This window comes from Patescibacteria group bacterium (assembly GCA_028707495.1).
Classification (GTDB): domain Bacteria; phylum Patescibacteriota; class Patescibacteriia; order UBA2591; family JAQWAS01; genus JAQWAS01.
Genome location: JAQWAS010000001.1, coordinates 57,672 through 115,342, shown reverse-complemented (window position 1 = coordinate 115,342; position 57,671 = coordinate 57,672). Strand labels below are relative to the sequence as shown.

57 protein-coding genes (2 of these 57 cut by a window edge) are annotated in these 57,671 nt (G+C 32.4%); 10 read left to right on the top strand and 47 right to left on the bottom strand.

All coding sequences use genetic code 11. The annotated features are described in order from the left end of the window. The 16 genes from PHS07_00575 to PHS07_00500 form a co-directional block, all read right to left on the bottom strand. On the bottom strand, nucleotides 1-152 hold the beginning of the coding sequence (locus PHS07_00575) for an HDIG domain-containing protein (GenBank protein MDD4606822.1). The gene continues 403 nt to the left of window position 1, outside the view; 152 of the gene's 555 nt are visible here — the first part of the coding sequence; the start codon lies at nucleotides 150-152; the stop codon falls past the left edge of the window. Nucleotides 153-233: 81 nt separating this feature from the next. Next, nucleotides 234-698, bottom strand: coding sequence for a hypothetical protein (locus tag PHS07_00570; GenBank protein ID MDD4606821.1), 465 nt, complete (start codon nucleotides 696-698; stop codon nucleotides 234-236). A 264-nt stretch (nucleotides 699-962) separates the two neighbouring features. After that, the gene (gene lysS, locus PHS07_00565; protein MDD4606820.1) at nucleotides 963-2,468 is read right to left on the bottom strand and encodes a lysine--tRNA ligase; all 1,506 of its coding nucleotides are present in this window, start codon (nucleotides 2,466-2,468) and stop codon (nucleotides 963-965) included. A 9-nt stretch (nucleotides 2,469-2,477) separates the two neighbouring features. Further along, nucleotides 2,478-2,957 (bottom strand): transcription elongation factor GreA, encoded by a 480-nt coding sequence (greA, locus tag PHS07_00560; protein ID MDD4606819.1) that lies wholly within the window; start codon nucleotides 2,955-2,957, stop codon nucleotides 2,478-2,480. 62 nt (nucleotides 2,958-3,019) lie between these two features. Beyond that, nucleotides 3,020-4,930, bottom strand: coding sequence for a penicillin-binding protein 2 (gene mrdA / locus PHS07_00555; GenBank protein ID MDD4606818.1), 1,911 nt, complete (start codon nucleotides 4,928-4,930; stop codon nucleotides 3,020-3,022). Continuing rightward, the gene (locus PHS07_00550; GenBank protein ID MDD4606817.1) at nucleotides 4,893-5,447 is read right to left on the bottom strand and encodes a hypothetical protein; all 555 of its coding nucleotides are present in this window, start codon (nucleotides 5,445-5,447) and stop codon (nucleotides 4,893-4,895) included. The genes mrdA and PHS07_00550 overlap by 38 nt, the downstream gene beginning before the upstream one ends. Further along, nucleotides 5,437-6,288 (bottom strand): rod shape-determining protein MreC, encoded by an 852-nt coding sequence (locus PHS07_00545; GenBank protein MDD4606816.1) that lies wholly within the window; start codon nucleotides 6,286-6,288, stop codon nucleotides 5,437-5,439. Before PHS07_00545 ends, PHS07_00550 begins: the two co-directional genes overlap by 11 nt. 27 nt (nucleotides 6,289-6,315) lie before the next feature. Continuing rightward, on the bottom strand, nucleotides 6,316-7,383 hold the full coding sequence (locus PHS07_00540; GenBank protein MDD4606815.1) for a rod shape-determining protein: 1,068 nt from the start codon (nucleotides 7,381-7,383) through the stop codon (nucleotides 6,316-6,318). Nucleotide 7,384: 1 nt separating this feature from the next. Continuing rightward, a complete protein-coding gene (locus tag PHS07_00535; protein ID MDD4606814.1) occupies nucleotides 7,385-8,614 on the bottom strand; it encodes a His/Gly/Thr/Pro-type tRNA ligase C-terminal domain-containing protein in 1,230 nt (409 codons plus the stop codon). A gap of 4 nt (nucleotides 8,615-8,618) precedes the next feature. Continuing rightward, nucleotides 8,619-8,936: a hypothetical protein gene (locus PHS07_00530; GenBank protein MDD4606813.1), complete on the bottom strand. Its 318-nt coding sequence runs from the start codon at nucleotides 8,934-8,936 to the stop codon at nucleotides 8,619-8,621. A gap of 8 nt (nucleotides 8,937-8,944) precedes the next feature. After that, a complete protein-coding gene (gene rseP, locus PHS07_00525) occupies nucleotides 8,945-10,072 on the bottom strand; it encodes an RIP metalloprotease RseP (protein MDD4606812.1) in 1,128 nt (375 codons plus the stop codon). Nucleotides 10,073-10,102: 30 nt separating this feature from the next. Then, nucleotides 10,103-10,657 carry a ribosome recycling factor gene (frr, locus tag PHS07_00520; protein MDD4606811.1) on the bottom strand — a complete coding sequence of 185 codons (555 nt, stop codon included), beginning with the start codon at nucleotides 10,655-10,657 and terminating at the stop codon, nucleotides 10,103-10,105. 45 nt (nucleotides 10,658-10,702) lie between these two features. Further along, nucleotides 10,703-11,818, bottom strand: a complete 1,116-nt coding sequence (locus PHS07_00515) for a hypothetical protein (GenBank protein ID MDD4606810.1) — start codon at nucleotides 11,816-11,818, stop codon at nucleotides 10,703-10,705. 4 nt (nucleotides 11,819-11,822) lie between these two features. Then, nucleotides 11,823-12,833 (bottom strand): DNA polymerase III subunit delta', encoded by a 1,011-nt coding sequence (gene holB / locus PHS07_00510; GenBank protein ID MDD4606809.1) that lies wholly within the window; start codon nucleotides 12,831-12,833, stop codon nucleotides 11,823-11,825. A 115-nt stretch (nucleotides 12,834-12,948) separates the two neighbouring features. Then, nucleotides 12,949-14,733, bottom strand: coding sequence for a translational GTPase TypA (typA, locus tag PHS07_00505; protein ID MDD4606808.1), 1,785 nt, complete (start codon nucleotides 14,731-14,733; stop codon nucleotides 12,949-12,951). Between the two features lie 153 nt (nucleotides 14,734-14,886). Next, on the bottom strand, nucleotides 14,887-15,711 hold the full coding sequence (locus PHS07_00500; protein ID MDD4606807.1) for a hypothetical protein: 825 nt from the start codon (nucleotides 15,709-15,711) through the stop codon (nucleotides 14,887-14,889). A 136-nt stretch (nucleotides 15,712-15,847) separates the two neighbouring features. Here PHS07_00500 and PHS07_00495 point away from each other — a divergent pair, with 136 nt between their 5' ends. After that, nucleotides 15,848-16,795 (top strand): integrase core domain-containing protein, encoded by a 948-nt coding sequence (locus tag PHS07_00495; GenBank protein MDD4606806.1) that lies wholly within the window; start codon nucleotides 15,848-15,850, stop codon nucleotides 16,793-16,795. Between the two features lie 39 nt (nucleotides 16,796-16,834). Here PHS07_00495 and PHS07_00490 read toward each other — a convergent pair whose 3' ends face one another. From PHS07_00490 to PHS07_00340, 31 genes are all read right to left on the bottom strand, one after another. Beyond that, nucleotides 16,835-17,230 carry a hypothetical protein gene (locus PHS07_00490; protein MDD4606805.1) on the bottom strand — a complete coding sequence of 132 codons (396 nt, stop codon included), beginning with the start codon at nucleotides 17,228-17,230 and terminating at the stop codon, nucleotides 16,835-16,837. An 83-nt stretch (nucleotides 17,231-17,313) separates the two neighbouring features. Beyond that, nucleotides 17,314-18,438, bottom strand: coding sequence for a glycosyltransferase family 1 protein (locus PHS07_00485; protein MDD4606804.1), 1,125 nt, complete (start codon nucleotides 18,436-18,438; stop codon nucleotides 17,314-17,316). A gap of 105 nt (nucleotides 18,439-18,543) precedes the next feature. After that, nucleotides 18,544-20,097, bottom strand: a complete 1,554-nt coding sequence (locus PHS07_00480; protein MDD4606803.1) for a hypothetical protein — start codon at nucleotides 20,095-20,097, stop codon at nucleotides 18,544-18,546. 2 nt (nucleotides 20,098-20,099) lie between these two features. After that, complete coding sequence (locus PHS07_00475; GenBank protein ID MDD4606802.1) at nucleotides 20,100-21,107, bottom strand: rod shape-determining protein; 1,008 nt, start codon at nucleotides 21,105-21,107, stop codon at nucleotides 20,100-20,102. Between the two features lie 35 nt (nucleotides 21,108-21,142). Continuing rightward, nucleotides 21,143-23,095 carry a DUF4012 domain-containing protein gene (locus tag PHS07_00470; protein MDD4606801.1) on the bottom strand — a complete coding sequence of 651 codons (1,953 nt, stop codon included), beginning with the start codon at nucleotides 23,093-23,095 and terminating at the stop codon, nucleotides 21,143-21,145. A gap of 6 nt (nucleotides 23,096-23,101) precedes the next feature. Beyond that, nucleotides 23,102-23,911: a glycosyltransferase family 2 protein gene (locus PHS07_00465; protein ID MDD4606800.1), complete on the bottom strand. Its 810-nt coding sequence runs from the start codon at nucleotides 23,909-23,911 to the stop codon at nucleotides 23,102-23,104. Further along, the gene (locus PHS07_00460) at nucleotides 23,904-24,917 is read right to left on the bottom strand and encodes a glycosyltransferase family 2 protein (GenBank protein ID MDD4606799.1); all 1,014 of its coding nucleotides are present in this window, start codon (nucleotides 24,915-24,917) and stop codon (nucleotides 23,904-23,906) included. The genes PHS07_00465 and PHS07_00460 overlap by 8 nt, the downstream gene beginning before the upstream one ends. A 68-nt stretch (nucleotides 24,918-24,985) precedes the next feature. Continuing rightward, a complete protein-coding gene (locus PHS07_00455) occupies nucleotides 24,986-25,807 on the bottom strand; it encodes an SPASM domain-containing protein (protein MDD4606798.1) in 822 nt (273 codons plus the stop codon). Then, nucleotides 25,804-27,291 (bottom strand): O-antigen ligase family protein, encoded by a 1,488-nt coding sequence (locus PHS07_00450; protein MDD4606797.1) that lies wholly within the window; start codon nucleotides 27,289-27,291, stop codon nucleotides 25,804-25,806. Before PHS07_00450 ends, PHS07_00455 begins: the two co-directional genes overlap by 4 nt. Then, entirely contained in the window at nucleotides 27,288-28,154 is an 867-nt protein-coding gene (locus PHS07_00445) for a glycosyltransferase family 2 protein (protein MDD4606796.1), read from the bottom strand. Before PHS07_00445 ends, PHS07_00450 begins: the two co-directional genes overlap by 4 nt. A 72-nt stretch (nucleotides 28,155-28,226) precedes the next feature. Continuing rightward, nucleotides 28,227-28,478 carry a hypothetical protein gene (locus PHS07_00440; protein MDD4606795.1) on the bottom strand — a complete coding sequence of 84 codons (252 nt, stop codon included), beginning with the start codon at nucleotides 28,476-28,478 and terminating at the stop codon, nucleotides 28,227-28,229. A gap of 119 nt (nucleotides 28,479-28,597) precedes the next feature. Then, nucleotides 28,598-28,798, bottom strand: a complete 201-nt coding sequence (locus PHS07_00435; protein MDD4606794.1) for a phosphopantetheine-binding protein — start codon at nucleotides 28,796-28,798, stop codon at nucleotides 28,598-28,600. A gap of 25 nt (nucleotides 28,799-28,823) precedes the next feature. Beyond that, nucleotides 28,824-29,069 (bottom strand): hypothetical protein, encoded by a 246-nt coding sequence (locus PHS07_00430; GenBank protein MDD4606793.1) that lies wholly within the window; start codon nucleotides 29,067-29,069, stop codon nucleotides 28,824-28,826. A gap of 59 nt (nucleotides 29,070-29,128) precedes the next feature. Then, nucleotides 29,129-29,851 carry a glycosyltransferase family A protein gene (locus tag PHS07_00425; protein ID MDD4606792.1) on the bottom strand — a complete coding sequence of 241 codons (723 nt, stop codon included), beginning with the start codon at nucleotides 29,849-29,851 and terminating at the stop codon, nucleotides 29,129-29,131. 1 nt (nucleotide 29,852) lies between these two features. After that, the gene (locus PHS07_00420) at nucleotides 29,853-30,989 is read right to left on the bottom strand and encodes a glycosyltransferase family 4 protein (protein MDD4606791.1); all 1,137 of its coding nucleotides are present in this window, start codon (nucleotides 30,987-30,989) and stop codon (nucleotides 29,853-29,855) included. 5 nt (nucleotides 30,990-30,994) lie between these two features. Further along, the gene (locus PHS07_00415; protein ID MDD4606790.1) at nucleotides 30,995-32,428 is read right to left on the bottom strand and encodes a flippase; all 1,434 of its coding nucleotides are present in this window, start codon (nucleotides 32,426-32,428) and stop codon (nucleotides 30,995-30,997) included. Nucleotides 32,429-32,592: 164 nt separating this feature from the next. Further along, the gene (locus tag PHS07_00410) at nucleotides 32,593-32,985 is read right to left on the bottom strand and encodes a CAP domain-containing protein (GenBank protein ID MDD4606789.1); all 393 of its coding nucleotides are present in this window, start codon (nucleotides 32,983-32,985) and stop codon (nucleotides 32,593-32,595) included. Between the two features lie 8 nt (nucleotides 32,986-32,993). Next, complete coding sequence (locus PHS07_00405; protein MDD4606788.1) at nucleotides 32,994-33,380, bottom strand: CAP domain-containing protein; 387 nt, start codon at nucleotides 33,378-33,380, stop codon at nucleotides 32,994-32,996. A gap of 350 nt (nucleotides 33,381-33,730) precedes the next feature. Beyond that, a complete protein-coding gene (rpsI, locus tag PHS07_00400) occupies nucleotides 33,731-34,183 on the bottom strand; it encodes a 30S ribosomal protein S9 (GenBank protein ID MDD4606787.1) in 453 nt (150 codons plus the stop codon). Between the two features lie 4 nt (nucleotides 34,184-34,187). Then, on the bottom strand, nucleotides 34,188-34,529 hold the full coding sequence (gene rplM / locus PHS07_00395; GenBank protein MDD4606786.1) for a 50S ribosomal protein L13: 342 nt from the start codon (nucleotides 34,527-34,529) through the stop codon (nucleotides 34,188-34,190). 56 nt (nucleotides 34,530-34,585) lie between these two features. After that, complete coding sequence (rplQ, locus tag PHS07_00390; GenBank protein ID MDD4606785.1) at nucleotides 34,586-34,936, bottom strand: 50S ribosomal protein L17; 351 nt, start codon at nucleotides 34,934-34,936, stop codon at nucleotides 34,586-34,588. A gap of 37 nt (nucleotides 34,937-34,973) precedes the next feature. After that, nucleotides 34,974-35,807: a DNA-directed RNA polymerase subunit alpha gene (locus PHS07_00385; GenBank protein MDD4606784.1), complete on the bottom strand. Its 834-nt coding sequence runs from the start codon at nucleotides 35,805-35,807 to the stop codon at nucleotides 34,974-34,976. A 27-nt stretch (nucleotides 35,808-35,834) separates the two neighbouring features. Further along, entirely contained in the window at nucleotides 35,835-36,467 is a 633-nt protein-coding gene (gene rpsD / locus PHS07_00380) for a 30S ribosomal protein S4 (GenBank protein ID MDD4606783.1), read from the bottom strand. A 27-nt stretch (nucleotides 36,468-36,494) separates the two neighbouring features. Then, on the bottom strand, nucleotides 36,495-36,935 hold the full coding sequence (rpsK, locus tag PHS07_00375; protein ID MDD4606782.1) for a 30S ribosomal protein S11: 441 nt from the start codon (nucleotides 36,933-36,935) through the stop codon (nucleotides 36,495-36,497). A 216-nt stretch (nucleotides 36,936-37,151) separates the two neighbouring features. Next, complete coding sequence (gene rpsM / locus PHS07_00370) at nucleotides 37,152-37,541, bottom strand: 30S ribosomal protein S13 (GenBank protein MDD4606781.1); 390 nt, start codon at nucleotides 37,539-37,541, stop codon at nucleotides 37,152-37,154. A 55-nt stretch (nucleotides 37,542-37,596) separates the two neighbouring features. Continuing rightward, on the bottom strand, nucleotides 37,597-37,962 hold the full coding sequence (locus tag PHS07_00365) for a four helix bundle protein (protein ID MDD4606780.1): 366 nt from the start codon (nucleotides 37,960-37,962) through the stop codon (nucleotides 37,597-37,599). A 76-nt stretch (nucleotides 37,963-38,038) separates the two neighbouring features. Beyond that, the gene (gene rpmJ, locus PHS07_00360; protein MDD4606779.1) at nucleotides 38,039-38,152 is read right to left on the bottom strand and encodes a 50S ribosomal protein L36; all 114 of its coding nucleotides are present in this window, start codon (nucleotides 38,150-38,152) and stop codon (nucleotides 38,039-38,041) included. A gap of 10 nt (nucleotides 38,153-38,162) precedes the next feature. Further along, the gene (infA, locus tag PHS07_00355) at nucleotides 38,163-38,396 is read right to left on the bottom strand and encodes a translation initiation factor IF-1 (protein ID MDD4606778.1); all 234 of its coding nucleotides are present in this window, start codon (nucleotides 38,394-38,396) and stop codon (nucleotides 38,163-38,165) included. A 193-nt stretch (nucleotides 38,397-38,589) separates the two neighbouring features. After that, nucleotides 38,590-46,038 (bottom strand): right-handed parallel beta-helix repeat-containing protein, encoded by a 7,449-nt coding sequence (locus tag PHS07_00350; GenBank protein MDD4606777.1) that lies wholly within the window; start codon nucleotides 46,036-46,038, stop codon nucleotides 38,590-38,592. A gap of 126 nt (nucleotides 46,039-46,164) precedes the next feature. Beyond that, entirely contained in the window at nucleotides 46,165-47,133 is a 969-nt protein-coding gene (gene murB / locus PHS07_00345; protein MDD4606776.1) for a UDP-N-acetylmuramate dehydrogenase, read from the bottom strand. Between the two features lie 2 nt (nucleotides 47,134-47,135). Continuing rightward, on the bottom strand, nucleotides 47,136-48,647 hold the full coding sequence (locus tag PHS07_00340) for a glycosyltransferase family 2 protein (GenBank protein MDD4606775.1): 1,512 nt from the start codon (nucleotides 48,645-48,647) through the stop codon (nucleotides 47,136-47,138). Between the two features lie 584 nt (nucleotides 48,648-49,231). Here PHS07_00340 and PHS07_00335 point away from each other — a divergent pair. The 9 genes in view from PHS07_00335 to PHS07_00295 are tightly spaced (at most 49 nt apart) and all read left to right on the top strand, a layout consistent with a single transcriptional unit that may run on beyond the window. After that, a complete protein-coding gene (locus PHS07_00335) occupies nucleotides 49,232-49,549 on the top strand; it encodes a hypothetical protein (protein ID MDD4606774.1) in 318 nt (105 codons plus the stop codon). Nucleotides 49,550-49,577: 28 nt separating this feature from the next. After that, entirely contained in the window at nucleotides 49,578-51,569 is a 1,992-nt protein-coding gene (locus tag PHS07_00330; GenBank protein MDD4606773.1) for a V-type ATP synthase subunit I, read from the top strand. A gap of 49 nt (nucleotides 51,570-51,618) precedes the next feature. Further along, the gene (locus tag PHS07_00325) at nucleotides 51,619-52,098 is read left to right on the top strand and encodes a V-type ATP synthase subunit K (GenBank protein ID MDD4606772.1); all 480 of its coding nucleotides are present in this window, start codon (nucleotides 51,619-51,621) and stop codon (nucleotides 52,096-52,098) included. A gap of 26 nt (nucleotides 52,099-52,124) precedes the next feature. Next, entirely contained in the window at nucleotides 52,125-52,691 is a 567-nt protein-coding gene (locus PHS07_00320) for a V-type ATP synthase subunit E (GenBank protein ID MDD4606771.1), read from the top strand. Between the two features lie 7 nt (nucleotides 52,692-52,698). Continuing rightward, nucleotides 52,699-53,694: a V-type ATPase subunit gene (locus PHS07_00315; GenBank protein ID MDD4606770.1), complete on the top strand. Its 996-nt coding sequence runs from the start codon at nucleotides 52,699-52,701 to the stop codon at nucleotides 53,692-53,694. Between the two features lie 7 nt (nucleotides 53,695-53,701). Continuing rightward, entirely contained in the window at nucleotides 53,702-54,028 is a 327-nt protein-coding gene (locus tag PHS07_00310; protein MDD4606769.1) for a V-type ATP synthase subunit F, read from the top strand. Between the two features lie 17 nt (nucleotides 54,029-54,045). Next, nucleotides 54,046-55,800, top strand: a complete 1,755-nt coding sequence (locus PHS07_00305; protein ID MDD4606768.1) for a V-type ATP synthase subunit A — start codon at nucleotides 54,046-54,048, stop codon at nucleotides 55,798-55,800. Nucleotides 55,801-55,811: 11 nt separating this feature from the next. Then, nucleotides 55,812-57,194: a V-type ATP synthase subunit B gene (locus PHS07_00300; protein MDD4606767.1), complete on the top strand. Its 1,383-nt coding sequence runs from the start codon at nucleotides 55,812-55,814 to the stop codon at nucleotides 57,192-57,194. Nucleotides 57,195-57,227: 33 nt separating this feature from the next. Further along, nucleotides 57,228-57,671, top strand: the 5' portion of a protein-coding gene (locus PHS07_00295) for a V-type ATP synthase subunit D (protein MDD4606766.1). 168 nt of this gene lie beyond the right edge of the window; the window shows 444 of its 612 coding nt (coding positions 1-444); it begins with the start codon at nucleotides 57,228-57,230; the stop codon falls past the right edge of the window.

The window sequence follows — 57,671 nt, the reverse complement described above, 5'->3', positions numbered from 1 at the left end:
TGTAATAAACCAGCTAATGCCCAACTGTCAGAATTTTCATTAAAATATTTAGCTAAATCAAACATCACCGCTTCCACGGCTAAAGAATGTTTAATCAAATTTTGATTAGTTAAATTTTGTTGTAAAAACTGTAAAGCTTCTTGTCTGTTCATATATTTTATTATAGCACATATTCTAAAATTTTTCAAAATGAAAAAGGCCCGGAAGCCGGGCCTTGATATTTAGTGAATTTATTATTCTTCTGAGGGAATAAGGTTTTTATAAAGCTTTTTTCTCGCTGGAACTATTTTTGCAAATTTATCAGCGAACTCATCTGCCGTTGGAGGAGTAAACTCGGGCCCACCGATTGGATCGTGTTCCGATCCTCTTAATATGTCTTTTGTGTCGATTCTTGTTGACTTTTTTGCCATTTCGTCTCCTTGGATTATTATCGTATTTTCGACAATAATTGGTGATGAACCAGCGTATTGTAAATCAACATCAGAAATACAAAGTTGATCAAGGTTATTTACACCAGTTCGTTCTAAAACCTTTTTCAGAGATTCAGGACTTAATCTCAAGTTATAGCGAATACGCTCTTTAATATTCTCTATATCGTCTGGCATTAAACCACATATCTTGCAGTCTAAAATCAACGCAAAGGGATATTTTTGCTTCCCGTCGCCAGAAGTACAGATAAAGTTGATAATCGTTAACACTCTTCCTCCTTAAAATTAAATTGTAATGTTCAATGCTATATCCTAACTCTTGGTTTAATTTTTGTCAAGCTTAAAATGAAAAAGGCCTGGACTGGGCTTTATACAAAACGTCATCCCCAACTTGATTGGGGATCCAGTGTTGATTAGTATAAACTTTGATTTAAATAAATTTTTGTTTATAAAAACAGCACATATTTTAAGATAAAGATAATCGTTCTTAACCCTAGATTCCTGGTCAAGCCAGGAATGACGACTAAAAAAGTTTTATTCTTTTTCAGGTCGCATTGTTGGAAATAAGACAATATCACGCACTGATGGTTGATCAGTTAAATACATAAACAATCTATCAATACCCATACCAAATCCTCCGGTTGGCGGCATACCATGTTCTAAAGCTCGAATAAAATCTTGATCCATCATTTGGGCTTCTTTATCGCCAAGATCGCGCATTTTAACTTGTTGTTCAAAACGTTGTTGTTGATCAATTGGGTCATTCAATTCAGAATAGCCATTACCCACCTCTGCGCCCAAAACTAGAATTTGAAATCTTTGAGTGCGTTGTGGATATTCAGGATCCCTTTTAGCTAAAGGTGAAACTGCCACCGGATGATGATATAAAAAAGTCGGTTGAACTATTTCAGGACGAATATGATGTTTATAAACAGTATCGATTACTCGACCAAGCTGATTTATGTCTTGACCTTGTAATTTTTTAAATTCATCAAAAACCTTTTTATCTTTGGTTTTTAAAAAATTAAATAATTTTTCAGTTGCATCTGGTTTTTCTAAATCAACACCGGTTTTCTTTTTAAAAATCTCAATATAATTAATTTTTTGCCAAGGAGCTTTAAAGTCAATTTGTGTGCCTTGATAATTAAATTTTAATTTACTAAAAGTTTGTTTAATTACTTGAGCGTACATTTTTTGCGTTAATTGCATTAAATCCTGCCAATCGGCATAAGCCCAATAAAATTCCATTAAAGTAAACTCTTGCAAGTGTTGTTGACTCATGCCCTCGTTGCGAAAAACTTTACCAATTTCAAAAACTTTTTCATAGCCACCCACCATTAAGCGCTTTAAATGCAATTCTAATGAAATGCGTAAATATAAATCAATATCTAAAGTATTATGATGGGTAATAAAGGGTTCGGCCTCAGCGCCACCAGGCACAGCCTCTAAAGTTGGCGTTTCAACTTCTAAAAATTTTTGGTCAATTAAAAATTGACGGATATTCTGAATAAATTGACTTTTTTTAATAAACAATTCGCGCACATCTTGATTGATAATTAAATCAACATAACGCTGACGATAACGCAATTCTTGATCTTTTAAGCCATGCCATTTTTCAGGCAACGGTCGTAAGGCTTTTGACAAAAGTTGCCACTTTTTAACCATTAAAGTTGGTTCACCTTGATGAGTAGTAAATAAAGTGCCAGTAACTTGAATAAAATCAGCTATGTCGATAAGTTTAACAAAATTTTTATATTTTTCTGTTCCAATATCTTTTTTAGAAAAAGCTAATTGAAACTGACCACCTAAATCTTCTAAATTTACAAAAGTTAAATTACCATGCTCGCGCTTAGTTTTAATTCGACCAACTAAATTAATTGATTTATTTTTTTTAAACCAAATCTTAAAATTAATTTTAAGCTGATCGATAGAACAAGTTTTTTTTGCCCGAGCCGGATAAAGATCAGCTTGAAATTGTTTCAAATCATCTAATTTTTCTCTTCGAATTTGGTATTCGTTTTTTTCTAATTCTTGAGACATAAAACGTAGTTATTTGATTTTTAAAATTTTAAAACTAACTTCACCGTTGGGAGCTTTAAAAGTACCACTATCTCCGGCCATTCTATCCATCAAAGCTTGTCCCAATGGCGATTGATTAGAAATTTTATTATTAATTGGATCGGCCTCATTTAAACCAACCAAGGTGTAGTCTTTTATACTATCATTAACTTTAGCTGAGACCGTTGATCCTACTCTAACTGTTTTTGAGCCAATATGACTTGAAGCCACTTTAGCCTTACTAATAATATTCTCTAATTCAATAATTCTACCCTCGTTAAAAGCTTGTTCGTCCTTAGCCTGACTATATTCGGCGTTTTCTGATAAATCGCCAAGTTCTTTTGCCTCACTGATGTGTTGAGCAATTTCTTGACGCTTGTTGGTTTTACGATCTTCTAATTCTTCTCTAAATTTTTCTAAAATCTCTTTGGAAACATATAAAGTTTCACTGGAAAATTGTTGATTCGTCATATTGATTAATTATAATTAATTTTTAATAAAACATAAAGTAAAGAATACAATAAATTTAAATTTTAATCAAGCGGTTTATCCACTACTGGTTGGCGATCGAAATAATATTTTAAGAATTCCCTAGCGATGGGTGAAGCATACAAACTGCCATCACCGGCATTTTCAATTAAAACCGTAATAACAATTTCCGGATCATCATAAGGCGCATATCCGGTAAACCACGAATGTGGTAATTTGTCACCACCCACCTGAGCTGTACCGGTTTTACCTGCTGCGCTAATTCCCCAAGCCGAAAAACTGCTGGCGCTACCGTATAAAGTTGTCTCGTGTAGGCCCTGTTGAACTATTTCTAAATTTTTAAAATCAACTAAATTTTGACTTAAAATTATTGGTTGGTGCTGTTGAATTAAATGTGGTTGATAAAGCGTCCCATCGTTAGCAATCGCTGCGGTATAATTAGCTACTTGCAATGGCGTAACCAACACATCACCCTGTCCAATACTCAAATGATAAGTGTCGCCAATATACCACACTTCATTTTTAACTTCTTCCTTCCACTCTTGAGTTGGTAAAAATCCACTTTTTTCATTAGCCAAATCTATGCCCGTAACTTGGGTCAAACCAAATTTTTTTAAATAATAATTTATCTTTTCCAAACCTAAACCTTGAAAATCTTGGTAACCGCCACCAATATAATAAAAAAAGGTATTAACCGATTCAGCGATGGCTTTAGTCACATTTGTTAAGCCATGCCCGCCAGCTTTCCAATCTGGGAAAAACCATTCACTTATCCAAAAACCACCTACGCTTAAAAAACTGGTATTTCGATTAATAATTCCCTCTTCTAAAGCTCCTAAAGCGATTAAAGGTTTAATAACTGAACCAGGTGGATATTCTCCTTGGATAAATCTTTTAAATAATGGCTGATCGGGATTGTTAAAAACCTGTTCAAATTCTGACTGTGAAAAACCGGTCACAAATTTATTATTATCAAAGGTTGGAAAAGAATTTAAGGCTAAAACACTGCCATCACGAGGATCCATAGCTATAACCGCACCCCGAACTAAATTATTTTTATCTAAAATTCCTTGCGTAATTTCAGTTAATCTAAGTTGTAAATCTAAATCCAAGGTTAAATATATATCTTGACCTGATTGAGGCGCACGACTATCAATAACACGTGCAACTTTACCGATAGAATTCACTTCAACCTTTTCGACACCATTTTGACCTTTTAAAAATGGTTCGTAAAAATATTCTAAACCGGTTTTACCAATTAAATCTTGTGAAGTATAATTTTCTTTTTCAAGCTTTTGAATCTCTTCGCTAGAAATTATACCAATATAGCCCAAAACGTGCGCCAAGGCTTGCGGATAAAGATATTCACGCGATTCTTGAGTTACAATGTTAAAACCCGGCAAATTGTTTTCCTGGGTTTTAAAAAGTAAAGCCGTTTGATAATCCAAAGTTTGATCAAAAACAATTGGTTGGTACGAATATTTTGAAACTGTTGCCAATCTATCTTCAATCTTAGATTGAATAATGTGCGTTTGATTGCTAACTTGTTGAATTAAATTATTACGCTCGGTTATGTCTAATGGTAAATCAGCTGGCACAATTTGTAAAAAAAACCTAGGAACATTTTTAACTAAGGGTTGATTATTGCGATCATAAAAAATTCCTCGTGGGCTTAAAATTGTGTGTAGACGAATCCGATTGCCTTCGGCCAGATTTAAATAATAATCGTTTTTTACTATTTGCAAAAAAAATAATCTACTTGCCAAAACAATTATACCCAGAAAAAAAACAATAAAAATCCAAGTAATATTTTTAGAATTAAAACTAAGTTTTAAAAATTTTGCTCGGCTGGCACTGGTAAAATCACCCTCAATTTCATGCTCCTTTAGTTTGCCGACTGAATATTCTTTAAAATTTTTATCCAATTGTGGTATAAAAGGGTTTACTTCCTTCATGTAATTGATCAATTTTATTTTTAAAAATAAAATAAATTAAAATTAAAAAAATACTATTTATTAATATGTGTTGCAAAATTTCTTTTAATATTTGCCAGCTAAAAACAAAACTAGATGTTGTTGACCAAAATAAATTTAATACATAAAAACCTAGCCATAAATATATATAATAAAAAACTATATCAATACATAAAAGCAAAAATAAACTAACCACCTGATTAGCAATAATAATTTTCTGAATTAAAAAAATATTAACTAACCAAATTATACCAAAGTATATCAGTAGAAAACCATCATTCAAAGGTAAAATCAAATCTAATATTAGACCAACTAATAAAAAATAAAACCAAGTGTGTTTAATTTTAATAAAAATTAAAAAAATTAAACCAACTAAAATCAAATTTAAATTTTTAAAATACGGAACTTGATTTAAAAAATTAAGCTGAAATAAAATAATTAATCCAGCTAAAATAAAATAAAAAATAAATTTAAACGATTTTGAAGCTTTATTCTGCATGTGGAATTAAAACTGTTACTAAATTAATATGATCAAAATTAATTAACGGTTCAATTAGAGCAGTTTTAAATATTTTTTGTAAATTAGTTTCTTCAATTTCTTTAACTCGACCTAGAATTAAATCACCTGGCATTCCTGGCTCAAGACCAGAAGTTATAACTAAGTCTCCTTGGTAAATTTCTTGATCTTGTGGAATTAAATCCATTTTTAAATTTTGATTATACATACCCTCAACTAAGCCCGTTGTTTGCTGTTGACTAAGAATTTTAGCGGCTATTTTGCTTTGATTAGCTAAAACTGGCAAAACCCAAGATTGATTTTTTTCAACTTTAAAAATTTTACCAACCAAAAATCCTTCAACCGTATTTTGATTAGTCTGGCGTGGCACGATAACAGCATAATCTTTTTTTAAATTATCCTGCCAACCTCGATCAATAATCCATAAATTTTCTTGGTCAGTATTGTTTAAATAACTCGGACTAGTTTTACTAATTAAATTAGCTAATTTATAATCATAATTTTTTTGATTAAAAAAATCTAAATTTTGACGTAAAATTTGGTTTTCTTCTTTTAATTTTAATAAAGCCACTTGATCTAGCGCTAAATCTTTAATTTCCAATTCTAATTTATTTTGTATTTCAGCAAAGCTTTCGCGATATTGCCACCAACCAATTGAATCGTTAACACGTTGGCTTAGGCCATAAAAAGCTCGACTGAAAGGCTGAGTAATTTTAAATACTATATTTTTAAAACCTGATAAAATTCCAAAAAATAATAAAAAAATAAGCAGAAGTATAACAAACCCCGCCAGTTTAAATTTTGATTGGTTAAACCTTGACATAAGTCAAAATAATTTAAACTTAAAAATTTAAATTTTGTTTTCTTTTGCTTCTTCCTTGGCAGATGGAATCAAAACCTCTTTTAAGGTTTCTAAATTTTCTAAAATAGCTCCCGTGCCACGCACAACTGCCGTTAAAGGATCGTCAATTAAATTTACTTGAATATTAATTTGTTGACTAATATATTGGTCAATGTTTCTTAATAAAGCACCGCCACCACTCAAGAAAAGTCCCCGTTCATAAATATCTGACACTAATTCTGGTGGTGTTACCTCTAAAACGTATTTTATATTATCAACTATAATTCTTAGTGATCGATTAATGGCTTCTAGTACCTGTCCCTCATTTAAAACTATCTCTCGTGGTAAGCCAGTATTTAAATCACGACCCCTAACTTTTAATTCTTTTAACTCTTTTTCTACCACCGCCGAACCAATTTTAATCTTTAATCTTTCAGCCGTTTCTTCGCCTAATAAAATATTTAATTCGTCTTGGGCATACTGAACAATATCTTTGTTCAATTCTTGACCAGCGACATCAATACTTTTTTGACTAACAATACTTCCCAAAGAAATCACCGCAATTTTAGTTGTGCCACCCCCTAAGTCAACAATCATATAGCCGGTCGGCTGTTCAATTGGTAAATGAGCGCCAACCGCTGCTGCCAAAGGCTCTTCGACCAAATAAACACGTTGAGCTCCGGCCTGCAAAATAGCATCTTCAACTGCCTTTTTTTCAACCTCCGTCACGTCTAATGGTAAACCCGTTACAATGCGTGGGTGAGGTAAAAATAAATTTTTAGTTTGATGAACTTTATCAATAAAATAATGAATCATTTTTTCAGTAGCCTCAAAATCAGAAATTACTCCACGTTCTAACGGTCGAGTCGCTAAAATATGTTCTGGCGTCTTCCCTAACATTTTTTTAGCTTCATCGCCAATTGCTAAAATTTGATCTGATTTAGTATTAATTGCCACGACTGATGGCTCATTAATTACAATTCCTTTATCTCTGACATAAACTAAAGTATTAACTGTTCCCATATCAATCCCCATGTCGTGTGCTCGAATAAAATGACCCAATAACTTTTTAAACATATTATTTATTAATAATTTTAATTATATCTTGAGCTTTAATTAATTTAATATCCTGACTGGTTCGCTGTTTAATTTCAACCTTATCTCCCGTCTTATCGCTTACGACCAATCGCCACGGTAAACCGATTAAATCAGCATCTTTAAGTTTTGTACCTGGTGAAACCTCGCGATCATCATATAATACTTCAATATGCCGTTTTTGTAAAGTTTCATAAATTTTATCGGTTAATTTCTGTTGACTAGCTAAATTTAATAAATGAACTTGATAAGGTGTAATTTCTTGTGGCCAAATTATTCCATTAGTGTCATGATGAATTTCTACCACGGCTCCCATAATTCTCGATGGTCCCATACCATAACAACCCATTAAAACTGGTTGAAGCTGGCCATTTTCGTCAGTATAATTTAAATCAAAAGCTTGAGAAAATTTAGTACCTAATTTAAAAATATTTCCCACCTCAATGGCTGTTTTTTCTTCTAATTCTAGGTTGCCACATTCCGGACATTTTTTACCTTCAGATTTAATTAGTTCTTTATTTAAAGCGTTGTGACATTTATTACAAAGATAGATTATATCTTCTCCAGTTTTAGCCAAAGATTGAAATTCGTGCGAATATTTTGAAAAAACACCACCAGACGCATAAGTTAAATAAGTCATCTCGCCCAAACCAACTCGTTTAAAAATTTTAAAATAAGCTTGTTTAACTTTTTCGTAATATTCATCTAAATTCTTTTCATCTAGATGAAAAGAGTATAAGTCTTTCATACTAAATTCTCGACCGCGCAATAAACCCGATTTAGCGCGTGGTTCATTACGATATTTGTCTTGAATTTGATAAACATAAACTGGTAAATCTTTATATGACTGAACAAAATTTTTAACTAAAGGTGTAACCACTTCCTCATGAGTTGCACCTAAAACATAATCCTTATCACCAATACCTTTTAATTTAAACAAAGCATCAAAATTGTCATAGCGTTGAGTTTGTTGCCAAATTTCTTTTGGGGTTAAAGCGGGCATTAAAATTTCTTGTCCACCAATAGCGTCCATTTCATCTCTAATAATATTTTTAATTTTATTTAAAACTTTCAAACCTAAAGGTAAATATGAATAAACCCCAGCCATGGTTTTATCAATAAAGCCAGCTCTAATTAAAAGCTGGGAATTAACACTGATTTCATCTCGAGGTATGGTTTTAGTTGTTTTGGTAAATAATTTTGATTGTAACATAATTTTAAGCTTTCAAATTTAAAAATATTTTTAAACGCTCACCTTCTTGTTTTACCGTCTCATCATCATATTCCCCACTATGTGCCGTCTGCCTTCCGTAACTTACACTTTTTTGATCTAAGTGTAAATTTAAAATTAATTCGCCCTGGGGATTATTTTCAATATAAATATGAAATCTTGGATAATGATAATTACCCAACGGACGCACATAACTCAATTTATTATTCATTCTATCATGAATTAGATGATAACTACAAGAGCGCATTAAGTCCATGATCTCTTTGGAAGATGCGTCAATTTTAAAGGGTAGGTTGATCTTCATAAATTTTATTAAAATATATATTTAACTATATCGCGATAAGTTATCAAAACCATCAAAAGAATTAATAAAATAAAACCGATACTATGGATTAAATTTTCTATCCTTTGATCAACCGGCTTGCCACGTAATTTTTCAATAACTAAAAATAAGACTCGTCCCCCATCTAAGGCTGGAAAGGGCAAAAAATTAATAATTGCCAAATTTAACGACAAGATGGCTACAAAATTTAAAACATACATCCAACCTAAATCTACCAGTTGACCAGTCCAAACCGCTACTCCAATTGGCCCGGCCACACCCTCTGGCACACCAGCACCTAAAATTAAATTTTTAATTATCGTAAACAAGGCTACAACAATATACCACAACAAACTGATAGTTGTGGTTATACCTAATAAAATAGCTCTATACCATGGATATGAGACAATGCCAGTTTCCGATAAACTTACTCCAATTTTAGCTGAGGTCTGATCGTCGTTTTTAATTGGTACGATGTCTTGATTAATTTTATCTTGACCTCTTTGTAAAGTTAAATTAATATTTTGAGACTGATGTTGATCAACGTATTGCTGAATTTCTGAAATATTTTTAAATTCTTGATCATCAATCGCAATTAAAATATCTCCCATTTTAATCCCCCGTTCATCAGCTGGCGAATCAGCCAAAACTTCAATAATTTGAATGTGTCTATTTTTTATTCTAGCGCTGTTGGGCAAGTCACCATCTAAAGACTGGGGTAAACCAACCGAAAAACCAACCGAAAAAATTATAAAAGCTAAAATTACGTTCATTAAAACGCCAGCTGATAAAATTAAAGTTCGACGCCAAATTTTTTGATAACTAAAACTGTCTTTATCTTGATTTGATTCACCATTTTCACCCTTAATTTTAACAAAACCGCCAAGCAGAATCCAATTTAAAGAATAAATTGTGTCATCAGAATAAATATCTTTGTTGCCCAAAAAAAATTTTCGTTTATCTCCAACCTTCCGCCAACCACAGATGCGTGGCGGAAAACCAAAACCAAATTCCTCAGCTTTAACTCCAAATTTTTTAGCAGTTAAAAAATGGCCCAATTCGTGCACAAAAACGATTAAGCCTAAAACTAAAACAAAAACTAAAATAGTTGTTAGCATATTTTATTATTTTTTAATCAATGATTAAATTTAAACTGTAATAATCTCTTTTTCTTTATTTTCGCCAATCTCTTTAATTTTATCATTATATTCGCCGGTAAATTTATCCAATTCCTCAAATAAACGATATTTATCATCTTCGGTTAATTCTTTATCTCTAAACTTTTGCATAATTTCATCTCTAACCTCATCTCGCAAATTTCTAACTGCAATTTTGGCCTGTTCCAAACGTTGATGTAAAACTTTGGTTAATTGTTGTCGACGTTCCTCGGTTAAAGCTGGTAAATTAATTCGAATCAGTTCTCCGTCCACATTCACGCTCATTTCAATTGGTGAATCAATTAAAGCTTTTTCAACATTTTTTAAAATACTCTTATCCCAAATTTGAATAACTAACGATCTCGCATCACTCACCGTAATACTCCCTAATTGCTGTAAAGGTGTTTGAGTGCCATAAGATTCAATTTTTACATTTTCAACTAAACTCGGTTGAGCTCGACCAATGTGTAATTCCTTCAATTCGGTTTTTAAATGTTCAATAATTTGGTCAAATTTGGCATTGTGTTGTTCAATGATTTGATTCATAAAATTTAATTTAAAAAATTAATAATTAAATAATTAAATTGCTAATTACAAGCCCGACCGAAATAAGCCACCCTTTTTTTCTTCAAATTTAGTCACACCCATATAAATAATTTGACCATCATCTAGGTCTACTTTTAAACTGGTGGGTGTTCTGGAAGTTGGTAAATTTTGAGTAATCCAAGTGCCTCCTCGATCAGTGGTTTTATAAATATTATTTTTAGTTCCGTAATAAATATAATTATCATTTTGCGGATTTACAGCTAAAGAATAAAAAACCATACTATTGGGTGCTGACAATAAATTAAAGGCTTGCCAAGTCTGTCCCCCATCTAAACTTTCGACCAAACCATAGTTAGTTGCCATTAAAATAGCATCGCGATGAGCATAATTTAACATAATCTGATAAATAGTTGTAATACCCTTATATTCCTTTTTAACTTCGCTATTAATAATATCCTGCCAATTGGCACCTAAATCAGTCGTTTTAAAAACACCCTTATCTTGTGTCACTATATAAATAATGCGTGTATCATTTTTATTAATCAATATTTTATTAATGGGATTGTCAAATTTTTCGACCACGTCCCAACTGTCACCATTGTCTAAACTACGAATTAATGTCCCGTCTGATCGACCAGCATAAACTTTACGTGCATCATAGCTGTCTATGGCCAAACTATTAATTCCTGCGCCAGTTGCCTCAGTATAAATATTTTGCCATTGATTCCCTGCGTCCCAAGTTTTATAAATTAAATTACCAACCGCTAAATACAAAATATTGCGATCACTCGGGTGAGTAGCTAAAGAACTAATATTACCAGCTGGATGAATTTTAGTCCATTTTTCAGCTCCATCATACGAGACATGCAAACCTTGGTTGGTAATAATATATAAAATTTGACTTTCTTGTGGATCAAAAATAATTTCTTTGATATTGGCTAAATCAATGGTGCGTACTTCGGTTTTTTTTGATAAAAATTTTTTAATTTCAATTTGCTCAATGAAATTTTTTTGTTGCCAGCTTTCAACGCCAATGGCCCCATCGACAGCCTTAAAAATACCACCATTGGGTGCGTCTTTTTGAGTTTTAATTGTAATACATCCAGACAAAGGTAAGATTAAAATTAAAATTGTTATAAGAAATAAAATTTTCTTAGACATAAATTTATATTGAAAGAATTAAATTTTCTAAAACCAATTTAGGATTTAAATTGCGCTTTAAATACATGCCCGTCTGTTGTATATTATATAAAAATTTGGTTAATTGTTGAAGTGTGTAATCTGAAGTAACTTGGCGTAATTGATTTTCAAATTCTAGATAAGTTATCGCCTGACTTAAATTTTTTTTAATTAAAATTAGATCCCTAACAATCAAACTCCACATCATCAAATCTTCTTGCCATGAATTTTGAGATTCAATAAAAGTTTTTTGTTCGCCAGCCAGTTGCTGAATATATTTAAAACGCTGATTTAAATTTTGATTAACTAAAATTTGATTTACAAATTCCTTCGCTCGTTTAGTATGTTCAAGCCAACTATCGGTTTGCTGAATAAAATTCATCGCTATGCCTGGCCGACCCAGACTCAAAGCTACAATTTTTTCAATATCTAATTTATTTAATTTAGAATTATCTTTTAAAAATTGACTAATAGTCTGACGGCTAACTGTTTTAAAATTTAAAGTTTGGCAACGTGAAATAACTGTACTAGGAATCAACTTGATTTGATCGGCAATTAAAATAATAATCGTGTGCCAACTAGGCTCTTCCAATGTTTTTAATAAGGCGTTACTGGCTTCGGTAGTCATTAATTCTGCTTGCTGAATAACGGCTATTTTATAAGAGTTTAAAAACGATTCTAATCTTAATTTTTGGCGTAATTCCCGAATTTGTTCAATGGTAATGTTTTTTTTATCTTCATTTCGAGTCAACCAAATAATGTCTGGATGGATATTTTTTTGAATTTGTTGGCACAAAACGCATTGTTGACAAGGCCGTTGTTCGGCTGAACAAAAAATAGATTGAATAAAATATTTTGCCACAGCAGTTTTACCTAAATGTTGTGAACCATAAAATAAATAAGCATTCATTAAATTATCTTGTTGAATACTGTGTTGTAAAAAATTGACTATATTTTGATGGCCACAAATTGGCCAATTAAATTTAATCTGCGACATATTGAATATATTTTAGCATAAATTTAGTTGTTAGACAAACTAAAAACCACGTAATATATATTAAATAAAAAAACCACCAACAAAAATTGATGAGTTTAAAAAATATAATTTTATTTTACTTCTTTTTGTGGCGCGCTCTTTCAATAGCAGTTAGCATTTTTTTTCTTAAACGAATATTTTTAGGCGTCACTTCTAAATATTCATCTTCTCCAACAATACTTAGCCCACGTTCTAATGAGATTTCAAGTGGATTAACTAATTTTATGGCATCATCAGCACCGGAAGCACGCATATTAGTTAAAGCTTTACCCTTGATTGGATTAACAACCATATCATTTCCCTTGGCAACATTTCCGATTACCATACCCTCATAAACTTCAACATTTGGTCCGATATATAAGGAACCTCTTTCTTGTAAATTAGCTAAAGAATAGGCTGAGGATTTGCCTAAAAATCCAGAAATCATTGAACCTAGCTCATTTTTTTCTATTTCTCCGACAAAGGGTTTAAAATCTAAAAAATGAGTACATAAAATTCCTTCACCACGCGTATCAACCACAAATTCATTGCGATAACCAAGTAAACCGCGCGTTGGAATTTCAAAAATTAAACGACTTTGATTATGATGATTTTTTATATTAATTAATTGACCTCGTCTTTTAGAAATTTTTTCAATTACGACACCTGAATTTTTTTCTGGCACATCAATGGTTAATTCCTCGAATGGTTCAAGATCCAGACCATTTTCTTTTTTAATGATAACTTTTGGTTGTGAAACTTGGAGTTCATAACCTTCACGTCGCAAATTCTCAAGTAAAATAGCGATATGTAATTCTCCTCGACCGCAAACATTATAATAAGCTGTTTCTGAAAAATCTACTTTAAGACCAACATTCACCTCAAGTTCTTTTTCTAAACGCTCTTTCAATTGTCGACTGGTTACAAATTTTCCTTCTCGGCCAGCAAAGGGCGAATTGTTAACTAAAAAATTTAAAGAAATTGTCGGCTCGTCTATTTTAATATCCGGCAGAGGAATTTGAGATTCATTTTCAACCAGAGTTTCACCGATATTAATATTTGGAAATCCAGCAATCATTACAATATCACCAGCCACAGCTTCTTCGACTTCTTTTCTTTCCAAGCCATGAAAAGTAAAAAGCTTGGTTATTTTACCACTCCGATTATTTTTTTCTGAATTAATTATTTTTATTGTTTGACCATTTTTAACTTTTCCAGAATAAATTCGACAAATAGCACATCGGCCTAAAAAATTATCATAAGCTAAATTAAAAGGTTGAGCGCTAAATAACTCATCAACCATCTTAGCTGGAACCGGCACAACTTTATCTAAAATTAAATCTAAAAGTGGGTTTAAATCAGTTGATTCATCTGCTAAATTCAATTTAGCTATGCCTAGTTTTGAAGTGGCAAAAATAACCGGAAAATCTAACTGTTCATCGCTAGCTCCCAAATCTAAAAATAATTCAAAAACCATCTCTCTAACTTCTTCTGGTCGAGCGTCAGGCTTATCAATTTTATTAATAACGACAATTGGTTTTAATCCAAGTTCTAATGATTTTTTTAAAACAAACTTAGTTTGAGGCATGGGACCCTCTTGAGCATCCACCAAAAGAAGGACGCAGTCAATTGAACGCAAAATTCGTTCAACTTCAGAGCTGAAATCAGCGTGGCCAGGCGTATCAACGATGTTTATTTTAGTTCCATTATAAAAAACCGATGTATTTTTAGAATAAATCGTAATGCCCCTTTCTTTTTCCATGTCATTGCTATCCATCGTCACTGACCCATCTGTCATGCCAGTTTGCTTCATTAAAGCATCAGTTAAGGTTGTTTTACCATGATCAACATGTGCGATGATAGCAATATTTCTAATTTCCATAATTTAATTATTATTTAAAAAAATTACGAATTCACGTAATTTCTTAATAAAGAATATATACGAATTTTTAATTATACTTTAAATTATTTTTCTTGTCAAGATAATAAAAAGCCGCCGACAAAACTGTCGACGGCGTTATACCGAAAGAAAGCTTTAAGCTTCTTCGAGTCCCATTTCTGCGATTGCATTTTCGAAGCGCAGACGACCCTCAGAGTCTTTGTTGGGAAAAGTGTTGCGCCACATCTGAATAATCAGATCCATGGCAGATTGCTCTCTTTGTTCCTTCGTGTCCTGATTGTAATACACCCCTACAACGAGCTTGATACCCAAATTGAGCATCCTGTATTCATAGTTGGTGTATACTAACATGCGAAGGATAAATTCGATATCCTCCATGCCGCCCTTGTCATCACACAAGTTGTTGAATAGACCGAGAAGTTTTTTAAACACCTCAAATCTAATCACCATCCCAGTGTTACGGGGGTGACGGTATGATCTCCCGAGACTAACCTGATTGCCCTGACAGTAACCGACAAAAGAACTACCTACTACGCCGACGCGTTGACTGTCAGTCAAAACGTCCAACATAGTAACCAGGTGTTTCTTGGTGATCTTGGTTTCTACCGACAGATTCAGCACGAACTCGACAGTGGATCTCTCAGAGAGATTTTCCATTTGAATCTTGTAGATCGCCGCATTAAGCGCATTACACCAGGTATATCCATCTTCCATCTCGAAGACTTCCAACCTAGGATCGTTCTTATATTTTTTGAGCCAACCCTTGGTTGACCCCTTATCCTCGGTATTCTTAACCACCACGTAGATCTTTCCCACACCCATATTCAACAGATTTCGAATTTGCTGCGTAACATGAGAGTTTTTGTAACTACGCACAACTACTGCTGTGTGTTTGAGTTTACCTTCTCCGAGCATGAAATACCTCCTTGTTCCTCCTGGGAACAATTTTAAATGAAACATTTTGTTCCTGAAATTACCCTCCTAGGATAATCCAGGCATTAAACGAACTATCTATATGTTATCATAAATTATTTTTCTTGTCAAGGGGATAAGGTAATGTGTACACACATATTGCACTTTTTGCTAAACTAGGGGCATGTCTAAAACTATGCCCAAATCAACAATCGAAGAAAAACTTCGTTGGATTAAACCAATCCTTGATGGTAAAATTACCATTAAAAATATGGTTCAAGTTTGTCCCTTCTGTGAAAGGACTCTTAAGTATTGGTTAGCTAACTTTAAACAGTCTGGTTTAGCTGGTCTAGTCAACAAGTCAACTCGCCCTAAAAGCCATCCCCAAGAGACGTCTATTCGAATCAAAGAACAAGTTATTGAGTTAAGACAAGAAACAGGTCTGTGCGCTCAAAAATTAGCCTGGCGCTTAAATAAACAAGGGATTCATCTTCATCATCGCACTATTGGTAAAATCATCAAAACAGAGGGTTTAACACGTAAATATCGTGTGCGTAAAGTTAAATACAAGTATGTTAAAGCACAACTACAACCAGGTGACTTAGTTGAGATAGACGTTAAATATGTGCCTCAATTACTAGGTTCTAGGCGTTTTTACCAGTTTACAGCTATTGACTGTGCTACACGTTGGCGCTATATTAAAATCTATGAAGCCCAAGGCAATCATTTAAGTCTAGATTTTTTTAATCAAGTTATTCAAAACTTCCCTCATAAAATCTTAGCTATCAAGACTGACAATGCTTCGATCTTCACTAATCGTTATACGGGCTATATTAAAAGTATCCATCCACTTAATCCACGCCTACACATACTTGATTTAGAATGTCAAAGATTAAACATACAACATTATCTGATTGATCCTGGTAAGCCTGCTCAAAATGGACACGTAGAGCGTAGTCATCGTACCGATCAAGAACAATTCTATAACCAGGTTAAATTTAATAGTTTTGAAGAATTAAAATACAAGATTAAACTTTGGAATATGTATTACAATGATTTAGAACATTGTGCCTTAAACGGTCTAACTCCTAATCAAGCCCTTGGTTTGAGGGTGCAAAATGTATGTGTCTAAAACAATAAAAAACCGCCATTGTAGCGGTTTTTAAGAAAACTATAAGAACGTTGGTAGAAATTGATCAAAGGCCATTCCTAAAAAAATAAATTCTACCAGCAAGGTCATGAAAATGAAAAATTTTTTGATTCTAGAGTTGAGAGTCTTATCGCTACTTACCGAAGCTATCATTATAATTATAGCGGTAATTGTTCCCAAAAAAACTATTATACTCGCAATTGGATTAACAAAGCCGATAAAAATACCGACAACAATTGTTACGACACCATCGGCTGCCCCAATTTCAACTTCAGAATTAGCTAATATGAGTAGAGAAAAAAAGAATATTACCCCCATTGAAATCTCATAACTAAGTTTAAAAACTAATCTGGTTATTAAATACAGTATAACAGTTAGAATAACGGCCACCAATTCGCTTACGAAATATTTTTTCATTATGCCTTCTCTCCTTATTTTTTTATTGTATTCTATAAAGAACTTTTTATATTATTTAATATTGTTATAAACCTATCACATAATTAATCTCTTGTCAACACATCCAAAACTCTTTGCGCACATTCCTGCCAAGAAAACTTTTTAATTTGCTGAAAACCTTTTTTAATTAATTCTTGACGCAAATTCTCATCTGTATCAATTTGATACATTTTTTGAGCCAAATCATTATAATTTTCTGGATCAACACACAAAGCAGCATCTGCGACCACCTCTGGTAATGAAGCTGCTCGAGAAGTTATCACTGGTACGCCACACGACATGGCTTCTAAAACTGGAATGCCAAAACCTTCGTATAAAGATGGAAAAATAAAAGCTCGACAACCGTTCATTAAATAGTTTAAATCTCTTCTGTCAAGCCAACCTAAAGTTAAAATGTCTTTTTTAAATTTTGATTTCTCAATAGCTTGTAAAATTTGATCTGCGCCAGCTCCCCTATTGCCAACTAAAATTAATTTAAAATTTTGGGCTGATTCAAATTTATTTTTAAAAATTTCAAAAGACTTAATTAAGCCTAAAATATTTTTTTTATATTCCAAGCGTGCGATATTTAAAAAATAAGGTTGAGTGATGCTATATTTTTCTAAAATTAGTTGAATTAAGTTTTTATCTTGAACAGATTGATAATTGCCCGCATCAAAGCCATTGTAAATAACTTGGATTTTGTCTGGCTTAATTTTATAAAATTTAACGATTTCTTGTTTGGAAAATTGGGAGACTGTAATTATTTTTTTAGCATGCTTTTTGATAAATTTTAAAGTCCAGTTGTGATACAATTTATCTTTCCAGTTATATAATTTTGGAAAACGCGCAAAACCCACATCGTGAATAGTCACGATTGAATTTTTCGGATGTAAAATTGGAATAGTGTGAGCTGGAATAAATAAAACATCTGGTTTGTATTTGCTAAATTTCATAGCCCAAGATAATCTAATTTGCGTCCATAAATACCGTGGTGGCCAATTTAAAACTACCTCTTGAAAATTAGCCGGGCAATCGCCTAGTTCGCCTTTTAATTTTTTGTTGGTATATAAAAAATATTGATTGTGTGAATCAATTTTTTTTAAATTTTGGATTAAATGATAAGCATACCATTCGACTCCGGTTTTATGTTTTTTATTGGCGCGTGAAGCGTCGATACCGATAAACATAAACTTATTTTAAAAATTAAACTTATTTGATAAAACAAACATTGAAACATCCTCGTCGCGCCCCACCTTTCGTGATGGGCGGGGTCGATGCCAATCAGCATAAACTTATTTTTTGGATTTATCCAATCCCATGGCAAATTTAAATTCAGTCCCAATTAAATATCCTTCTAAATCATCTATTCTCTTTTGATTTTCTTTTCTGGCCTTTTTAGATGACAAAACTAAAGCTTCTTCTTGTAGATTAGTTAATAAAAACCTAGCTGGCATTATAATGCCCATATCTATAGATTCTTTAATCATAGGATCTAAAATCTCTATTGGAATATCTCTCCAATATAATTTAACATAATCTCCCAACTTACGATCTACAAACAATCTGTCCTCTAAACTAATAAAATTTGGATTATATTTATCTCGTGCCACCACATCATTTTTAAATTCATCCCAAGCCCGCTGTAAAATTTCTAAAGATTTTTCTATCCCCTCAGGATCTTTTTTCTCGGAAAATAAAACCGCTTGAGCCATTTCTTGATCAGCATAATACATAATTAAATCATATTTAGAAATTACCATTTCATTATATACATCTGTCGAATCAACGTAAAATTCTTTAAAAGCGTCCAAAACATCAATTTGTTCATTAAAATTAAACAATTCAACCGTACCAAAAGTAGTGCCCAAAAAATTTTCTCTTTTACCCCCATGGTCTTCATCTCCCGCCTCCAAATTATCGTTAAAATTCCCCAAATTATCGTCAAAGGTTGTATCTAAAAATGACATTTTAATCGTGGTTGATTTATCATCTTGATGTAATTCAAAAACCACATTATACGCATGCATTATGTTAAAATTCGGCACCTCTTTAACTAAAATATTTTCTAAATATGACGATTTGGATATTTCTTTTATTTCATCAAAAATTAATTTATATAAAACAGCATAATGCCGACAAACACCCTTTTTATTTTTAATTAACATTTGATCTAAGGGCATTTCACTTATCTCTTGATCAATACTATCCGAATAAACTACAGCATCAAGCCAATTTGCTCCGTATTCGTATTCTAAATTATCTTCCGTGATTTTAGCTGTGAGTAAAATTAATTCTTGAGGTGTAATTTTGTCGAGCTCAAAACCTAATTCCTCTGATTTTAAAATTGCTTGCTCTGAAACAAAATCATTAAAACTTTGGCGATCTTTAATTTCATAATTAACACCAGACATCTCTACGGCTGTAGTGTCTATTTTTTCAAAAACCGGTGATTGAAATTTATGACTCGTTGTGTCAATTCCAATTTCATTTAATGGAACTAATTTCAAACAATATCCCTCTTTGACTTCTTTATTTTTTTCATCTTCATCATCAATAAACAATTCCCAAATATTTTTTTCATTATCAATATTAAATTTAGCTTTAGCTAGGGTTGCTTCTGGACTAGCTGTTGCCAAACAAATCATACCGTAAAGCACAAAAGTCCTAGCTTTAGCCGAGGACTTCTTTAAAATTTCTTTAGCTTTTTCTTTGAGTTTTTCAAAATTTTTTAACCAAAAAGATTCTGGTTCTTTTAATTTTTCTTCCGTATTAATTAATTTATCAGCTTGATTTATTCTATCATTTTCAATATCAGGTTGTGATTTGTAGTCAGGTGATCCTTCCATATTTATTTATTAGATAACAAACTTCTCTTGTATGAATCCAAATTATCTAAGGCTAAACCAATTCCTCGAATGACACATAAAATCGGTTCATCCGCAATATAAACTGGAATATTTAAAGCCTGAGAAAATAATTTATCTAATTTGCGTAGCTGTGATGAACCACCAGCTAAAACAATACCCTTATCCATCACGTCAGCCGAAAGTTCTGGAGGCGTATCCCGTAGAACCATTTTGATAGCAGAAATAATGTTTTCTAATTCTATTTGAATAGCTTCAGTTACATCATTAGAAGTAATTGTCACTGTATACGGCAAACCCGTAATAGTATTGCGACCCCTGACTCGCATTTTTAATTTATTTTCTAAGAAAAGAGCTGAACCAATATTAATTTTAACTTGTTCAGCGGTCGCTTCGCCAATATCTAAATTATAGCGACGACGCACGTGTTCTAAAATAGCCATATCAAATTTATTACCAGCGACTCGAATTGAGCTGCTAGCTACAATACCGCCCAAAGAAATAACAGCAATTTCGCAAGTTCCACCACCCATATTTACAATCATATGTCCTGAAGCTGATCCAATTGGAATAGAAGCCCCAATGGCTGCCGCAATTGGTTCTTTAATAATATAAGCCGCTTTAGCCCCCGCCGCCATGGCCGCATCAATCACCGCCCGTTTTTCAGTTGAAGTCGCACCGCCGGGTGTACAGACCATCACTTCGGGACGAAAAAAACGAAAACCGGTTAAAGTTTTATTAATAAAATATTTTAACATAGCTTCAGTGGCTCGATAATCGGCGATTACTCCATCTTTCATGGGTTGAGAAGCAATAATTGAATCTGGTGTGCGACCCAACATGTCTTTAGCTTCTTCGCCTACGGCTAATATTTTTTTATCAATTTTAGAAATAGCAATGACCGATGGTTCGTTAATTGCCACCCCACGTTTGGGAATATGGACCAAAGTGTTAGTTGTCCCCAAATCAATACCTATTTTTTTACTAAACATAAGTTTAATTTTTATAGTCTTGTATTATAGCAAATTTAAAAATTTATTTCAATCGCCAAATCTTGTTTTAAATTATTTTCAATTTTAACTTGTTGTTGATTGATTTGCTGAATATACACATCTGTAGCCTTAGTTTGACTAATTTTTTTATTAAATTTTAAATCAACATTTAGACTTACATTTTGCATACCCGATTGTTTTTGAATATATAAATTATAATCTTTAAATTGACTAATTTCTTTTGGTAAACGATATGTAAATCCGATTTCTTTTTCTTGACCCAAGGGAACCATAATTAAACCAGCTAAAACGGTTTTATTATTTTCTGTATATATTAAAGGCTCAGCTGAGGCTGGCGTACCTTCATTTTTTATAAAACCATAACTGTCAATTAATCCTATATCTTTGGGTAAATAAATTCTAACATAATTTCGATAATCATCGGTTTGCCAATCCTCATTTTGACCCAAATTAGTATAATGAATTTTTAGTTGCACTATCAAATCATCTTCATCGGGATAAACTTGATAATTTATTTGACGTTGAATTAAACGATCGGTTTTTAAACTACGTAAATTAGTATCCACCAACATCAAATAATCTCCCGCCAAATTTTTTATTTCGCCCGTACAATTATGTTGTTCAAAATAATTTTGTAAATTTTGATCCGTAAAATAAAAAGTTAAATTACGTTGATTGATATTATTCTGTGTAATATTAACTAGCGTTAAATATTTTTCCAAAGGTAAACTTAAAATTTGTTTAAAAATAAAAGCGTATAAATCATTTAAAATTTCCTTACGCTCAGCCTGCGGAATGCCCTTTTCATAATATGTCATCTCAACCTCTTCTTGTAAAAGTTGAACAAAATTATCACTACTGAATTCTATATTATTGATTTTAATCGGACCAATTAATTCCACTAGATTAACTACAAATTCTGGATTAATCGCTATCACCCCATCAATTTGCTGTAGGTCTAAATTAGCTACTTGTCTTTCGAGTTGATAAAAATGAATTATATTTTGAGCTGAGGTGGGAAAATCTGGCCACCAATTGGCATCTCGTAAATACCAATCACACCAATGCGCGTGCTGACACAAAGGCTCTGGGGATGATTGATTTAAATCACCCTCAACTAATTTATCGAGATTATAGACGTCATCTATTTTCAATTCTTTGATTTCTGCATTTTGTAATTTTAAAATTCCATAACTACCGATAAAACCGCCCGTTGGTCTTAATTCATTATTATTTTGTAAAATTATTAAATAATTTTTTTCTTGAGGATAACCCAAGGCTTGTGGCGCAATATTTAAAAAATCAACTATTTGACCAACTAATTTATAGGTTGATTTCAAATCTTTAACATACACATCAATTAATTCTTCAGCTTGTTTAAAGGTTGAATAATCATCAATTATTTGAATTAATTCTTGAGAAACATTAATTTTTTCAGTTGCTAAAATTAATTGTGTATGATTCGCTTCTAAATAATTTAAAATTGTTAAACGTTGATCTTGCAAAACATTTTCTAATGATTGGGCTTGACTAATAATTTGCAATAAATTATCTGCTATCGGTAAAATTATTTTTAAAGTTTGTGTCGTGTTTTGCCCTAACATTAAAAAATTTTCAATTAAAAAAACCTGTCGCCTAACCATCGGCAATTTATCTAAAATTAATAATCTATCTAGCGCCGACAATTGTTGATTTAAAATGTAATCAGCCTGATCGATGTTTTGATTAATAACTTGATAATCCTGACGCATTAAATCATTTTGCACGGTGACAATTAAATCTTTAGCTTGTAAACTGTTTTGAATAACATTTTTAATTAAAAATAAATCTTTAATACTAAAACCAATTAAAATTAAAATTAAACAGAAAAAAATCGTTAAGCCAATTTTAACTTTGCGCCAGCGTGGCCGGTTAATTTGTTGGTCTAAAAAATTAGTTGCTTGTTGCTGAAAGGTATAATAATCCATAAAAAATTATTTATGAAGCCAATATTTTAAAAAATATTTTAACCAAGAAGCAATGTGTATGCGCGTGCCACGACTAAATAAAATACTTTTAATACCTGTCATTTCAGCTGAAGGACGGCCATGATAATGAATAACCTCAACGTCAGCCAAATAATAAACTGGCCAATTCTTTTCTTTAAAACGCCGACACCAATCCACGTCTTCAAAATACATAAAAAATCTTTCGTCCATACCACCAACCTCTTCCATAGCCTGATGGCGCACAAACATACCCGTACCCAAAACCCAATCAACTTCTCGAGTATCACGATGATCCCATTCATGCATTAAAAAATGATCAATTTTTTGACTCGCTCGTTTTAATTTACCTAATTTGGTTCGACGATAAATTGGTACCCAAAAGTTAGGGAAACGACAAGCTGAATATTGAATACTTCGGTCGGGATTAATTAATTTCGGTCCAACCAAACCAACTCGTGGATGTGCCTCCATAAAATTAAACAAACGCTCAATAACTTTTTTTTCTAAAAACAGAGTATCAGGATTTAAAACAAAATAATATTTAGCTGGAAATTTTTTCAAACCAAGGTTAACGGCTCGAGCGTAGCCTAAATTATTTTTTAAAAAAATCCTCTCAGTCCGAGGAAATTCTTGAATTAACATTTGTTCGCTATCATCTTGAGAATCATTATCAATCACGACTACACTGTAATTTAAAGTTGTATTTTCCAAATCACTAAAAATAGACTTTAAACAATTTTTCAATAAGCCTTTTGATTTATAATTTACTATGATTATAGCTACATCTTTATACATACCATTGTCTTATTTCTTTAGATTCAACTTTTTTATTTTTTAAAATATAGTGCCGCTTATTTAACATTAAACGCCAATATTTTTTAATTTCTTTAAAGCTTTTTAAGGTTTGTTTTTCAAATAGAATTAAATAAATAAACTTTTTAAATTCGTACCAAAAGATATGCGGTAAATGAACAAATATATTGTTCAGCGTTTCGTTTTTAATTAAAACATACCAGTGATTTTTATAGGAATGATAATTAACAAAATCAGACTTAACTGAACGATGCTGATGAGTACTTTTAAAATTTTCTTTACCTTGGGCACCCCGTTGATGATAAGCCACAACTGCTGGCCAATATGCCGCCGACCAACCATACCATCTTAAACGATAAGCTAAATCAACATCTTCTTTGTACATAAAAAAGTTTTCATCAAAATATTCGTTTTTATATTTAACATCATTTAGGGCTTGACGACGATAAATTGGCGCAGCGCCAGAAACTCCAAAAATTTCCTGACCAGTTTTAAATTGTTCTCCATCTCTGCGTCCCTGACCAATATCAACTATTTGATGATTTTTATGAATGACTAGACCCGCGCTGTCTAACTTACCACTTTTGGTAATTTTGGGCAAGATGCTAGATTCGTCAAAATTCCAAGTTAATAATTTGCCAGTTAAACTCCCAATCTTTGAATTGTGATCTAAAAAATCAATGGCTTGTTGTAAAAAATCTGGCTCTAAAATTACATCTTGATTTAAGCATAAAACATATTGACTTTCGGTCCAATGAATCGCTTGATTGTGTGCCTGACTAAAACCTAAGTTATTTTTATTAACTACTACTTTTAAATTCGGATAGTTTTGTCGAATAAAATCAACTGTGCCATCAGTCGAGGCATTATCAATAATTAAAATTTCATAATCCTTGAAAGTTTGATTTAAAACTGAATCCAAACACCATGGCAGATATTTGACTGCGTTCCAGGTAACCAAACTAATAGCGACTTTAGTTGTTGACATAAATAATTTGATAAATTAATGTTGGATCGAATAAAACCTACTCCGGACTAATCACGTTCGGGGGTTTTTTATTTCAAACAATTTCGACAAATATTCATGGCCGGTTTTCCTTTTAAAAGATTTCGTCTGATTTGTTTAAATTTGGGTTTATGCCAAATATCCGTCAATGATTGATTTTTAACATTACCAAAACTATATTTAGCCAAAAAATCATTAGTACAAACCACTTCACCGCCATAATTAATGGCTATTTCATCGCGTATATAAAAACATCTTTTTATTTTATGTGCTCTTGTTATTTTAACCAATCCACCGCGATTAAATAAAATCATTTTTTCGGGCTTTAAAATTCTGATTTTACGTTTTTCTTTTTTATTTAATAATTTAAAAAATTGATCCATTTTATTTTTAACTAAATCATTGTGCAGGGTAATTACAAATCCATCAACTTTATTTTTTAAAAATTCATCAAACTTTTTTTTAGTTAATAACAAACCATTGGTATGAATAATAATATCGGCCTGTGGTAATTTTTGTCGAGCATATAATAATAATTTAGACAATCTATCATCTAATAATGGTTCGCCATAAAAATGTGGTGAAATCCTACCCCTAAACCTAATTTCAGCCAATTCATCAATAATTTTTTTGAACAAATTTTCTGACATTAAATGCTGACCACGATCATAATAAGCTGTCGGACAATAATGGCATTTTAAATTACAACTACTAATGGTCTCTATATCCACTGCTGCAAACATATCAAAAGTACCATAATAAATCAACTTAGTTAAACTATAATATAAACCCCGTAGGGTTGATTTCCATTTTTTGAAAACTTTATGACTAAAAAAAATATAAAATCTTGATGTTAAATTTGGTAATTTCATTTTTCAAAAATAACTGAACATAAAATTAAATAACCAATCCCCAAGGGATGATTTAGATACGGACTAAAAAAACTAGTAACTAAAACCGCGACTAAACCTAGAATTAAACTTATATTTAAAATTGACCTATTTTGCCAGCCACTTTTTATAATCTGCCAGATTAAAAATAAATAAACCATCAATCCAACCAAACCAATTTTTAACCAAATATCAAAATAACCCCATTCGAAAGCGAAAGTTGTGTACCAACCTTCAGAATTATCTTTTAAATTTCTAGGATCTAAGGATTGATAAGTTACCGTCTGCCCAAAACCCGAACCAATCACCGGATGTTTAGCGATAGCTTTTAATAATGGTTGAATTAAATTTAAACGGCTCATACCAGCCACCTCGTTTTGGGTTAGTCTTTTCTCGACTAAACTGGTCAGGGAAACCACCTCGCCAGAAGGTTTGGGCAAATTAGCTAGACCTAAGGCCAAAACTGCACTACTAACTGCAATTAAAATTAAAACTAAAACTATTTTTACTAAACTAATTTTAATCTGTGGCCACGCTTTTTTACTTAAAATTAACAATAAAATTATACCAGCCAATAGACCCACCCAAAAAGAGCGCGAAAAACTAATCAATAAAGTTAAACTGCTTAAAACAGTTAGAACGTAAGCCAAATTTTTATTTTTAAACCAGCCGTTGTTTTGTTTAAATAAAAAACGCAAACTAACAACCAAAAATACAAAAAAACCAACTAAAACAAAAATTTGTGATTGAATAAAAACACGATAAAAATCATAACTCATCAGACTAATTTCACCAATATAATTGTCGCTCATCCAACGATATAATGGTTGCATCCAGCAAACTAAGTTATGAGTAAAAACCCAGAATAAAAATACCGTTTTAAAACAAACTATCAACAAGCTAGCTGATAAAATTTTAAATATATTTTGAATATGTTGTTCAGTTTTAATAATATCAAAAAATGGTATAACTAAAATAAAATATAACCAACCATTAAAATCAAAAAATAGATTGCTTAAACTATTTTTTCTAATTAACCCCCAAACTACACCCCAGATTAAACATAAAGCCAAAATTAAATAATATTTAAAAAATTTAGATTTTCTAATTTCAAAAAAATTATCAGGCCAAGAATGTTTCTTAAACCAAACTATAATTAGTTTTAATCCCCAAACCAACATCATTATCACAAATAAAGCAATCCGCAAGGAAATCATTTTTTCACCAACTGGTAAAAAAAATAAATAACCCTTTGAACCAATAAATAACTCAGCTAAAATAATGTAAATTCCGTATTCTAATTTTTGCCAGCTTAAAATCAAAGTAAAAAATAAAATTAAACTAAAAACTAAAACATTAACTTCAGGATTTAAATAACCTACAAACGATGTTATTTCTAAAAATAATAAAAATAAAAAAATCGTGCCAATTTTTAAATAGTTTGTTTTTTGGGTTAATAATTTCATTGTTTAAAATTAAAAATCTGACTTAAACCAGCTAACGCCAAACTTACGGGTCGCAATAAATTAATAATTATATATTCTAATTTAGAATGGTGTTTTTTAAAATAATAACTCAAACTTTGATTAAAAATTTTTTGTTTGTCTAAACTCAATCTTTGTTTAAAGCTTTGACCAAAATGATGAATAATTTGCGCTTGATTAAAATAATAGACTTGATGGCCAGCTTGCTTAACTCGTTGACAATAATCTACTTCCTCAAACCAGATAAAAAAAATTTCGTCTAATAAACCAACTTGATTTATAATTTTGTGTGGAATTAAGAAAAAAGCACCCATCACCTGCTCAACCGACTGGCTACGACTATAATCTAAATCATTTGCTAAATAACGTTTAAAAACGGCTAAATTTGGCATAATGTGATGTAATTTGAGTAATATACCAACTTGATCCCAAAGCCCCGGAAAACGCCTTACAGACGGCTGTAAAGAGCCATCAGGATTTAATAATCGACAACCTAAAACTCCGATATTGGGATTAATTTTAATATAATTTAAACATTTTACCAAAGCGTTTTCCAAAATCAATGTATCTGGGTTTAATAATAAAATATACTCTCCCCTGGCCTGTTGAATGCCCTGGTTATTAGCTCGAGCATAACCCAAATTTTGTTGATTGACGATCAACTTTATTTGCGGAAATTTTTCTTTAATCGTATCTGCGCTACCATCTTGCGAAGCATTATCTACTACAATAATTTCATAATTAATATCATGTGTGTTATCTAAAATACTTTGCAAAGATTTGATCAATAAATCCTTAACATTCCAATTAACAATAATAATTGATAAATCAATTTGTTGAGACATATATACTATTTTAACCTATTTTTAAATTTAAAACAAAGGAAAACCCCGACTAGGCGGGGTTTAAATTCATCATCAGAAGATTCTTTCATAAAAGAGATTTATTATCTCTATTACCGTTTTAAGTCCAAAAATATCAGCTCTACTCACTCTAACTTCTTTGACAGATGTTAAAGCGCAGATCAACTGCTCTCTGGAATCCGGATTATCGTGATCTATTAGATCTTGCACCTTAGTTCCCAAACCTATTTCACCAACTTCAATTCCTAAGGTGGTAGCAATAATCTTGGGAATTTCTCGTGCGGGATTAAATTTGTTAACACACATTCTTCCTCTTTCTATTTTTTAGTTTTAATTTTTTTATTATTATTTAATACTAGCATATATTTAATTTCTTGTCAAGAGTAAATAAAAAGCTCGCGCAAATGCACGAGCTTCAAGATCTTCTAATTTGAGGAGTTAATTAAAAACTTAGTTAACTCTCTTGGAGTGGATATACCTTTTATATCGTCAGGATTAATTTGGATGTTAAATTCATCTTGAAGTTTTTTAGCTATTTCTTCTCTAAAAGACGCTTCTTCCATTTTGTCCGAAATATTGCTTTGAGCCGATAAAGCTCTAGAACAAGCAATGCCAAGAACAAACATGAGAATTTTTTGAACATCCATTAAACTAATTTCCAGCAATTTTTTTCCTTTCTATTTTTTTTTCAATTATATCAACTAATAGCCTGACTGTTACATTATTAACAATGTCACCTGGGGAAAAATCGATATTCCATTCATCCATAATTCTTTGAGCTATAAGCTCTTTGTCTTGGGGGCCAAAGGTCATGTTTAACCCCTCTAAAAATTGACCATCCAACAACCCCCTTAACATGTCTTCTACCCAATTTAAGATTCCCTGTTCGTGAACCAATAGAACCTCCTTTTTTTAAAAAATTAAAAAGATCAATCTTAATTTATAATTTATCATGACTAACTTTTTCTGTCAAGAGTATGCTTCTTTTGAATAATTTTTTTGGCTTGAAAATATTTTTGGATTAAAGTTGGCGCCCAACCAATTTTCTGCCAAGGTATTTTATAAACAAATTTGGGCAACCATGAACTAATACGATTTTTGCCTGGAGAAAAATAAAATAAAATCTCATCAATCCATTTACCGGTTTTACCTTGCTCTAACATGGTTAACCACAAATCCCAATCTTGAAATCTTTTTAAACTTTCGTCCCAACCTTGTTGAGAAAAGTCACAACGACGGATCATCGAGCTGGTGTGAATATAATTTTCTTGTTTTAATTTCATAGCATCAAATTCATGCAATTTAAATTTTTTACTTCCCCACCTGAACGAACTATAAACATAACTTTTGTCGGGATGTTGCTCTAAAATTTGGATCATTTTTTCAAAAGCTGTTTCATATAATATCATATCGCTATCACAAAAAATAATAAATTCTGAATTTGGATTAGCTTCTCTTAGCCCTCGATTACGGGCTGCTGGTGCGCCTTGGTTGGTCTGATAAAAAATCTTGATCTTGTTTTTATAACATTTTAAATTCTCTAAGGTATCGTCGGTCGAACCATCCACCACGACAATAATTTCAAAATCTTTAAAATTTTGATCTAAAATTGATTCAATGGTTTGTGAAATTAATTTACCATCCTGATAGGTCGGAATTATAACACTCAATCGTGGCATATTATTTTAAATTATTTTGATAAACTTGAATGGTTTTTTTAGCTATGTCCGTCCAATCAAATTTTTGCTTGGCTAATTCTAAACTATAGCGTCCCATTAATTTGGTTTTATCTAAATTCTGATACATTGTTAAAATCTTTTTAGCCAATATTTTAGAATCATCAACCGGAATAACAAAACCACTTTTATCTTCATCAATAACTTCTGGCACACCACCAGTTTGGGTACTAATTACCGGTCGACCAAAAGAATAAGCTAATTGAATTGCTCCACTTTGATAAATTTTATGATAAGGTAATACCACCACATCAGCCGCATAAAAATATTTATGCACTTCATCTAGCGAGATATAATTTAAATGAAAATCTGTACTTTCACGAACTTTAAACAAATCAATCAAATCCTGCGTAATTTCAAAATCATGAATTTTACCGGCAATCACCAGTTTAATATTGGAATATTTGCGTAAATATACCATGGCTTTAATTAAAACATCTAATCCGCGATAGGGTCGCACGTTGCCAAAAAATAAAATTATAAAATTGTTTTGTTCTAAACCTAACATGCGGCGCGCTTCAAGAAAAGTTAATTCTGATTGCAATTTAACCACATTTAAAAAATTACCATGGAAAATAACATCTATTTTGTTAGCTGGAATATTAAAATTATCAATTAGATCTTGTTTATTATTTTCAGCGTGAACTATTATTTTTTCAACTGTTTGATAAATTTTTTTTAATTTACGCTTATCTCCCGGTCGAGCTTCGTGCGGTAAAATATTATGCGCCGTGTAAACAGTTAAAATGTTTAAACGCTGTAATTTCTTTATTAAACCGGTATCCATAGTTTGACTCAATAACCACTCAAAATGTACTACATCGATTTTTTCCCGACGAACCATTTTTAAAATACAACGGCGATTGTGCCAATAACGCCATAATTTAAAAAATAAAAACGCCCGTGGCGATTTCAATTCGCGGCGAATTATAAAATCATTTTTAAAATAATCTAACTCATTTTTACCCTGAGTAGTTAATAAAATAAAACTGGCTCGCTCTTTTTCTAAAGCCTGGCATAGGGCTTGCGTGTATTGGCACACGCCACCATCAGAATTGGGATTAATAATTAAAATCTTCATATAAATTATTTTTTAAACGAAAGTAAAATTGATTGTACATCTTGGCGTTTTAAACCGCCAATTAAAATAATAATTAAAATATAGATTCCACCACCCACCGGAATCCAAAATGGCCACCATAACCAAGATTTAAAACAATAAATCACTCCACCCATAATCAAACTAGCCAAAATCGATTTTAAAATTATCTTCCAAACATGCCAGCGGTTATAATCAATAGTCTTACCCACCCAATACAAACCTAAACCTGTCAGTAAACCATGGCTAATCAAAGCTGCGATAGATGCACCCAAATAAGTATAACGTGGAATTAAAATTAAATTTAAAATAATATTTACTACCATAGTTATGCCAATATTGATCGTATTATTTTTCTGACGATCACAAGCGTTTAAAATTGAACCCAGTGGATAATTGATAAAAATAAAAAACATAGCACAAATCAAAATTTGCAAAACCAAGATTGAGGCTTGATATTCCGGACCATAAATTTCTAAAATAATTTTATCAGCTAAAATGAAACCACCAACTGAAATTGGAAAAGCCAAAACGCTTAAATAGCTAATAGCTTTTTCGAAAGTTTGTGACAATTTTTCTCGTGCCTGAACATAAAATTCTGCCAAAGCTGGAAAAATAGACGCCCCAAAAGCTGCTGGAATAAATTGTAAGGCAAAAGTTAATTTATAGCCTACACTATAAAAACCCAAGGCAGTATCACCGGCTAATTTTGATAACAAAACCTGATCCATATAAGAATAAACTTTAATAAAAATGCCGGCAATGGCAAAGGGAATTGTAATGGTTAACAAAAATTTTAAAATTGGCTTGTCGATTTGCCAACCTAATTGAATATTTAATTTTTTGTATAACAATATTAGAGAAAAACTAAAGTTAAATAAACTAGCTAAAATTAAAACAGAAATAAAAACGTGCAAAGGTAATTTTAAAAAAATCGCTATTCCACCACCAGTCATGACAATTATTTGATAAATAATTGTGCCAATACCTTCATATTTTAAATTTTGATGACCCCGAAAAATAGCATAAAAACTTAAAGTAAAAGAATCCAGAATCATGACTAAACCAGCTAAATAAACTAATTGTTTGGTGATTGTCTGATAGCCCAATAAATTAATTACTAACACAATCGCTCCATAAATAAGCACCGAGGCAATTAATTTAAAAGTAAAAACATTTTTTAAAAAAACATTGCTTTTATCTTTTTGTTTAGCTACTTCCCGAGTTAAAACTGAATTCAAACCCACATCCACAAAAACTGAAAATATAGTTGTGAAAGATAAAGCAAAAACATATTTACCAACGTCTCCAGCCCCCAAAAAGCGAGCTAATAATGCAAAATAAACAAAAGCTATCACCTTTTGGATTACATAGGCTAAAGTCAAATAAAACGTGTTTTTAGTTATGCGACCAGATGTCATAATATATTTATTATACATTAAAAAAACAAAAAAATAAACCTTTTATTTTTTAAATTTTTAAATTTAAGTTTTTAAAATTTAATTTTAATTTTTATTTTGTTTAAAAAAATAATTATAAATTTTAAGGGACGGCTTACACCATCCCTTTTGTTAATAAAATTTCACTAATCATCACGAGCCCCAAAGGTCACCACATAGATAGTCACCATTGTACCGTAAAGATCTTCGTATCCCCATTCGTCTGTGGTGATATAGCCAATACCTATCTCTTCGTAATGTCGATCCGACATTATTTCTCGATGTTTAGGGCTATTTTCCCATCCTTTAACGACCTCTTGTGAATTAAATCCGCCAGCAACAGCGGCAAGATTTTCGCCACTGTAGACAGCTTTATATCCACAAGCCTTAATCCTGTCAGCCGGATACGACCCGTCTCTTCCCCAATGGCTAAAATCTTCCACTTCAAATAAATACTGACAGTGATTTTGGGCAGCCAAAGATAAGAGATGGTTATTTTTTAACGGTGGCGCACCAATCGAAGACCTGAAATCGTTAATGTTTTTAATCAGATCTTGTGGTGAATCTTTTTTTTGGCTTGAACCGCTCCCACCAAAAATAATGACGTAGGTGGTTTTTGTGAAGCAGTGATATAACCAATACCAATGTGCTGATAGTCTGAGCTCCTAAGTACTTCGGAATCCTCGAATAATTGACTCAGGACGTAGCTTAGACTAAAACCATCGTTCCGTTGCATAGCTACTTGATATTGATAAGTGCCCTTATAACCACTGGCTTTGATTCTCTCTGTCAGCCCGCCATCCAAACTCGCCGAGTCGGGATTAATTACGCCCGTTCGAAGAATTTTCTTGCAATAGTCCATAGCCAACCGTTCCAGAGTTGGGCTAATTTCTAGAGGTGAATATTTGTAATCTTCCCGATAGCTATTGATCATATCGACCAAGTTTTCTCGGTTCAAGTCTGGATCGTTCTCAAACCCCTGAACGGAAAATACCGAGATTAAAATCAATCCCAGTAATACGCAACATCTTTTCATCTTTCTCTCCCTTTAAATAAGATTTGTTTGGTTATTTCTGTTTGGTTATTTTTGTAAAAATTTTATAGTTATGTTAATCTTTTAAAGAACCGCCTCAATCTTAGCTTATTTTTAGAAAAATGTCAAGTCCTGAATCATGTTTTTATAAAAAAAGGGGGGACCTTTCGATCCCCTTTTTACCTTTTTTTTGATAACCTTTTGATCGCCTTCAGAGTCACTGCCATCCCAAGCCATAATAAACCTCCTTATTAACGTTTCTTCCATTGTGGGGCGCGTCTAGCTTTTTTCAAGCCAGGTTTTTTACGTTCTTTTTTACGTGCATCTCGAGTTAAAAATCCATTCTTTTTTAAAGTTGTTCTATATTCTTCATTATATTTAACTAAAGCTCGGCTAATACCATGTCGAATTGCTTCAGCCTGACCGTGCACCCCGCCACCCTTAACTTTAATTGATAAATCAAGACTACTTTTTTCATCAGTCATTTTTAAAGACTGTAAAACAATTCTTTGAAATTCTGGCTGTGGAAAATATTCTTTTAATTTCTTATCGTTAATAACAACCTCGCCACTACCTTGTGGATATAATCTCACCTGAACAGTGGCTGTTTTGCGTCCGCCGCTGGCACCAATATATTTTTCTTTGGATTTAGAAATTGTGGTTGTTTTTTTTTCTTTAATTTCAACACTTTTTTTCTCGGTCATAGATCTATTCGTTAATGGTTAAACGTTTCATCATTGAATTGCGTAATTTATTTTTAGGTAACATATTATAAACCGCCTTGGTCAATAATTGAGTCATAGACAATTCATTCATTTTACGACTTTTACGTCCGCTGGGATAACCAGAATAGCGAAAATATTCTTTCTTGTCCATCTTATTACCAGTTACCTTGATTTTAGACGCATTTTCGATTATAACTATTTCTCCCCCATCAACATTAGGTCTAAAGCCAGGCTTGTTTTTACCACGCAAAAAAGTCACAATCTGAGTTGCTAGTCTACCTAAAACTTGGTCTGTGGCATCAATTTTTATTGTTTGTCTTTCCATATATATATTTATAATACTAATTTATACCAATAACACTAATAAATCCCATATTGTATCTACACCAAACTAATCTGTACTATTTTAGCGCCATCTCCTTGACGTGGCCCAATTTTCACAATGCGAGTATAACCACCGGGTCGATCTTTGTATTTTGGACCTAAAACTTCCAAAACCTTATCAACAGCGTTTTTGGTTGGTAAAAGACTTATCAAATGCCGACGCGTGGTTAAATTATTTTCTTTACCAATAGTAATCATTTTTTCGACTATTGAACGCATTTCTTTAGCTTTGGCCTCTGTAGTTTCAATTTTTTCATATAAAATCAAAGATTGAGCTAAATTTTTTAATAAAGCTTCACGAGGCGCTTTTTTTCTATCTAGTTTTCTACCTTTCTTTAAGTGACGCATAATAATAAATTAAAATATAAAATCTAAATTTAAAAAATTATTTTTTGGTTTTTTTATTAGTGGCTTTTTCTTTGGCTATCTTTTTGGTTTTCTTTTCGGCTTCTTTTTCTTCGACTTCTTCAGCTTCTTCAACGTCTTCATTTTCTTTTTTAATTTTAATTTCCTTAACATCCTCGCCCTGAGTAGCATCTAAAATGAAGCCAAATTGTCTGACTAAAATTCCAGCCGCTTTATTAAAAGCGTTTTCTGGTGTAATTGTCCCGTCAGTTTCTAAATCAAAGATTATTTTATCATAATCGGTACGATCACCGACACGCACATTTTCAACATTAAAACCACATTTTAAAACTGGTGTGTAAATCGCATCTACTCCGATCACGCCAACCTCAGCATTAAAATCTTTTTTCTCTTCAACCAGAATATAACCTAAGCCTCTATCAACCCAAATTTTCATATCAAAATCAGCTTTAGCGTCTGTTAAAGTCGCAATAACTAAATCTTTATTGATAATTTCCACTTGAGCATTCTTACTAATATCGCCAGCTGTAACTTTCTTTTTACCTTTAACTTTTAATTCTAATTCCACGGGTTCGTCAGTGAAAGATTTTAAATGGACTTGTTTTAAATTTAAAATAATATCTACCACGTCTTCTTTTACATATTGAATGCCGGAAAATTCATGAGCTACGCCTTTAATTTTAACCGCATAAATAGCTGTGCCTTTTAAAGATGACAACAAAACTCGACGTAAAGAATTTCCTAAAGTCAAGCCATAACCAGGATAGCAAGGTTCGACAACAATTTCAGCTTGATTTTTATCATTTTTGTCCTGATTAATAGTAACTTGACTAGGTAAAGGAATATTTTCCATATTTTTTGTTTTTTAAAAAATTTAAAATTATCTTGAATAAAACTCAGTGATTAATAATGTATCAACATCTTGCGGTAGATCCTCTGGCTGTGGTAAGCTTTCAATTTGAATAGTCATTTTTTTAACATCAACCTTCAACCATTTAGGAATTTCCTGAGAGCCAGAATTTGAATTTAAAACTTCTTCAATCTTACTTTTCATTTTACTCGTCTCTTTAATACTAACCACATCACCCTTTTTAACACTATAAGATGGTATATCAACTTTTTTACTATTAACTGTAATATGACCATGTGTTATAGCTTGACGGGCAGCTTGACGAGAAGTTAATAATGATGAACGATAAACCACATTATCTAAGCGACGTTCTAATAATTCTAATAAAGTTTTACCGGTATCACCTTTTAATTTACGGGCTTGCAAGAAATAATTTTTAAATTGTTTTTCCAGAACCATATACATGCGTTTGGCTTTTTGTTTCTGACGTAATTGAATACCATACTGCGACATGCGTCCAGTTCTTTTAGTTCCGTGTTGTCCGGGTGGATATTTACGTTTAACCATTGCACATTTACTTGAATAACAACGCTCACCCTTTAAAAAGAGTTTTTCGCCTTCGCGTCGACATTGTTTACATTTTGGATCTAAATTTCTGGCCATTGATTTATTAAAACTAAAAATTAATTTTTAAACGCGTCGCGGTTTTTTAGGTCGACAACCGTTATGTGGCACTGGAGTGATGTCTTTAATAGCAACTATATTAACTCCGTTAGCATATAAACTCCGGACCGCAGCTTCACGGCCTAAACCCACACCCTTAACAAATACTGACGCCTCTTCAAAGCCTCGTTGCTTTGCTTTATCAACCGCAGTCTTAACTATTACACCCGCAGCATAAGGTGTCGCTTTTTTTGGTCCTTTAAAACCACATTCTCCAGCTGAAGCCGAGGCAATTACATTACCGCCTAAGTCAGTTAAAGTTATATGAGTATTGTTATAAGTTGCGAAAACATAAGCCTTACCTCTTTTAACTGGCAAATGCGCTTTTTTACGTTTTTTACCTAATTTAGTTTTATAAGAACCCGAACCACGTTTACGAGCTTTTAATTTTTTGTATTCTGGTTCAATTTTAACTTCCTGTTCAACTTTAACTTCTTCTTTTACTTTTTCATCTTTAATTTCCGTTTCTCCCTGGGCGTCTGTTTTTGTTTTATCTTGTTCCTCCGCGTCCACTGCATCTGCAACTTTAACATCTTCAGCTAAATCTTCTGAAGTTTGTTCTTCGTTATTTAAATCTTTATCTAATTGTTGATCTTGAATCTGTTGTTTCATATTTTAAAAATTTTAGGTTTTTTGAGCTGCTTTAGCTCGACCACTTACAGTAGTTCTTCTAACATTACCACGGACTGTGCGACTATTAGTTTTAGTTCTTTGACCTCTTGCTGGTAATTTTCTTTTATGTCGCTCGCCACGATAACAATTGATTTCTTTTAATCTTTTAATATTAAAAACTATATCACGTCTTAAATCACCCTCTACACGATAATTTTTTTCTATCAACTGTCTCAAACTTTCAACTTCGTCATTATTTAAATCTTTAATCCGAGTACTGGGATCAATTTTGGTTTGTTTTAAAATTTTATTGGCGGTCACATTGCCAATGCCAAAAATATAGGTTAAACCTATTTCAACTCGTTTATTTTGTGGTAAATTTATACCTGCGATTCTTGCCATTTTTTGTTAGTGATTAGTGATTAGTGGGTAGGTTGTAGTGATTAGGTAATAAAAATTAAATACTTAATTTGCCAATAATTGTATTTAACATACGCATAATCTCATCCAACAAACCATCTACTTTAATATAATTTATTGTTTCTGTAAAATTTAATCTTTTTGAAATTTCTATTTGAGTTTCTAATTCAGCTCCTGAACTATAGGCTATAATCAAAAACTGTCTGTAATCTTTTTTAGTGCCGCGTTTACATCCTTCAGCAATATTTGAAGGGATGGAAACAACACACCGTCTCATTTGAGAAACTAAACCATAAGTTTCTGACTGTGGAAAATTCTGTGTTAATTTATAAATAGCCTCAACTAAATCCATGGATTTTTTCCAAACAATTAAATCTTTATAAGATCTTATTTGGTTTTCCATAATAATATTTTTTATTTTTAAAATTCATCATTTCTCTCTTCTTTACAACCTACCCGCTACTCCCTACTCACTGTTCCTATTTCTGGCGTTGCTTGTGTTTAGGATTTTTACACACAACACACACTCGACCTTGGCGTCGAATAACTTTACAATCTTTACAAATTTTTTTAACTGATGCTCTTACTTTCATGTATTTTAAATTAATAACGATAGACAATAATACCTTTTCCTAGATCGTATGGACTAATTTTTACTTTTACCTTATCGCCAACTGCCAAACGAATACGATGCATTCTCATCTTGCCAGATAAATAAGCTCGAATCGTCTGCCCGTTTTCTAATTCAATCTCAAAGTTGGTTGCTGGTAAAAGTTCAATAATTTCTCCATCTAGCTCTAAATATTCTTTGGATTTAGAAGTTGTTTCTTGTACCATAATAAAATTAAAAATGTGTTGAATGTAAAAAAACATTTACACATTTATTAAATGATAATTTATTTATTTTTTTTTGTCAACCCTTTTAAAATTATATGTGTTAATAAGTATAAATTTTATTTTTCCACACACTTAAAATTGATACTTTTATCTTAACATAAATTTAAATTCTTGCCAAACTTTATTTACAATTTTAATTCTTATCGACTTCCAAATCCTCTATTTTTTTAACGCCCTCTTTAGTGGTGATTAAAATGTCGGTCGATGTTATTTCTGGTTTAATTTCAATAATATCTTTTTTAAAACTTGACATAAATTCACCAACCACCATTTCTGTTTCTTTTTTAACAACTTCTATCGGCATTATTTCAACATTTTTATTTTTAATTATCGAACCAATTTCAGATTCTTTAATTTCTTTATTTTCTTCTTCAATCACAACAACTCCGTCTGATAATTTTTCTTGTTCTGTCGTCTCTTTAATTTCTAAATCTAAAACAACATTGTTATCTTGATGTTCAAAAATTATTTCTGTCCCTTCTATTTTAACCCCCTCTTTGATAGTGACAAAATTATCTTCTGTTTTTGGTTTAATTATGTTTCCATTATTTTCATCTACGATTTGATTGTCTTCTATTATTTTTGTATTGGAAGTCTCATTGCCATTTCCCAGCTTTACTTTAATACCTATAACTTTTTTAATTTTATTTTCAATAATACCAAACATATCTTTTATTTTTTCTAAAGGTGGTAAAAATTTAACTCTTGCCTCTGAACAACTAGTTGAACATTCAATAGTATTATATAATTCTAATCCAGATCCATAAATAACGTCATTGCAAATATTATCACCATCGTTATAGCTACTCGCCTCTCCAATCAATAAATCAACAAATTCATTGTCACAAATATTATTATTTTCAATTATATTTTCACTTGACATTGTTAATATTATTCCGAAATTATTGTTATTAATTTGATTTAAATTAAAATAATTAAATTTAGACTCTCTAATATTAATTCCAATATAACTATTAATAATGTTTGAATTTCTAAAAATGATATTATCTGAGCTTTCAATAATCACACCATTAGTATTACCATCGATATTACTTCCATCAATTTCTATACCATCAACAACCACATCATCTGTATTACACAATATGAGTTCTGTAATTGGTTCTATTATCATGGGTAAAATTGATTCAATATCATCATCATTTTTAAAATAAATAATCTGCTTTCCTGCTGAGTCCGTATTTCTTTTTATAATATTATTACAATTATTGTATAATTCATCAGTTCCCACACTAACATCAATACTATAAGCGTTTTCTAAATAACCCGCATTAATATCAATTATATTATCTTCAATATTATTATTTGTCGTTCTTGATATTTTGATACCTTGCATAGAACCGTCTATATTATTATTTAATATAGAATTATCATTTCCCATTTCCACCTTAATTCCAAATCCTGAGTCAATAATTGTATTATTAATTACCTCACAAAGATCCGATTGATAAATCTCAATTCCGACATCTTCACTAAATAAATTTGTGTTATTGTAAATATCAATATTAGAACAAGAACTCGTAGTGATTCCTTTACTATTGCTTTCTAAATTATTTCCATTAATTAAATTATTATTTGCTAAAGTTAATGAAATTCCTGAATTAAAATTATTTTCTAAATAATTGTTTGTTATATTATTATTTTCAGAATCAGGTCCAAGATAAATACCAAGACTATTTTGACTCACGTTGTTTTCAATAATTAATGAATTAGAAACATCTTGTAATTGAATCCCATAAGTTGATGAAGCCAAGGGATCGTTAATAATATAATTTCCTTGAATTAAAACATCGTTAATACTCATCTCACCATAGATACTCGCATCTGTATTGTTAATAAATTCATTATCAATAAACTGAACACCCTGAACATTATTAATTACTGATCCCTTTATAAAATTTTCAATATGACAATTTTTAATAATAACATTATTTTTATTGTTAATTTCAATTCCATAATAATTATCAATATAATATCCAGACCTTATCCCTTGTCCAATCAATTCCGCATCATTACAATCAATAATCAAATTATTGCTATTAGCTATTAATGCCGTATCGTCAAAATTGTATGTTCCAGAACATAACATAATATCATCATTTATAAGATAAGAATCGCCCGATCTGACAACCCTACCCAAGAAAGTTTCTTCATCATCTAAATCAACACATTCAACACATCTTGAATCAAACTCATAGATTATTGGTATTCCACAGTCATTGCTTGTGCAAGCACAACCACCCGTACAATCATTGGACACGTTTGAATATTCATAATAATCATTACCCACACAACCGCTTAAGTGTGTACATTCTGTTGGCGCACAATCATCGTGCGAATCGCAAACTGCGCCACACACGTCTTTCACACAATATGTGTTCGTACTTGGCGCAGAACAATCCGTGTCGCAATCGGTACATCCACAATCTACTCCACACATATTTTCGCATGAATCAGAAATTAAAATTGAATCTAAAATAAGATTTGAATTGTATTCTGTTAATTTTAAACCATCACAATAATCGGTGTATGTTTCTTCGCATGAACTGTCTTCACATTCGTGGGTTGCGTCACATTCTGCGCCACAAGTAGTTACGTCGCAAGTGTGTGTTAATTCAACTGTTCCTGAAGTGCATGAATCGGTTGTTTCATTGCATGCAGATGTAAAACCAGCAAAATAATCCCAGGTTAATGGGTTTCCGTCTGGATTCCAAATGCACATTCCAATTGGGTCTAAATTGTTAACTGAACAATTTATCGGTGTGCCTGCGGTACAAATTGCATCTGCGCATGTTTCTGCTCCATTACAATATAATTCATCATTACAATTTTCAATTAAATTTGTTTCATCAATTACACAGACTGCCAATGAACATGTGTAAATATCTTGCATAATGTCTGTTCCTAAACAATAATTATTGTTTAATAAATTACAATTTTGCGTTTCTGTTGTTTCAGTTTCGCATACATACCCTAAACATCTACCCTCATCATGCATGATTGAATTTCCTGTACAATAGTCTGCATCATAAGAATTGCAGTCGTCATCAATCATACATTCAACACATCTTGAATCAAACTCATAGATTATTGGTATTCCACAGTCATTGCTTGTGCAAGCACAACCACCCGTACAATCATTGGACACGTTTGAATATTCATAATAATCATTACCCACACAACCGCTTAAGTGTGTACATTCTGTTGGCGCACAATCATCGTGCGAATCGCAAACTGCGCCACACACGTCTTTCACACAATATGTGTTCGTACTTGGCGCAGAACAATCCGTGTCGCAATCGGTACATCCACAATCTACTCCACACATATTTTCGCATGAATCAGAAATTAAAATTGAATCTAAAATAAGATTTGAATTGTATTCTGTTAATTTTAAACCATCACAATAATCGGTGTATGTTTCTTCGCATGAACTGTCTTCACATTCGTGGGTTGCGTCACATTCTGCGCCACAAGTAGTTACGTCGCAAGTGTGTGTTAATTCAACTGTTCCTGAAGTGCATGAATCGGTTGTTTCATTGCATGCAGATGTAAAACCAGCAAAATAATCCCAGGTTAATGGGTTTCCGTCTGGATTCCAAATGCACATTCCAATTGGGTCTAAATTGTTAACTGAACAATTTATCGGTGTGCCTGCGGTACATGTATAAATTGCACTACAAACTTCTGTACCGTTACAGTATGCTCCATCATCACAATCTATATTTTGCGTTCCGTCATAAACTGCAATTCCAGTATCACTACATTTTGCACAAACTCCTGCATCATTTCCCGAAGATGAACAAACACCCCAAATCCCGGCAGTGCATAATTTAGTTCCAATACAAACACCAGAACCACAATCTTCTAGTATGTTGTCTGTTGTCCCATCACAGTTATTATCTTTATTATCACAAACTTCTTCTCCCTCTGGATTAACATCTACATCAGTATCATCACAATCACCAGCTCTCCAAATATAGCCCACAGTTGGACATGCTCTTGTTTGTGTTGTGTCCGGATTTCCATATCCATCACCATCTACATCCCGATAATAAGTATTGCCAGTAAAAACACATAATCCACTTGGTGTTGATGAGCCACAGGCATTGTTTAAATAGGTTCCTCTGGTAGACGAATCATATATGTCTCTTGTTCCGATACTTCCGCAAACTGTATTATTTTGAACCGCCACAGTCCCTGCCGAATAGGTAGAAACATTTAAGCCATAATAAGGAGAATTAAAAATTTTATTATTAATAAAATTAACATTTTCAAGCTCAGTTTCTAGCCCCGTATCAACTAAAACATTATGCCGAATATTATCAGTTCCAGTTGTATCACCTCTTCCAAGATAAATTTTATTGCAATTTTCAAAATAATTTCCTTTTTCAATGTCGGTTGTTCCAGTTCCCCCTACCTGTACTGTTGACACTGCATTGGTGTAAATCCCATTAATTCCGATATTTTTAAATTCTGAATTTTCAACAATCAACTGGTTTCCTTCCACATCATAAAGGTAAATCCCATATTCATCGCAATTTATAAATTTAGAATTAATTATTTTTAAATTTCTTGCATAAGCACCAACTTTAACATTTTCAAAGTGAATATTATCCCAGGTTGTTATTGTTGAGCCCGAAGTTCCCATCAGCGCTATGCCGGTAGAAACATTTGATATTTTCATATTCTTAATTGTTCCTTTTGAAAACCAAGCATCATAATCCTCGCGGACTAATGGATAATTTCCAAAAGGCGGATATACGCCCGGATCAAAAATATAATCGCCATAATCCCTTGTTTTGCCGACAAATTCTGAATTTTTAAAATCAACTACAACATTGTAAGTTCCGAGTAAGATTTGCTGTGTTGGATAATCCAACGGATAATAACCATCTTCGCATAAATTAATTGTCCCGCCATAAGCATCAATTATAAAATAATGCTTGCCTTCTTCTGATGTCTCTCTAATTCTCTCTGGATAATATGCATCTCCCCCTGGATATGTTGCCGGCCAATATAAATTGGTGCATCCAACAGAACATGTATAATCGCAAGTTGTCCCCGTGGCTGAACCGCACGCAGTTATAGAATAATCATTTGTTCCTTGATCATTAATATCCTTAACAGACGAGCTACACGCATATAAATTTCCGACCTCATTATTATCACTTGCACTATCTGCATAAAATCCTGTATTGCTTGATGTTTTAATCACATTTCCCTGAAATTCATTATTTAATGAATTAGTTAAATAAATTCCGTATGTATTTGATTGGAATGTGTTTTGATAAATGTAATTATTATTTGAATTAATTAATTCAACACCTTTTCCGTTTGAAGTTAAAATTCCATATTTTTCAACCACGTTTTCACTTCCGTTTATTTTAAATCCTGTATTTGAATTGCTTACATTTGAATCAGCTAACATTACTCCGTCTGAGTTTAAAATTTCAACACCAATATTAAAATTATTTAAATTACAATCATAAATTCTAACATCAGATTGTGAATCAATCTTTATGCCGGTTCCTGTTCCAGTTCCTGTGATTGTTGCGCCACTGCACGTTAAAGCTACATTATCACTGTTAATGTTAATGCAATTTCCGCTTGCTGACATGTCCCCACTTAAATAATATGTTCCAGGGGAGTTAATTGTTGTACATGACGAAATCACGTCCGAATTGTCAGCACAAATATACCCATCAACTAGGCCTTGTTTATTTGCATCTGAATCGTCGCAATCAGCAACACTGTTTCCTGCACAGCTAGTTGGACAACCAGTTGAAGGTTTAGATCCTAATCCCCACCAACAATAACCATCGCTGTCTGCATCAGTGCAAAGCTGTGTTGTCGGCGCTCCTGTAGCCGCAGTTTCAGGGTGACCCCATTTATTAAAAACTGCAATATCTATCGGACCGTACAAATAACCATAACCGTCAATTCCCCATGTTGGGCCCCAGGAATTTTTATATTCCATAATAAGCGACGAATCGTCTCTCCATATTTCAGCTCCAACAAGATTAACTGCGTGATTCCATTCGTTTAATCCTAAAACCATACCTGCGTTGCTTCTTAAATCCTTCATTAAGTCAACAGGGTTTCTGTAATTTATTGAATTTTCATATGTTGTTGATTTCCATGCCCTCGTATCCCAATCCGCACAAGGACTGCAAGGTGTTGTAGATAAACCCGTTGCTGGGAAACATGTCTCATCAAACTGACCGCGGGTATAAGCAACCTGTTCTGCGGGATTAACTTGCCCTCCACAAATGGGGTCGGTTGTTCCGCCTCTTGATATAAACTGCTGTTCGCTTAAATCTTTATCTAAATGCCTTGCAAAATAAGTATTAACCATTAGTTCATGGGCTGCTGTGGCTGCGTACGCCCAACACGTTGCGCCAACCTGGGTTTTAACTGATGTTGTCCAATCTTGGTTATGCGCATCTCTCCATGAGAATTCTATTTTATCATAATCAGCCGGCAAAGCCGTTGGAGAAGATGGAAGCATTGCAGACCCCGAATCTTCTAAATGTCTTGAGGGTAAAGAATATGTCATTTCTCCCATGGGCACAAAAGAAAAAACGCCTCCAGAATAATAAATTATCTCAGCGTTTGGCATGGGCTTATAAACTTTAACCGAGTCATATTGACCAGTCATTGTGTCTCCTAAATAAGCCTTTTTTATCTCATAAGATTCTTGTGAAATGCCAGTATTCCCCGCTTCCCAGTGATAACCAAACCTCTCATTTTTTTCGTTAATCATTCTAATTTTAGCATCATTTTGTTCGTTTAAAACTTGCTTAAAATCAAGACCAGTTTTAGTTGTTGAATAATAAATTTTTTCAAAATTAACTTCAACATTACTACCCTCAACAACGAGATGCAAGGGTTTAATTGAACCTGGAAGAGCTAAGGCTTCATCCCCAATCATATTAAAATCATATTCATTTTTAGAATTATCAAATTTGTCAGCATAAAAATGAGAAGTATCTAAAACTGCATATTCACGAATTTTGCCCTTTTCATCTTGACCAATTAAAATTACCCTTGCGAAACCATGACCATAATTTTGACCATCAGGTTTTAAAATTGGAAATGTCGTGACTTTTCCTGAAAAAACCACAGATTCAACCGTGGAAAGATTTGCAATATCAAAAACTTTATAATCTAAATCTCCTAAATTAACTCGTCCCTGTATTTTATATTCTTTAAAATTACGATAATCATCTAATTTAAAACTAGACCAAGACTGCTTATCTATTTTAATATTGTTAATTAATAAATGACTTTCGTTTAAATTTTGATTTAAATTTGTCAATTTGGGGGTATATTTTAAAATGCCCGGAACTTTATTTATTTCAATTGATTTAGATGCAATCTGTTTTAAATTATCACCCGAGAAACTTAAGCCATTTATCAAATTCTTGCTCTGGATGGGGGTCTGAGCCAAAACAGACGAAATAGATGAAATTAAAAATACGTTTAAAAAAGTAAAAACAACTATAAAAATAATTGCTCTTTTGCTATTTTTTCCCTCCTGTTGAATTTTGAATTGATGCATATATTTAATTAATTAATAAATAATAAAATATCACCTAATTATTAATTAATCATCTTAGTTTATTTTATTATTTTTGTCAAGCCCCAATATATACATCAACTACTTAAAATTATTCATATCGGCTTGCTAAAATCCAACCAATTCGATTTCTAATTCTAAATTTATTTTAAATTTATTCTTAACCTGCTCCTGAACAAACTTAATTAATTTTAAAACATCATCAGCTGTCGCTTGGCCTAAATTAATTATAAAATTAGCATGCTCGTAAGTTACTTGAGCTTGACCAATAGTTTTACCCTTTAAATTTAATTGTTCAATCAACCAACCGGCTGGTATCTTACCGGTTTCTTTAAACCTAGCCACGTCATAACCTTGGTCCTCTAAAACCAACAAATCAATATTTTGTACTGAAGGATTAATAAAAACACAGCCAGCACTCAACCAAGTTGGTGACTGAACTTGCTGGCGTTTTAAAATATATTCCTTCATTTTAGCCAATATTTCCTCTTTATTGCCCGAAATTAATTCCAATTCTACTTGCCAGATTATATCTTGATTGGCTTTAAAAATACTTTGACGATATTCGAAATTACACTCCTTGGGTGTTAATTTTTGAATTTGCCAATCCCCATTTTCTAAGCGTAAAACCGTGACCGATTTTAGAACATCGCTAATGGATTTTAAATAAGCACCCGCATTGCCTCTCACCGCCCCGCCGATTGTGCCCGGAATACCAATAAAATTTTCCAAGCCACTCAACTCGTTTTGCAAAGCTAAGCCCACTACATTGGCCAATTTATCACCAGCACCAGCTTGAATAATTTTAGATTTTTCATCTTGATTTATTATTTTTAAATTATTGTTTATAATTTTAATTACCAAACCACCAAACCCCTGATCGCTAATTAAAATATTACTCCCACCACCTAAAATAAAATATGGAATTTTATTTTCTAAACAAAAATTTAAGACCTCAATTAAGTCGTCTTTGTCTTCAGCCACATAAAAATACTTAGCCGGTCCACCAATCTTAAAAGTCGTATATTCGGCTAAATTTATATTTTGTTGAATTTTAGAAAATTTTTGAGTAAGCATTGTTATCTTTGTTTTCTCTTTTTTTCTGTCACCCTAAAACCTAAATTTTTACCTAACATTAAACGTGTTTGAGCATCAACTGCCGGAATAGAACCAAAAATTATCATTGTAATTGGCACTAAAATCCACTGAACGATCATTATCACATACCCAAATTTAGAGCTTTTATGAAGCCGTTTAGGTAAAATAATTGTACTTAAAATAGCTAAAATTATAAGACCAAGCACACCACAAGTCATAATCCACTGTAAAACATAAGGTGCATTTTGGGCTATAACCTTAGCTTCAGTAGCTGGGTCAGCTAGAAACAAAGGCAAACGACCCAAAACTAACAATAGAATTGGCGCTGTTGGCCAAGAATATTCACCTTCAGTAAATTGAAAAAGATAGCGCATCTTTTTAAGCCAAGGAATTTGTTTGCCTTGGGGATTTTTAAAAAAATTCCAAACCATATACGGAAAGTGTTCAACCGCCCAACCCCAACGTTGAATTTGTTTATATTGATTTTTAAAGCTTTGCCATAAATTATCTGACATAACCGTATCCATAGAAACTGGTATAAACATAGGTTCTACGCTATATTCACCCTTGTAATGAATAAAACATTGTAAAAATATCCTTGAATCTTCGGTCACAATATCTTTTTCCCAAAAACCCACATCTACTAATGCCCTAAAACTCATACTGTGCGAGGAAAAAGTAAAAAGTCGTTCTGGTCGAGCCAACTCTGAAAGCAACCAAAAAGTGGTTGAATTGGCAACTACACGCAAAACGGCCGGGGCCTCCCAAATATTATTATGATAAACTGCGATTGGCTGATAACTGGCCCTAGTTGGATTAGGATGATTTATGTATTTATAAGTTAAATGAGCAAAATAAGTCGGATGAACACAAGTGTCAATATCAAAAGTTGAAACAATTATTTTTTCATAATCTAAATTTAATTCATCAATTAATTTTTTAGCTTGATGTCCCATCCAATTAACATTTGAACCTTTGCCGGGAATTTCGTCGGGTAAACCTTTGGGATGAACCGTAATTAACATTTTAAATATTTTTTCAGAAAACTCTTTTTTTATCTGTTCTGCTATTTGCAAAAAATTTTCTTTATCACGTTCTTCTCCGCCCAGAACTATTATAAATTTATCGCTCGGATAATCTGTTTGAGTTAAATGTTTAAAAGATTCGCGTAAAATTTCTATCCCCTCTTTGTATGTCGGTAAAAAAATTAAATGATAATAATCTTGCCAATTTTTTTCTTCTTTAAGTTTGGATAGCCAATCAACTTTTACAGTTTGACGCATTTTTATCCAGGAATAAATATTATAAATCAACAAATAAAGAATTCTCATTACCCAATAAATACTAAAAGCAATAATAAAATAAATCACCCAAAGTGGTTTAAAAAAAGATAGACCAATAGCTGCAATGTAAGTTGCCCAAACAATTGCGCCTGGCCAAATTTCTAGAAAACGATAAAATCTTTTTTCTTTTTGTGTTGTTGGTTTAGACATAAAAATCAATTAAGTCAGTATAGCAAAAATAATTAAAAATGGGAAGTTAATATTAAAAAACAAGCGTCATTGCGAGCAGAGTTCCGTGCAATGGAATGCTTTGTATTGTTATCCAGAACCCCATTGTCATCCTGAATTTTTGTATTGTCATCCTGAATTTATTTCAGGATCTGTAGTCGAAAAAAAAACATTTTTTAAGAATCAACATTTTAAGCGCTAACAGATGCTGAAACAAGTTCAGCATGACACTTTAGGTATGTGTCATTGCGAGAAGGAGTCTGCCGACTCGGCAGACGACGACACCTGCCCGCCGCAGACAGGTGGCAATCCCGTTCCTAAAGTGTCATTGTGAGAAGGAGGTAATCCGACGACGAAGCAATCCCGTAAATCAACGCTTCAATTGTATTCTTAATTTTAAGGTTTTCTTTTACGAAATTGCTTCGTCATCCCAAAAATCGGGATTCCTCGCAATGACTCTTTTAAAAAAGCCGAGATGTTTATTTTATCCACATAAAAAATAATTGACTTCTTCTTAAAATAGATTTATAATAAACAAATTCTTAAATTTTTAGACTTAAAAGAATATGACTCAAAACCCAATTGATGAAATAAAAAAAATAGAACGAACAGCTCAAGAAAAAATTCAATTAGCTCAAAATCAAAATCAACAAAAAATAACCCAATTCAAACAGGCGCAAGAAACCTTAATTGATCAACTTGAAAAAGAAATTCAAGACGATTTTGACGCACTCAATAAAGATATTAAAAACAACAATCAAATTCGTCTTACACAGGCAGATGAAAAATTTAAACAAGATTTTAAAAAAATTGAAAAATTAGATACGAAAAAAAATAATCAAGCTCAAAAAATAATTTTAGATTATATATTAAATAAGTCTTAAGATTTATTTTTTATTTTTTTATAAAAATATGGCTGTCTCCCCTATCCAAAAAATATGTTTAGTCGGACACGTTGAACATCAAGAAAAAATTATTGAAACAATTTATCAATTGGGTTGGCTTGAAATTATTTCGAATAAAGATTTGGAAAACCAAGAAGATCAATATAGCTATAAAGTTATTTCTGATTTAGATTATAAATTAGCTCAAATAAAATCAGGCGTCGATTTTATTGAACAATATAAGCCCAAAGAAAAAAACTGGCAGAAAAAAATAAACAACCTATTAAATCCTAAAATTCCGATCACTCAAACGAAAATAAATAAAATTTTATCTAGTTTTGACTACCAAGATTTAGTTGAAAAAACACAAAATTTAAATGAAAACCTTAATCAATGCAATAATTTAATTATTAAATATCAAAGTGAAATTAAAATATTAGAACCTTGGCAAGATTTAATTTATCCACCACAAAGTATTCAAGATACTCAAAAAACAATTTCAACTATTGGCATTATTAACAAAAAACATTTTGACTTATTCTTACAAGAAATTGAAAAAGATAAAGATCTGATTGAGGTTATTAATATTAAAGAAGATGAAAAAGAAAATTATATTTTAATTATTTATTTTAAAACTCTTCAAAAAGAAATTGATGAACTGTTTAAAAAATTTGATTTTCAACATGCTGATTTAATTTATCCAAACCAAAAACCTAAAGAAACAATTCAACACCTTCAAAAAGAGATTATTCAAGCTGAAAAAAAACAACAAGAAATTTTACATCAAATTCAAGATCTGGGTCACTATCTTGATGATTTAAAAATTGTTTATGATTACTTTTTTTGGCAAAAAGAAAAAATGATTATTGACAGTCAAATAACTAAAACCCAGCACACCTTTGGCTTGTCGGCCTGGATCGAAAGTCGCCACGTTGAAAATTTAAAAAAAATATTAAATAAAATTTCAAGTGAAACTGAAATTGTCAAAATTGAATTAGAAAAAAATGAAACTCCGCCGGTTGTTTTGCGTAATTCCAACTTTGTTCAACCCTTTGAATCTGTCACTAATATCTACGGAGCTCCTCAATCTCACGAAGTTGATCCAACTCCCTATTTAGCTCCATTTTTTATTATTTTCTTTGGTTTGTGTTTAAGTGATGCTGGCTATGGAATTATTTTAGCTTTATTTTCTTTTCTAGCTATGAAAGTTTTAAAAACTCCGAAAGAAAAACGAGGCTTTTTCAAATTATTAATTTATGGTGGCGTAGCAACTTTTATCATGGGAGCTATTTTAGGTGGCTGGTTTGGAATTACTCTTGAAAATTTACCAGCATCCTTAGAACCAATCAGAAATTTTCTATTAAAAATTAGAATTATCAATCCAGTCGAAGAACCTTTAAAAATGCTAGTTGTTTCGTTAATTTTAGGAATTATACAAGTTGTTGTTGGTATTGCTGTGAATTTATATTGGAATTTAAAAAATAAAGATTGGGATCAATCTTTTGACAGTGCAATTTGGTTATATTTTATTTTTAGTATTTTGTTTTGGATGTTAACTAAGGTTGGATTAATCGCCAGCTTAAGTCAATTAGCAACTTATTTAGTTTATCTTGGTGTAGCTGCTGTTGTTTTAACTCAAGGTCGTCGCGCCAAAAATATATTTTTAAAAATTCCTCAAGGCATTCTCTCTTTATATGACTTGGTTGGTTATTTATCCGATGTTTTATCATATTCGCGTATTCTCGCTCTCGGCTTGGCAACTGGCATTATTGCCATGGTAATTAATTTAATTGCCATGTTATTTAAAGATATGATTCCTTTTATCGGCTGGCCCATTGCTATTTTAATTTTGATTGGTGGGCATATCTTTAATTTAGCCATCAACGCCTTAGGTTCATTTATTCACTCTGGTCGCTTGCAATATGTTGAATTTTTCCCTAAATTTATGGAAGGTGGCGGTCGGCGCTTTAAACCAGTTAAAAAACAAGGTCAATTTACTACACCGGAAAATCAAAATTAATTTATATTATAAATTTAAATTTTTAATTAATAATTATTAACTTATTAAAATTATGTCTATCGGATTAGCATTGGCAATCTTAGGTGCAGCTTTAGCTGTTATCTTAGCCGGTATCGGCTCTGTTTTAGGAGTAGGTATCGCTGGTCAAGTGGCTTCAGGCGTTGTTTCTGAAGATCCAGAAAAATTTGGTAAAGCTTTATTACTTCAAGCTTTGCCTGGTACTCAAGGTATTTATGGCTTTTTGGGAGCCATTATGGTTTTACAAAAGGTCGGTCTTTTGGGTGGTGAAGTTATTAATTTAACCCCTGAGGTTGGTTGGCAAATCTTTTTTGCCTGCTTACCTATCGCTATTGCCGGCTTAATTTCAGGTTTATTTCAGGGAAAAGTTTCAGCCGCCGGTATGGGAATTGTAGCTAAAAAGCCTGCCGAATCTGGCAAAGCTATTATTTTATCAGCCATGGTTGAAACTTATGCCGTTTTAGGTTTGTTGGCTACTATCCTACTTCTCAACGGTATTCAGGTTGGCTAATAATTTTAGTCAAACATATTTAATCTATGTCTTTACAAAATATTATTCAAAAAATTCAGCAAGAAACTCAAGCTGAAATAAAAAAAATTGAAGCTGAAACAAAAAAAACAACAAAAGAACTTGAAACAGAATATCAAACTAAAATTGAAGCTAAAAAAAAGATACTCTTGGACGCTAAAAAACAACAGCTTGAAAAACTGGCCGATCAAGAGTTGTTTCAAAATAAATTAAAAAACAACGCTCAAATTTTAGAGAAAAAAAGAAAAACTATTGATCAAGTTTATAAAATGGCTTTAGATGAATTATTAGAACTCAATGATAAACAATATATTGAGCTGATTAGCCAATTGATTTATGATCTACCAGAGCTTGAAAATGGTCAAATTCAGCCAGCCAAAAATAAAGTTAAACTTACCCAACAGGCGCTTAACCAAAGTCAACGCAATTTCGAATTAATCGAAGAAAATGAAAAAATCAAAGGTGGCTTTATTTTTGTTTCGCCCAAAATTAACATTGATAATTCGTTTGAACAAATAATTAAACGTGCCCAACAAGAAACTGAGGAAAAAATAGCTAAAACATTATTTAACTAATTTTTGCATGTCTCGAAGTAAATATCTTTATGCAACTGGTCTAATTAGATCCAAAGAAAATAAGCTTTTAAACCAAGCTGAACTTGAAAGAATGCTCGACGCTCCTGATGCCGAACAGGCTTTTAGGGTTTTTAATGATACTGATTATGCCGATAATCTTTTAGATGTGCCAGTTAAAAATTTTAACCAAGCTCTACAAGATGATCTCAGACAAGTTCGCGAACTTTTTTTTCAAATTGTACCAGATGAAAATTTGTTAAAAATACTTTTTATTCGCTATGATTTTCAAAACATAAAACTCTTGTTTAAAGAAAAATATAGTCACAAAAACACCGAAGATTATGCTTCTGATTTGGGGGTGGTTAATTTTGCAAAGCTCAAACAAGTTATTTTAGAAGACGCAAAAAACGAGTTACCGTCAGAAATAAAATTTGCGATTGATTATATTAAAAATAAAATTGAAACTGAGGGGGTTCAACCAAATTGGCTTGATCGTTGGTCTGATTGGCAATATTTTGAAACTCTTTATGCCTTAGGCCAAAAAACAAAAAACAAATTTATTCAAGAATTGATTAAACTCCAAATAGATATTGCCAATCTTAAAATATTTATTCGTGGTAAGCGTATGCAACGCTCGTCCGAATATATTGTTTCTGAAATTTTAGAAAAAGGTAGTTTAGATTTAGATGATTTTGCTCGTCTAGTAGAAAAACCACTCGAAGAAGGTTTAATTGAAATAAAAAATAATTTTTCTAAAGATGCTTCAATTTTTATTGATCACTATTTAGAGCATCAAAATTTATCGGAATTAGAAAAAGATTTAGAAAATATGGAACTTGATTTCGTTCGACAAACTAAATGGATAGGCTATGGCCCAGAAATTTTAGTTGGCTATTATTTAGCTAAAAAAAATGCTATTCGCAATGTTCGTTTAGTTATGACTGGTAAATTAAATAATATTCCAGCCGAAGAGTTAAAACAACGTCAAAGAAATTTATTTTAAAAAATTTATGGAATATCAAATCGCTATTTTAGGTTCAGCTAATGCCGTTTTAGGGTTTAAAGCCCTTGGGGTTGAAATTTTTCCAGTGGTTGAAATTGCCGATGCTCATCAAGCTTTAGAAAAAATTAAAAACGGATCTTATGGCGTCTTATTTATCACTGAGGATTGGGCAACTCAACTTAAAGACGAAATTGATGAACTAGCTCGTCAAACCATGCCCGCTATTACTTTCATCCCATCTCAACATGGCACCACAAATTACGGTTATCAAAATTTAAAAAAAATAGTTGAACAAGCTGTTGGGAGTGATATTTTATCTAAATCAGAAAATTAATTTTATAAAAAAATAATATGTTAAAAGAAAAAACTCAAGGAAAAATTATCAAAGTCGCCGGACCGCTTGTTGTCGCCGAAGGCATGTTTGGAGTTAAAATGTATGAAGTAGTTAAAGTTTCAGAACACAAACTTATTGGTGAAGTTATTGAACTCGATGGCGACAAAGCTTCAATTCAAGTTTATGAAAATACCTCAGGCATTGGACCAGGCGAACCGGTTTACTTAACTGGCCATCCCCTGTCTGTAGTTTTAGGACCAGGTTTATTGACTTCAATTTATGATGGAATTCAACGCCCGTTAGATAAGCTTGAAGAAAAAACTGGAGCTTATATCACCCGAGGCGTTGAAGTTCCAGCCTTGGATGAAAAGAAAAAATGGGAATTTAAACCCTTGGTTAAAAAAGGAGATAAGGTTGAAGCTGGAGATGTTTTAGGCGAAGTTCAAGAAACCGAATTAATTATTCATAAAATCATGGTACCACTTCATATTCAAAATGGCACCATTGAAACAATTCAATCTGGTTCGTTTACCTTAAAAGACGCTATAGCTAAAATTGACGGACAAGACATCACCATGACTCAAATTTGGCCCATCCGCGAAGCTCGTAAAATTAAGGAAAAACTAATTCCAACCGAACCACTATTAACTGGCCAAAGAATTATTGATACTTTTTTCCCCATTGCCAAAGGCGGTGCGGGTTGCATTCCTGGTCCTTTTGGCTCTGGTAAAACAGTAGTCCAACACCAACTAGCCAAATGGGCTGATGCTGATATTATTATTTTCATTGGTTGCGGTGAACGTGGCAATGAGATGACTGATGTACTTCAAGAATTTCCAGAATTAAAAGACCCTAAATCCGGCAAAGCCCTAATGGAAAGAACCGTCTTAATTGCCAACACTTCAAATATGCCTGTGGCTGCCCGCGAAGCTTCGATTTATACTGGGATTACCATTGCTGAATATTATCGTGACATGGGCTATAACGTAGCCTTAATGGGCGATTCTACTTCTCGCTGGGCTGAGGCGTTGCGTGAAATTTCTGGTCGCTTAGAAGAAATGCCAGGTGAAGAAGGCTATCCAGCTTATCTAGCTTCACGCACAGCTGAATTTTATGAACGTGCTGGAAAAATAAAATGTTTAGGCGCTGGTGACCGTGAAGGCTCCTTAACCGTAGTCGGAGCTGTTTCTCCTCCCGGTGGCGATTTATCAGAACCAGTCACTCAAAACACATTGAGAGTAACTAAAGTTTTTTGGGCACTAGATGATCAATTAGCTTACCGTCGTCATTTTCCAGCTATAAATTGGCTGAATAGTTATTCTTTATATACCGACAATTTAAGCGAATATATGGCTAGCCACGCTGGTCAAGATTGGCCAGAATTAAGAATTCAAGCGATGACAATTTTACAAGAAGAATCCGCTTTAGAAGAGGTTGTCCGTTTGGTTGGTGTCGAATCATTATCTTTTCAAGAACAATTAACTCTAGACACAGCTAAGTCAATTCGAGAAGATTTTTTGCTTCAAAATGCTTTTGATGAAATTGATACCTATTCTTCAATTAAAAAACAATATCTCATTCTTAAGGCTATTATGGTTTTTTATAAACTAGCTAAAGAAAAAATTCAAAGCGGTTTTAAACTTAAAGATTTGCTTGATTTGCCGGTTAAAGAAGAAATTGGTCGTGCCAAATCCATCCCCATGGATGAAATCGATAAATTAGAACAACTAATTCAACAAATTGAAAATCAAATTAATTCATTAAATAAATAAAAATAGATTATATGTTGAAAGAATATAAAACAATTAAAGAAGTTTCTGGACCGCTTTTAATCGTTGATGAAGTTGAGGGAGTTAAATATGATGAATTGGTTGAAATTAAATTAAACGATGGAAGTATTCGTCGCGGTCAAGTTTTAGAAGTTAATGGAGATAAGGCGATTGTCCAACTATTTGAAGGAACTCGAGGTATTGCCCTAGAAGGTTCAAGTGCTAAATTTTTAGGTAAAACCATGGAATTACCATTATCTTTAGATGTTTTGGGTCGAGTCTTTGACGGCTCTGGTCGCCCCAAAGATAAGGGTCCAGCTATTATTGCCGAAACAAAACTTGATGTCAATGGTGATCCCTTAAATCCTTTTGCCAGAGATTATCCTAATGATTTTATTCAAACTGGTATTTCAACTATTGATGCTTTAAACACTTTAGTCCGTGGCCAAAAATTACCGATATTTTCAGGTGCTGGTTTAACCCACAATCAACTCGCCGCTCAAATTGCTCGCCAAGCCAAAGTTATTTCTAAAGACGGAAAAGATTCGCCTTTTGCTGTTATTTTCGGCGCCATGGGAATTACATTTGAAGAAGCCGAATATTTTATTAATGAGTTTAAAAAAACCGGCGCAATCGAGCGAGCTGTTTTATATATTAATTTAGCCGATGACCCAGTCGTTGAAAGAATTACTCTTCCTCGTTTAGCTTTAACCACAGCAGAATATTTAGCTTATGAAAAAGGTATGCATGTTTTGGTTATTTTAACCGACATGACTAATTATTGCCAAGCTTTAAGAGAAATTTCAGCGGCACGTAAAGAAATTCCCGGCCGCAGAGGTTATCCAGGTTATTTGTATACTGATCTTTCAACTCTGTATGAAAGAGCTGGTCGAATTAAAAATAAACCTGGTTCAATCACTCAAATTCCTATTTTAACCATGCCTGAAGATGATAAAACCCATCCCATTCCGGATTTAACTGGTTATATTACCGAAGGTCAAATTATGATTGATCGTGATTTGCATCGCAAGGGTATTTATCCATCTGTAAACGTCTTACCATCTTTATCACGTTTAAAAGATAAAGGTGTTGGCGAGGGAAAAACTCGAGAAGATCACGCCGGCTTAATGAATCAACTTTTTTCATCTTATGCTCGTGGTAAGGAGGCTCGCGAACTAGCTGTTATTTTAGGTGAAGCTGCCTTATCAGAAAACGATAAAAAATTTAGTCAATTTGCTGATGAATTTGAAAAAAGATTTGTTAAACAAGGCTTAAACGAAGACCGTGATATTTTAACAACTTTAAACTTAGGCTGGGAATTATTAACTATCCTTCCACGCTCTGAATTAAAAAGAATTAAAGAAGAATATATTGAAAAATATCTACCTAAAAAATAAATCTATCACATTAATTTAAAAAATTAATTTTGTATGGCAAAAATTAATCCAACACGCATAGAACTTATACGACTTAAAAAAAGAGTTAAAGTAGCTCAACAAGGACACAAACTGCTTAAAGAAAAAAGAGATGGCTTAATGAAAGAATTTATGACGATTATTCGCCAGGCTCAAACTCTCCGTCAAGAAGTTGAACAAAAATTAGGTCAAGCCTTTAAGTCTTTTATTTTTGCCTCAGCTGACATGCGCCCAGAAGTCACCGAAGAAGCTTTAATTATGCCATCTAAAAAAATAACTTTGAAAGTTGAAACTAAAAATGTTATGAGCGTTAATATCCCTCAATTTAAATTTAAATCAGAAGGTGACCATGTCTGCTATTCTTTAGCTTCGACTAGTAGTGAAATTGATTTTGCTTTAGAGTCTTTTTCTGCCAGCTTAGATAATATTGTTAATTTAGCTGAAATTGAACATTCGGCT

Excerpts from the sequence above, each read along its gene's own strand:
- lysS (MDD4606820.1), bottom strand. The coding sequence starts at position 2,468 with ATGTCTCAAGAATTAGAAAAAAACGAATACCAAATTCGAAGAGAAAAA.
- greA (MDD4606819.1), bottom strand. The coding sequence starts at position 2,957 with ATGACGAATCAACAATTTTCCAGTGAAACTTTATATGTTTCCAAAGAG.
- mrdA (MDD4606818.1), bottom strand. The coding sequence starts at position 4,930 with ATGAAGGAAGTAAACCCTTTTATACCACAATTGGATAAAAATTTTAAA.
- PHS07_00550 (MDD4606817.1), bottom strand. The coding sequence starts at position 5,447 with ATGCAGAATAAAGCTTCAAAATCGTTTAAATTTATTTTTTATTTTATT.
- PHS07_00545 (MDD4606816.1), bottom strand. The coding sequence starts at position 6,288 with ATGTCAAGGTTTAACCAATCAAAATTTAAACTGGCGGGGTTTGTTATA.
- PHS07_00540 (MDD4606815.1), bottom strand. The coding sequence starts at position 7,383 with ATGTTTAAAAAGTTATTGGGTCATTTTATTCGAGCACACGACATGGGG.
- PHS07_00535 (MDD4606814.1), bottom strand. The coding sequence starts at position 8,614 with ATGTTACAATCAAAATTATTTACCAAAACAACTAAAACCATACCTCGA.
- PHS07_00530 (MDD4606813.1), bottom strand. The coding sequence starts at position 8,936 with ATGAAGATCAACCTACCCTTTAAAATTGACGCATCTTCCAAAGAGATC.
- rseP (MDD4606812.1), bottom strand. The coding sequence starts at position 10,072 with ATGCTAACAACTATTTTAGTTTTTGTTTTAGTTTTAGGCTTAATCGTT.
- frr (MDD4606811.1), bottom strand. The coding sequence starts at position 10,657 with ATGAATCAAATCATTGAACAACACAATGCCAAATTTGACCAAATTATT.
- PHS07_00515 (MDD4606810.1), bottom strand. The coding sequence starts at position 11,818 with ATGTCTAAGAAAATTTTATTTCTTATAACAATTTTAATTTTAATCTTA.
- holB (MDD4606809.1), bottom strand. The coding sequence starts at position 12,833 with ATGTCGCAGATTAAATTTAATTGGCCAATTTGTGGCCATCAAAATATA.
- typA (MDD4606808.1), bottom strand. The coding sequence starts at position 14,733 with ATGGAAATTAGAAATATTGCTATCATCGCACATGTTGATCATGGTAAA.
- PHS07_00500 (MDD4606807.1), bottom strand. The coding sequence starts at position 15,711 with ATGTTTCATTTAAAATTGTTCCCAGGAGGAACAAGGAGGTATTTCATG.
- PHS07_00495 (MDD4606806.1), top strand. The coding sequence starts at position 15,848 with ATGTCTAAAACTATGCCCAAATCAACAATCGAAGAAAAACTTCGTTGG.
- PHS07_00490 (MDD4606805.1), bottom strand. The coding sequence starts at position 17,230 with ATGAAAAAATATTTCGTAAGCGAATTGGTGGCCGTTATTCTAACTGTT.
- PHS07_00485 (MDD4606804.1), bottom strand. The coding sequence starts at position 18,438 with ATGTTTATCGGTATCGACGCTTCACGCGCCAATAAAAAACATAAAACC.
- PHS07_00480 (MDD4606803.1), bottom strand. The coding sequence starts at position 20,097 with ATGGAAGGATCACCTGACTACAAATCACAACCTGATATTGAAAATGAT.
- PHS07_00475 (MDD4606802.1), bottom strand. The coding sequence starts at position 21,107 with ATGTTTAGTAAAAAAATAGGTATTGATTTGGGGACAACTAACACTTTG.
- PHS07_00470 (MDD4606801.1), bottom strand. The coding sequence starts at position 23,095 with ATGGATTATTATACCTTTCAGCAACAAGCAACTAATTTTTTAGACCAA.
- PHS07_00465 (MDD4606800.1), bottom strand. The coding sequence starts at position 23,911 with ATGTATAAAGATGTAGCTATAATCATAGTAAATTATAAATCAAAAGGC.
- PHS07_00460 (MDD4606799.1), bottom strand. The coding sequence starts at position 24,917 with ATGTCAACAACTAAAGTCGCTATTAGTTTGGTTACCTGGAACGCAGTC.
- PHS07_00455 (MDD4606798.1), bottom strand. The coding sequence starts at position 25,807 with ATGAAATTACCAAATTTAACATCAAGATTTTATATTTTTTTTAGTCAT.
- PHS07_00450 (MDD4606797.1), bottom strand. The coding sequence starts at position 27,291 with ATGAAATTATTAACCCAAAAAACAAACTATTTAAAAATTGGCACGATT.
- PHS07_00445 (MDD4606796.1), bottom strand. The coding sequence starts at position 28,154 with ATGTCTCAACAAATTGATTTATCAATTATTATTGTTAATTGGAATGTT.
- PHS07_00440 (MDD4606795.1), bottom strand. The coding sequence starts at position 28,478 with ATGTGTGTTAACAAATTTAATCCCGCACGAGAAATTCCCAAGATTATT.
- PHS07_00435 (MDD4606794.1), bottom strand. The coding sequence starts at position 28,798 with ATGTTTGTTCTTGGCATTGCTTGTTCTAGAGCTTTATCGGCTCAAAGC.
- PHS07_00425 (MDD4606792.1), bottom strand. The coding sequence starts at position 29,851 with ATGCCACGATTGAGTGTTATAATTCCGACCTATCAGGATGGTAAATTA.
- PHS07_00420 (MDD4606791.1), bottom strand. The coding sequence starts at position 30,989 with ATGAAGATTTTAATTATTAATCCCAATTCTGATGGTGGCGTGTGCCAA.
- PHS07_00415 (MDD4606790.1), bottom strand. The coding sequence starts at position 32,428 with ATGACATCTGGTCGCATAACTAAAAACACGTTTTATTTGACTTTAGCC.
- PHS07_00405 (MDD4606788.1), bottom strand. The coding sequence starts at position 33,380 with ATGATCAATAGCTATCGGGAAGATTACAAATATTCACCTCTAGAAATT.
- rpsI (MDD4606787.1), bottom strand. The coding sequence starts at position 34,183 with ATGACCGAGAAAAAAAGTGTTGAAATTAAAGAAAAAAAAACAACCACA.
- rplM (MDD4606786.1), bottom strand. The coding sequence starts at position 34,529 with ATGGAAAGACAAACAATAAAAATTGATGCCACAGACCAAGTTTTAGGT.
- rplQ (MDD4606785.1), bottom strand. The coding sequence starts at position 34,936 with ATGCGTCACTTAAAGAAAGGTAGAAAACTAGATAGAAAAAAAGCGCCT.
- PHS07_00385 (MDD4606784.1), bottom strand. The coding sequence starts at position 35,807 with ATGGAAAATATTCCTTTACCTAGTCAAGTTACTATTAATCAGGACAAA.
- rpsD (MDD4606783.1), bottom strand. The coding sequence starts at position 36,467 with ATGGCCAGAAATTTAGATCCAAAATGTAAACAATGTCGACGCGAAGGC.
- rpsM (MDD4606781.1), bottom strand. The coding sequence starts at position 37,541 with ATGGCAAGAATCGCAGGTATAAATTTACCACAAAATAAACGAGTTGAA.
- PHS07_00365 (MDD4606780.1), bottom strand. The coding sequence starts at position 37,962 with ATGGAAAACCAAATAAGATCTTATAAAGATTTAATTGTTTGGAAAAAA.
- rpmJ (MDD4606779.1), bottom strand. The coding sequence starts at position 38,152 with ATGAAAGTAAGAGCATCAGTTAAAAAAATTTGTAAAGATTGTAAAGTT.
- infA (MDD4606778.1), bottom strand. The coding sequence starts at position 38,396 with ATGGTACAAGAAACAACTTCTAAATCCAAAGAATATTTAGAGCTAGAT.
- PHS07_00350 (MDD4606777.1), bottom strand. The coding sequence starts at position 46,038 with ATGCATCAATTCAAAATTCAACAGGAGGGAAAAAATAGCAAAAGAGCA.
- murB (MDD4606776.1), bottom strand. The coding sequence starts at position 47,133 with ATGCTTACTCAAAAATTTTCTAAAATTCAACAAAATATAAATTTAGCC.
- PHS07_00340 (MDD4606775.1), bottom strand. The coding sequence starts at position 48,647 with ATGTCTAAACCAACAACACAAAAAGAAAAAAGATTTTATCGTTTTCTA.
- PHS07_00335 (MDD4606774.1), top strand. The coding sequence starts at position 49,232 with ATGACTCAAAACCCAATTGATGAAATAAAAAAAATAGAACGAACAGCT.
- PHS07_00330 (MDD4606773.1), top strand. The coding sequence starts at position 49,578 with ATGGCTGTCTCCCCTATCCAAAAAATATGTTTAGTCGGACACGTTGAA.
- PHS07_00320 (MDD4606771.1), top strand. The coding sequence starts at position 52,125 with ATGTCTTTACAAAATATTATTCAAAAAATTCAGCAAGAAACTCAAGCT.
- PHS07_00315 (MDD4606770.1), top strand. The coding sequence starts at position 52,699 with ATGTCTCGAAGTAAATATCTTTATGCAACTGGTCTAATTAGATCCAAA.
- PHS07_00310 (MDD4606769.1), top strand. The coding sequence starts at position 53,702 with ATGGAATATCAAATCGCTATTTTAGGTTCAGCTAATGCCGTTTTAGGG.
- PHS07_00305 (MDD4606768.1), top strand. The coding sequence starts at position 54,046 with ATGTTAAAAGAAAAAACTCAAGGAAAAATTATCAAAGTCGCCGGACCG.
- PHS07_00300 (MDD4606767.1), top strand. The coding sequence starts at position 55,812 with ATGTTGAAAGAATATAAAACAATTAAAGAAGTTTCTGGACCGCTTTTA.